Consider the following 53,208-nt stretch of genomic DNA (forward strand, 5'->3'; position numbering starts at 1 on the left):
GCCGATGGTGCTGCGACGCTTCACTGGTCTGCCGCGGCCCGGTCAAGGGTCGCGCGTCAGTGGTGTAGGCCCGTGACGGGTTCGTGGGTGCTGGCCTGGATGTCGGTTGAGGTCAGGGCGAACAGCTGATTCGACAGGTCGGACAGCGCGCGGGCGATCGCCAGTTCGTCGCCGATCTGGGCGACCGGCTGGTCGGCGGGATCCAGCCGCGCCAGACCCACCCCGACGAACTTCTTTCCCGCCCAGGCCAGCCGCGCCTTCGCCCGGGTGCGCTCCTCATGCTCTTCGACGACCAGGTCGATTTGGCAGGTCTTGGTGCCGTCAGCGTTGCCGGTCATCGCCAGTCTCCTTGCCTTGACGGGTATTTGCTCACTCGATACCACGTAACGGCGCCGCGAAGTAGGGGCGAATGTCACCTGTGAGCGCGGGCCACGGGCGTGAAACGGTTTTCGACGGACCGCCGACCATTCAGCAAATTGCTCGATAAACAAACCGTCGATATTAATCGACAATATTGTTGGTTTTAATCAACAATTCGTTGACATATATCGACGCGTCCATAAAGTAACTTTCGTGGACGACCTCGCGCAGGCCGAGTAGATGCACGCCTCCCGCGGCCGCCGTCCGTCGCATCATTCGGGTGACGATCGCGAGCAGGCCATCCTGGCCACCGCGGAGCGCCTCCTGCAGGAGCGGCCGCTGGCCGACTTCTCGGTCGACGATTTGGCCAAGGGCGCGGGCATTTCCCGTCCCACCTTCTACTTTTATTTCCAGTCGAAGAACGCCGTGTTGCTGTCGCTGCTGGACCAGATGAACGGCAAGGCGCACGCGGCGCTTACGGCGCTGGGCGGCAAGCTGTTCGGCGATCCCGCGGCGCTATGGCGGGCGCGCATCGAGGCGTTCTTCGAGGTGTCGGGCTCGCACCGGGCGGTCGCCGTGGCGGGCGCCGCGGCGAAGGCCACCAACCCCGAGGTCCGGCAGCTTTGGTCGACGCTCATGCAGAAGTGGATCTCGCACACCACGGCGGCGATCAAGGCTGAGCGCCGCCGCGGCGCCGCCCCGGACACCTACCCGGCCGAGGATCTGTCGGTCGCGCTGAACATGTTGAGCGAGCGCGTGATGGCGGCGACGTTCACCGCCGAGGAGCCGGCGATCCCCGAGGACCGCGTGATCGACATGCTGGTGCACATCTGGCTGGCCAGCATCTACAAGGCCGACGCCAAGGCGTTGGCCACTACCGGTTTTTGAGCGCCCGCGCGGCGCGGTCCAGGCTCTGGTCGATCAGACGGTCGGCGGCGCCGAAGTAGGTTGCCGAGGGGGCCTTGCCCACCAGGTCGGCGATCGCGCGCTGCTCGCCGTAAACGTCTGCCAGGCGCAGGTTTTCGGCCATCCGCGCGGAATGCACCTGAAGCCCGGCCAGCAGTTCGCCGCACTGCGAACCCGCGACCACGGTCCGCCGGGCCAGGGTGCGCAGGGTGTCCCATTCGGCGTGCCACGCGCCGTCGGGCCGTTCGTCGTTGGCCAGCGCCGCGGCGGTGTGCAGCGTCGCCGCCAGTTGCGGCGCCGTGACAGCGGCCCGCCGGATCAGGATGGACAACACCGGGTTGCGCTTGTGCGGCATCGACGACGATCCGCCGCGGTTGTCGCCCGCGGGCTCGTCCAGTTCGCCGATCTCCGGGCGGGCCAGGGTGACGACGTCCGAGGCGATGCGGCCCCAGGCGTCGGTGCAGCCGACGAACGCGTCCCCGGCCGCGGTGACCGGCGTGCGCGTCGTGTGCCAGGGCGACCGGTCGCTCAGCCCCAAAGCCGTTGCGACGCTTTGCGCCAGGCGATCGGAGGTTGCCGATGGGTCGGCCCCGCCGAGCAGTGTCGCCAGTTCGGTGGTCGCGGCCCTGGTTCCGACCGCCCCGCCGACCTGGACGGGAGTGACCACGCCGGCGAGCCGCTCGTGGGCGTCGACGACCCCGTCCAGCCAGCCCGCCGCCTTGGCGCCGAACGTGCTGGGCGCCGCGTGCTGGGTGAGGGTGCGGGCCACCATGGGCGTGCCGCGGTGCGCCGCGGCGAGGTCGGACAGGTTCGAAATCTGTTGCGCGAGTTGGACTACGAGCTCATCGACGACCGCGCGCACACCCAGCATCAGGGCGGTGTCGAGAACGTCCTGGCTGGTAAGGCCCCGGTGGATCCACGACCCCACGGCGGGGACGGCCCGCGCGCGCAGCAGGTCGACCAGGCCGATGACCGGGTTGCCGCCACCCTCGGCGCCGACCGCGAGCGACTCGCGGTCGCCGTCACGCAGCAGGCCCGCCAGATCCGCTCCGGCGCATTCGCCGGGCGCCAGGCCGGCGGCGGTCAGCCCCGCCAGCCAGGCGGACTCGACCGCGACCATCGCCTCCAGCAGCGCGGCGTCCGTCATGTGCGCGCCCGCCCGCTGGTCGCCGGGCCACAGCAGGTTGGTCATCGCCGGTACTCCAGGAACACGGTCTCGTCGGGACCCTGCAGGTGGATGTCGAAACGGTATCCCGCGCAGCCGCTTTCGGGGACGCACACCAGGCCGGCCAACGCCGCGTCGTCGCCGGGCAGATAGGCGCGGGTGAACAGCCGGTCCAGCAGGCCCCGCGCGAACACGGCGAGCGCGAAGAACGGCGCGCGCCCGGGTTCGGCCGGGCCGGGTGCCACGGTGGTGAAGGAGTAGCGGCCCGCGGCGTCGGTCGCGCAGCGGCCCCATCCGGTGAAGGTTCCGTCGCGCCGCAGGGAGCCGGCCAGTCGCGGGATGCGCCCGGCGCCGTCGGCCTGCCACAGCTCGACCAGCGCGTCCGGCACCGGTTGGCGGGCGCCGTCGTACACCGTGCCGTGCAGGCGGACCGCCTGCGGATGTCCGTCGCCGACCAGGTGGCTGTCACCGGGAAACGGCAGGCCCAGCCCAAGGAAGGGACCGACGGTTTGCCCTGGGGTGCAAGCCAATTCAGCCATCGTCGTCGGTCCGGGTCCGGCGGGCCCCGCAGAGCACGATGTCCCAGCGGTAGCCGGTCGCGTACTCGGGCTGGGTGAGGTTGTGGTCGTAGCGGGCGATCAGCCTTTGACGCGCCGCAGGGTCGGGGATCGATTGGAAGATGGGGTCCAGGTCGAACAGCGGGTCACCCGGGAAGTACATCTGGGTGACCAGGCGTTGAGTGAAAGCCGTTCCGAACACCGAGAAGTGGATGTGCGCCGGGCGCCAGGCGTTGCGGTGGTTGCGCCACGGGTAGGGGCCGGGCTTGATGGTCAGGAAGCGGTACGACCCGTCGGGTCCGGTGAGGCAACGACCGGCGCCGACGAAGTTCGGATCCAGCGGGGCCGGGTGCTGATCGACCGCGTGTCGGTAGCGGCCGGCGGCGTTGGCCTGCCAGATCTCGATCAGCTGGCCCGCCACCGGCCTGCCCGAGTCGTCGAGCACCCGCCCGGCCACGACGACCCGCTCCCCGATTGGCTCGCCGGGGTGGCCCGCCGTCAGGTCGGCGTCGCGAGGGTCGACGTCCCGGCCGCCGAAGCAGGGCGCGTGGCGTTCCAGCTCCTCCGGGTCGACGAGCAGCGCGGGCCGCTTCGGATGGCGCAGGGCGCTGCTGCGGTAGGGCGGATAGTCGAGCCGCGGCCGGGCCGGATCCCCGACCGTCGCGCCCGCGCGCGCGATCGCGGCCATCTCCGCCGTGATGTCGTCCTGGGACGCGACATCCTCGGCGCTCATGAGCCGTGAGGCTACTCCCGATCAGCCGCCTAGAGCGCGCGAACCAGCGAGGCGCGGCCCTTGGTGCGCAGCCGGTGCAGCGCGGAGCCGCGGTACTGCTCCATCTTCGCGGCCATCTTGTTGCCGAGCTCCTCGAGCTCGGCGTCGGTGATCTTCACCTCGGGCGGGGCCGGAATCAGGTCGCGCTCCTCCTCGTCGGCGTGCGCCTCCAGCACGGTCTTGAAGGAGTTCCACTCGTCGGTGTAGCCGGGCGCGCTCTGCGGCGTCTTGAGGAGCACGGAGAGCTGGTCCACCACCTGGCGGTGCTCGGCGTGCGCGACGGCGATCAGCTTGCCGGCGTCCTTGAGCGCCGGGTAGTACAGGTCGTCCTCGATGCGGAAGTGGATGTCGAGCTCGATGAGCATCTCGTCGAAAAGATCATGGCGCTCTTCGCTATTCACCGGCGCCTCGCTGATCTTGCGGCCGAGGCCCTTGATCACGACGTGGTGCTCCTTCAAGACGTCATACGCGTTCACTTGGCTACCTCCTCGGCACGCACCTCAACCATTCCGTCGGCCAGCCTGGCCTCGTAGCACGGCAGTGGCGCCGCCGCCGGGCCACGCAACACCTCGCCCGATTCGGCCGCGAACCACGAACCGTGCCAGGGACACACGACCCGGCCGCGATCTACCCAGCCGTCGGCCATCGGCGCGGCCAGGTGCGGACAGAACTCCCCGAACGCCGACACCTCCCCCGGCTTTGTCTGGCACACAACCAATCCCACGCCATCGACCTCGACGCGCACCGGCTTTCCGTTCAGCGAGCTGGCGGACAGCACCGGCGTCCACTCCGTGGCGCGCAGCCGCTCACCGGAGCGGTCGATGCCGATGCCGGACTCGAACACCAGCGACCCGCCGAGGTAGCTGCCGCCGAGGGTGATCGCGTAGCCGAGCGCGGTCAGCACGATGCCGCGGCCATGGCGACCCCGGCGGCGGTCCCACCAGGATTGCGCGTAAAGCGCTGTGGCGGCGAGGTTCACCAGCCCGTGCACCAGCCCGACCCGGCGGTCCTCCTCGTGGGTGTGCTGCCAGTCGGTGGTGCCGGTGATCGCCGACCCGACGCTCGCCAGGATCCCCACCCCCAGCGCGCGCGAGGCGAACCGCGACGCGTCGCGGACCTCGCTGGGCCGCTGGCCGGGCAACAGGCTCAGCGCGTCCAGCGCCACCGTCGTGCCGAGCGCCCCGCTCGTCAGCGACGCCAGCGGCGGATGGACCGGGTGCCCGAGCCAGACGCCGTGCAGCGCGTTGGTGACGGTGTCGCGCGCGCCGCCCAACGCGTTGAAGGCGAAGCTGAGCAGGTGCTCGAAGCGATAGCTCGGCCGGTCCAGCCACTCCTGGCGCCCGATAACCGACAACACCCGCGCTCCGAGACCCATAAACACCACCCTTCCTCAGACACAGGGATATTCGCCGATACCTCCCGCAAAATCGGCGATTATCCCGGTGTTACGTCACGGTCACCCGCTCAGCGGCCCGACGTGACCACGGTAGCCGCGGCCCCTGGATCCTCCGCTGTCCGCCACCTGTGAATTAGCCACAAGGATCCTTGCGGGGCGCTGATTGACCATCGGGACGGCATGCGGGATTCTACTTAACAGAAAATATTTCTGTAGAACAGAGGGCTATGTGGATCACGACGTCTTCGACAACGTCCGGCGGGGGATGATCCCCGCCCACATCTACAACGACGGTGAGCTGTTCGCGCTGGAGAAGGAGCGCCTGTTCAGCCGCGCGTGGACGTTCGTGGGCCACGAATCGGAGGTCCCGCACGACGGCGACTACGTGGTGCGCCGGGTTCTCGACGACTCGTTCATCATCACGCGGGGTTCCGATGGCAACGTGCGGGCGATGTTCAACATGTGCCTGCACCGCGGGATGCAGGTGTGCCGCGCGGAGCTGGGCAACGCCTCCAACTTTCGCTGCCCGTACCACGGCTGGTCGTACCGCAACGACGGCCGGCTCACCGGGCTGCCTTTTCACCACGAGGCCTACGGCGGCGACGAAGGGTTGCCCCGCGCCGGCCAAAGCCTGCTTCCCGCACCGAATTTCGCGAGTTACAACGGGTTGCTGTTCATCAGCATGGATCCGGCCGCCGAGCCGCTGGAGGACTTCCTCGGCGACTTCCGGTTCTATCTGGACTTCTACACCAAGCAGAGCGCCGGCGGCCTGGACGTGCGGGGGCCGCAGCGCTGGCGCATCAAGGCGAACTGGAAGATCGGCGCCGAGAACTTCGCCGGCGACATGTACCACACGCCGCACACGCACGCGTCGATCGTCGACATCGGCCTGTTCCGCGAGCCAAAAGCCCAGAAGCGCAAGGACGGAGCGACCTACTGGGCGCATCGCGGCGGCGGCACCACCTACAAGCTTCCGCCGGGCGACTTCGACGAGCGGATGCGCTACGTCGGCTACCCCGACGAGATGATCGGCCGCATCAAGGACGCTTGGACGCCCCGGCAGCAGCGGGTGGTCGGCGAGGACGGGTTCATGATCTCGGCGGCCACCTGCTTTCCCAACCTCAGTTTTGTGCACAACTGGCCGAAGGTGCGTGACAGGGATGACCAAGTGCTGCCGTTCATCTCGATCCGGTTGTGGCAGCCGATCAGCGAGAACGAGACCGAGGTGTGCTCGTGGTTCGCGGTCGACTCCGCCGCGCCCGAACAGTTCAAGCAGGACTCGTACAAGGCCTATCTGATGTGCTTCGGATCGACGGGCATGTTCGAGCAGGACGACGTGGAGAACTGGGTGTCGCTGACCACCACCGCGGGCGGTTCCATGGCGCGGCGGCTGCTGCTCAACAGCCGGATGGGGCTGCTCGCTGACGACCGGCCCGTCGTCGAGGCGCTGCCCGCCGAGTCCTTCCACGGGCCCGGGCGCGCCCAGGTCGGCTACAACGAGTACAACCAGCGCGCGCTGCTCGGGTTGTGGGCGGATTACCTGTCATGAGAAAGGCGCTGCCGTGCTTGCCGTTTAACGATATTCGGCATCTGCAGGCTCACCAGTTCCTGGTCGACGAGGCCTACCTGCTCGACGCCCAGGACTACGACGCGTGGCTGGACACCCTGACCGACGACGTCCGCTACGTGATGCCGGTGCGGGTCACGACGGCGCGCGGCGCCGGGTTCGACACGTCACCGGGGATGGCGCACTTCGACGAGGACAAGTACTCGCTGGGCCAGCGGGCGGCGCGGTTCGCCACCGAGCACGCCTGGACCGAGGACCCGCCGTCGCGGCTGCGCCACTTCATCACCAACGTGCGCACCTACGAGTGCGACGACGACACGCACCTGGTGGTCGAGTCGGCCGAGCTGCTCTTCCGCAGCCGCGGCGACGTCAACGAGAGCGCGCTGGTGTCGTGCGGGCGCGAGGACCTGCTGCGCCGGTGCGGCGATCGCTGGAAGCTGGCCCGCCGCACCATCTTTGTCGACGAGTCGGTGCTGCGGATGCAGAATTTGGCGGTGTTCCTGTGAGCGAATCCATCACGATAGCCAACGAATTCACCGAGGTCGTGGTGCGCCGGATCGACACCCGCAACGGGTCGCGGCTGCTGATCAGCGCGCCCAAGACCGGACGCTCGATCACGCTCGACGCGCTCGAGATCGAGGCGCTGACCCGGCAGAACACCCGTACGCTGGCGGCCATGGTCGGCAATCCCGATGGCCCGCTGCTGCCCGACGAACAGGACCAACCGTGACGGCCTGGCTCGAGGGCAAACGGGCGCTGGTGGTGGGCGCCGGTTCGGGAATCGGCCGCGCCGTGGTGGACGCGTTTCGCGACGAGGGCGCCAAAGTCGCCGTGCTGGAACGGGACTGCGACAAGTGCGAGCGGTTGCGGCGGGAGCTGCCCGACGTGCCGGTGGTCGACGGCGACGCCGTCACCCGCGAGGCCAACGAGCGCGCCGTCGCCGCGGCGGTGGACGAATTCGGCGGGCTGGACACCCTGGTCAACTGCGTCGGGATCTTCGATTTCTACCGAGGCATCGGCGACATCGACGCCGGCGACCTGTCGGGCGCGTTCGACGAGATGTTTCGCACCAACGTTTTGAGCCACCTGCAGTCGGTCAAGGCCGCCCTGCCCGCGCTGGGGGCGGCCACCGGGTCGTCGATCGTGCTGACCGAGTCGACGTCGTCGTACCATCCGGGGCGCGGCGGCGCGCTGTACGTGTCGTCGAAGTTCGCCGTCCGCGGGCTCGTGGCCGCGCTGGCTCACGAACTGGCGCCGCGGATTCGGGTCAACGGGGTGGCGCCGGGCGGCACGCTCAACACCGACCTGCGCGGCCTGGCCAGCCTCGGGCTCGACGACGTCCGCCTCGACGACACGCCCAACCGGGCCCGCGACCTGGCGTCCCGCAGCCCCCTCGGCGTCGCGCTCACCGGCGAGGACCACGCCTTCAGCTACGTGTTCCTGGCGTCCGACCGCTCGCGCGGCATCACCGGCGAAACCGTCCATCCCGACGGCGGATTCGGGCTGGGGCCGCGAAATGCTTGACGAGCAGCGGGCATTGGTGGCCCAGGGCTGCCGGGTCGCCGCGGCCCGCGGCCTGATCGACGGCATCCTCGGTCACCTGAGCCTGCGCGTCGACGACGACCGCCTGCTGATCCGCTGCCGCAGCGACACCGACACCGGGGTGGCCTTCACCCGCCCGACCGATATCCGGCTCGTCACCTTCGACGGAAGCCCCGGCGCCGCAGGAGAACTCGACGGCTACCGCGTCCCCAACGAGCTGCCCATCCACGTCGAGACCATGCGCGCCGATCCCGGGCACCGGACCGTCGCACACCTGCACCCGCCGGCAGTGGTGGCCGCGGATCTGGCCGGCATAGCGCTGCGGCCCATCTACGGCGCCTTCGACATTCCCGGCGCGTGGCTGGCGCGCGGCGGCGTGCCCGTCTACGAACGCGCCGTGCTGATCCGAAACCCGGCGCTGGGCAAGGAAATGGTGGCGGCCATGCAAGGCCGGCCGGTGGTGATCCTGCGCGGACACGGGATCACCAGCGCCGCAACCACCGTCGAGCAGGCCGTCTTGCAGGCGATCAGCCTTGACGCGCTGGCGCGGATGTCGTTGCGGGTGCGCTCGGCCGGCGGCATGTTGCGCGACATCGACGACGCCGACTGGGACGACCTACCGGACCTGGGCCCGGGCTTCAACACCGACGCGGCCTGGCGGCACGAGATCGCGCGGTTGGGCAAAGTCACAGGTTGATATCGGGCGCGCGCCCTGCCCGGATAGCGCTGGCGGCGGGCTTAACCTGGCCGACGTGAGCGAACTGGACCGGAGGCGCTTCCTGGTCGCGGTGGCCGCGACGGTGGCGGTCACCGGGATCTCGTGGTGCGCCGACGGCGGTCCCAGGGTGGCGCGCGCCGAGGTCCCCGGGTCCGCCCCGGCCCCCGCGGCCCCGGCCCTGCCGCCGTTGCTGTCGCCCCCGGACCGCGCAGCGCGCGTCGTGCTGCCGGGCGGCGCGGTGCTGAGCAAGCTTCCCGGCGACGGTGACCTGCTGGCCTGGACGGTCGACGACGGCGTCGACACCGATGTGGTCCGGCTCTACACGGAATTCGCCCGATCGACCGGCGTGCGGCTGACCTATTTCGTCACCGGCTCCTATCGGTCGTGGACCGACAACGCCGCGTTGCTTCGGCCGCTGGTCGAATCCGGGCAGATCCAGCTGGCCAACCACACCTGGTCGCATCCGGACCTGACGAAACTGACGCCGAACCAGGTCGCCGACGAACTCGGCCGCACCGATCAGTTCCTGCGCAACACCTACGGTGTGGATGCCACGCCATACTTCCGGCCGCCGTACGGCCATCACAACGCCGTAGTGGACGCCGTCGCCGCCGATCTGGGCTACCAGGTGCCCACGCTGTGGTCCGGCGACCTGCGGGATTCCGCGCTGCTTTCCGAAGACCAGATCGTCAAGCTGGCCGACCTGTCCTTCACCCGGCAGAACATCGTGATCGGCCACCTCAACCACGCGCCGGTCACCCACGTGTACGGGCGGCTGGTGGAGATCATCCGGGCCCGCAGGCTGCGCACAGTGACGCTCAACGACGTCTTCCTGAAGCCGGAAATCCCGCACCGCACAGCGCATTTCGCCGGCTGACGAGCCTCAGCCGACCTGATCGCCAATCTCCTTGGCCGCCTTGACAAGCGCGGCCACCACCGCTGGGTAGCGGTCGCCGTCGAGCCGGTCCTGCGGCGCGGCGGCGTTGAGCGCGAGCCGCACGCCCGGCGCCCGCGTCGGGATCGGCACCGCGACCGACGCGACACCGTCCTCGCTCTCCTCGCGGTTGATGGCGTAGCCGCGCTCGCGGATGCGCGACAGCTCGGCTTCCAGCTCGGCGCGGCTGCCGATCGAGTGTGAGGTGACCCGTTCCAGCCGCTCGTTCGGAAATAGTTGGCGCAGTTCGTGTTCGGGCAGCTGGGCGAGCATCACCTTGCCCGTCGAGGTGCAGTGCGCCGGCATGGTGCGCCCGAGCCGGGACGCCACCCGCACCGCCGCCGGGCCCTCGACCGCGGCGACGAAGTGGACGTTGGCGCCGTCGAGCATCCCGACGTGAATCGATTCGCGCAGTTGCTCGCTGAGGGCACGCATGATCGGCGCGGCGGATCGTTGGATGTCGAGGCGACCGAAGACCGCGAACGCCACGCCGGTGAGCGAGGGACCCGGCAGGTACGCCTTGGATACCGGGTCTTGGCGCACGAAGCCGCGGTAGGCCAGCATCGCGAGCAGCCGGTGCGCCGTCGACGGCGCGACCCCCAGGTAACGGGTGGCCTCGCTCAACCGGATCTCGGGCCGCTCCCCCAGCAACAGCAGCAGCTTCAGCGCGTTGTCGACCGACTCGATCGGATACTGCGGCGCAAGCGGTTCGCCTGACGGCTCGCGCTTCGCTTGCATGGCTTCACGGTAGTCGCACTGGTCGCAATGGCCACGCCCGTCAGGGCGCCGTGTGCGTCCAGGGCTTTGCGTGTAACTCCTGGGCGGGAAAATCGCCGAGATCCCGCCACGCATACACGCCGAAAGCCGTCACTTCACACTCGACCGCGGCGGAAAAATCGCCGACATACCGCCGCCACCTCACACGGAAGACGGTGAGAGCCCACTCGACCCGTTAGTCTCGGCATCGTGTACGGGGCTACCGAGACCGGATACAGCCGATACGTCGCCATCGGTGACAGCCAGACCGAGGGCCTCTGGGACGGTAACGACACGGTCGGCTTCCTCGGGTTCGCCGACCGGCTCGCCGCCATGATCGATTCGCACTACCCGGGCCTGCACTACGCCAACCTGGCGATTCGCGGCAAGCTGGTGGCCGACGTGCTGCACGAGCAGCTCCCGCCGGCGCTCGCGATGCGGCCGGACCTGATCACCGTGTGCGTCGGGATGAACGACGTCATCCAGCCGGGGAACTCGTTCGGCCGGGCGCTGGCCAACCTCGATCGCTTGCACGCCGCGCTCGCCGAATCCGGAGCGACGGTGGTCACCACCACCTTCCCGAACGTCGCCCAATTCCTTCCGCTCGGCCGGCTGGTCTCCGGGCGGCTCGCCCGCATCAACGACGCGATCCGGGCCGCCGCCGACCAAAACGACTTCCGGCTCGTCGACCTCTACGACGCCCCCTCGATGCGCGACCTGGACACGTGGGACGTGGACCGCGTGCACGCGTCCACCAAGGGGCACATCCTGTTCGCGGCCGCGGCGGCCGAGGCCCTGAATTTGCCTGGCAGCAACCATGATTGGGCCGAGGCGAGCGGTAGCCCCACGCGGCTGTCGTTCCGGACCCGGACCTACGGGCAGCTGCGCTGGACGCAGGAGAAGTTCATGCCGTGGGTGTGGCGGCGCATGCGCGGCAAATCCTCGGCCGACGGGCGGGTGCCCAAGCGCCCGCGCCTGGAACCGGTCGGCACACCAAGTACGGCGCGGTTTGCCCATCGGTCAGGCATCCTTGACCCATGAACGTGGAGGCTTTGCTGCAGTCGATCCCGCCGCTGCTCGTCTACCTGGTGGTCGGCGGTGTGGTCGGGGTGGAGAGCCTGGGCATTCCCCTCCCCGGTGAGATCGTGCTGGTCAGCGCCGCGCTGATGTCGTCGCACCACGACCTGGCCGTCAATCCGGTCGGCGTCGGCGCCGCCGCGGTGATCGGCGCGGTGGTCGGCGACTCGATCGGCTATTCGGTCGGGCGCCGGTACGGGCTGCCGCTCTTCGACCGCCTCGGCCGGCGGTTCCCCAAACACTTCGGCCCCGGGCACGTCGCGCTCGCCGAAAAGCTGTTCAACCGCTGGGGCGTTCGCGCGGTGTTCTTCGGCCGCTTCATCGCCCTGCTGCGGATCTTTGCCGGCCCGCTGGCCGGTGCGCTCAAGATGCCCTATCCGCGCTTCCTCGCGGCCAACGTCTCCGGCGGCATCTGCTGGGCGGGCGGCACCACGGCGCTCGTGTACTTCGCCGGGATGGCCGCCGAACGCTGGCTGGAGCGGTTCTCCTGGATCGGGCTGGTGGTCGCCGTCGTGTGTGGCATCACCGCCGCCATCCTGCTGCGCGAACGCACGTCGCGGATGATCGCCGAGCTGGAGGAGGAGCACCGCCGCAAGGCCGAAGCCACCGACGCCGCGTGAACTAGTGAATCCATGGCTTTGCGCGTGCGTCCAGGGCGAGAAAGTCGCCCGGATCCCGCCATCAGCCCACACTGAAAGCCCAAGATTCACACTCAAAGCCCTGAGCCCGCAGGGCTAACCCACGGCCTCGCCGATGTCGATCGGCTCGACCGGGCGGTGCTCCTCGATGAGCGAGAGGCCCATCTTGCGGGCGCGCCGGGCGGCGTCCAGGTCCCCCACCACGGCGAGGATCATCGCGCCCTTCATCAGGATGTGCCAGGACGAGGCGAACTCCTCGACGTCGGTCAGCCCGGCGGCGACGGCGCGGCGGCGCACGATGTCGCGGACGTGGTCGATGTGGGCGATGCAGGCCTGGCCGGCGGGATGGTCGGCGCCCAACTCCAGGAGCACGTTGATGAACGAGCAGCCCTCGTAGCCGTCGCGCGACTGGAACCAGTCGTGCAGGACGTCGAAGATCGCGAGCAGCTGCTCCTCGGGTGTGCTGCCCCGCTGGAAGGACTGCTCTTCGATCAGGCCGTGCGTCCAGACCTCCTCGCGCCGCTGCAGCACGGCGAGCACCAGCGCGTCCTTGGTCGGGAAGTGGCGGTAGAGGGTCGCCCTGGCCACGCCAGCCCGCACGATCACCTCGTCGGTGCCCACGGCGCGGATCCCACGCCGGCTGAACAGCTCATAAGCCGCGGTCAGGATGCGTTCGCGGGCCGAGCTGATGACAGGAGTGACATCGTCGCTTGTCATACCGGGCCTTACCATACTCTTAACAGGCTAATGTAGACAGACCGCCCTGTCTCGTTATACAAATGAGATTCGCGCACTTCGCGCGACAGTCTGTCTTCAGACAGCAGGACGGGCATCCATCCCGGCGCCCGGCGTCGGTAGATTAGGAGTCCCTCATGAGCCCGATCACTGCGGAATCGATATCGACTCCGCACCTGACGCTCAGCACGCGGCTGGTCCACGAGCTGGGAGACCCGCACAGCACGCTGCGGGCAACCACCGACCGCAACGGTGCGGCGGTCATCATCAACGCCGGCGGCGAGGTCGACGCCTGCAACGAGCACACCTGGCGCCGCCTGGTCAACGAGGCCGCCGCCATCGTCATCCCGCCCGGCCCCTTCGTCATCGACGTCAGCGGCCTCGAATTCATGGGCTGCTGCGCGTTCGCGGTGCTGGCCGACGGGGCGCAACGGTGTCGAGAGCGCGGCATCGAAATGCGTCTGGTGAGTTGCGAGCCGTTCGTCGCCCGCATCGTCGACTCCTGCGGGCTGGGCCGCCTGCTGCCGGTGTACCCGACCGCGGACGCCGCGCTCGCGTCGACCGCTCGCTGGTAAGCCGCCCCGAATCAATCGGCCGATAATCGGCTGAATGAGCGGGCTTCCCACCTTCGGTGCGGAGGAGGAATTCCTCCTCGTCGACCCGCGTACCGGCGAACCGGCCCCCCGCAACGCCGCGGTGGCCGAGGAAGCCGAGCGGCGGGGCGCGACCATGCAGCTCGAACTGAGCAGCTGCCAGGTCGAAACCAACTCCAGCGTGACGGCGACCAGCGCGGAGCTGGGCGAGCAACTCACCCGGCTGCGCCGCGCCGCCGCCGAGGCCGCCGAGGCCGCCGGGGTGCAGCTGCTCGCCGCCGGCCTGCCGCCCACCACCCCGCACGAGTTTCCCGTCACCGACACGCCCCGGTACCGGCGGATCGGCGAGGCGTACGGAATGGTCGCGCACGAGCAGGGCATCTGCGGATGTCACGTCCACGTGCAGGTGCCCGACCGGGCCGGCGCCATCCGGGTCAGCAACTGGCTGCGGCCGTGGCTGCCGTCATTGCTTGCGCTGTCGGCCAATTCGCGGGTGTATCGCAACGCCGACAGCGGCTACGCGAGCTGGCGCAGTGTGCTGTGGCGGCGCTGGCCGGTGGCCGGGCCGCCGCCGTTCTTCCCCGCACCCGAGGAGTACGACCGCACGGTGCGCATGCTGATCGACAGCGAAGTCATCCTCGACCACAAGATGGTCTATTGGGACGTACGCCCGTCGGAGAACTTCCCGACCGTCGAGATCCGGGTGGCCGACGTACCGGCGACGGTCGACGAGACGGTGCTGCTGGCCACGCTGGTCCGGGCCGCGGTGATGACGGCGCTGGACGAGCGGAATGAGGGCAACGAGCGCCTGCCGCCCGCGGCGCTGCGGGCCGCGTACTGGAAGGCCGCGCACGACGGGCTCGCGGGAGACACGCTCGACCTGATCCACGGCAGCGGGGCGGTGCCGGTGCGCCAGGTGTTGGGCGCGCTGGTGCAGCGGGTACGCCCGGCGCTGGACGCGCTCGGTGAATACGACCGCGTCACAACCGAATTGGACCGCGTCGCCGCGCAAGGCAACGGGGCGATGCGTCAGCTGCGGGCGTGGCAAAAGCGCCACGACGTGATGGACGTCATCGCCGAAGCCGTCGTCAACCCACGGTGAGCAGGCGGTACAGGCCGATCAGCCCGACCACCACAATGGTGGAGCGCAACGCCGTCGGCGAAAGCCGGCGCCCGTAGCGCGCCCCGACCAGTCCCCCGACCAGCGAGCCCGCGGCGATCAGCCCGGCGACCGGCCAGCTGATCCGCCCAAACGCCACCAGCGAATAGCTCACCGCCGCAACGACATTCACCACCAGCGTCAGCAGGTTCTTGGCCGCATTCATCCGCTGCACCGACTCGGGCAACAGCGCGCCCATGACGCCGACCAGCAGGATGCCCTGCGCGGCGGTGAAGTAGCCGCCGTAGACGGCGACGGCGAACGTCCCGAGCACCAGCACGGCCTTGCGTGCCGGCGTGATGTGTTCGGCCGACCGCCCCTGTTGCTCGGCCCGCCGCGCCGCCCACGTCTGCAGCTTCGGCCCGATCACCACGAGGACAAGGGCCAGCACCAACAGCACCGGCACGACGCGGGCGAACACCGTCGGGGGCAGGTGCAGCAGCAGGAAGGCGCCCAGCACGGCGCCGGCCAGCGACGCCGGCAGTTGCCAGCGCAGCCGATCCCACTGCCCGGCCAGCTCGGCGCGGTAGCCCCAGGTGCCCGACACGCTGCCCGCCACCAGGCCGACCGCGTTCGACATGGTGGCGGTGACGGGCGGATAGCCGAGGGCGACGAGCGTCGGGAAGGTGACCAGGGTGCCCGATCCGACGAGGGCGTTGATGGCGCCGGCGGCGAACCCGGCCACGGCGATCAAAACCATATGGGAGAGCAGCACTCCCGCGAAGCTTAGTCGTCCTTAGACGGGCGGCGCTTCGGGCCCGCGGTCCACGCCGGTGCGCAGCTTGACCGACGCCGAATACGCGATGCTGCGGAAGTGCAGCACCGGATCGTCGGAGGGTTCGATGCCGTCGGTGACGCGCATCGGGTCGAACACGACGATGTCGCCGCCGTGCTCGCGCTGCGTGTCCAGGCCGTCGATCTCGAGGGTGCCGACGGTGACGATCTGGGTGCTCTGCCACGCCGCCGACGGGTCGACCGTCGAGTCGTCGGGCCCGGCGATCTGGACGCGGAAGTCGAACCGCACGGGCCCGGTCGCCAGGCGTGCGTTCAGTTCGTCGGTGAGGAAGTCCGGCCCGTCGCCCTGGGGCGCCGCCCCCTTGGACCCCGCGGCCGGAACCCAGTGGTAGCGAACGAATCTGGCGCTGCCGTCGGCGGCGACCCAGCGGAAGGCGTGCAGGCCGTGGTAGTCGATGGTGGCGTAGCTGGTCGGGACCTTGTTGGCGTCGCGCAGCACGGGCAGCGCGCCGAACAGCCGCGGATGGGTCAGGAAGTACTTCGCCAGGCGCAGCGGCGTCGTCGGGCCGGGCCGCATGGCCTTGAGCAGATCGACGAACCCGTCCGGCGTGCTGGAGACGAACAGCCGGGCGGTCTGCGTCGAGACGTCGGTGGTGGAGCCGTCGGGCAGCGTGAACTTCACCGCGAGCCCCCGCACCCCGGGCACGCCGTCGCGCTGCGACGGGTTGCCCGACCCGTTGGAGAAGCGGATCAGCGCGGGCACCGTCGAGCCGTCGAGCTGCCTGGCGCGCGACAGGCTCGCCGCCTCGGGGGTCGCGGTGAACGTGCCGCGGTACAGCGTGCCTTTGGCGTGCAGCGCGCGAGAGCCCGGCTGCGCGCCGCCGGTGCCTCGAATCGCCTCGATCGCCTCGTCGGGAGTGACCATGGGCGAATCCTAAGTCGCTACTCGGGAAAGCCGAAGAGTTTGACGACACCGTGATCGCGACCCGCGGTGTAGCCGCCGTCGACGGCGATGGCCTGGCCGCTGACGAACGAGGCGTCGGTCGACAGCAAAAACGCCGCCATGGCCGCGACCTCCTCGGGGCGGCCCAACCGTTGCAGCGCGTGTTCCTCGGTGATCGAGGCCAACGGACCCTCCATCCCCGGCAGGCCGAAAACGTCTTGGGCCATGGGGGTTTCGATGAATCCGGGGCAGATGGAGTTGGCGCGGATGCCGCTGGGCCCGTAGTCGAGCGCGATGTTCTTGGTGAGCAGGACGACGCCGCCCTTGGCCGCGTTGTAGGAGCTGCCGCCGGCCGTGCCCTCCAGGCCCTCGATGCTGGCGACGGTGACGATCGAGCCCCGTTCGCCGTCGACGCGGGGTTGCTCGATCATCCTGGCCAGCGCCGCCTTGGCCACCAGGAACGTGCCGGTCAGGTTGATTCCGATCACCCGCTCCCATTCCTTGCGGTCGAGCAGGTGCACCGGCCCGCCGCCGGCGACGCCCGCCGCGTGGAAGACGCCGTCGAGGCGGTCGGGGACCGCGGCCAGCACCGCGGCGATGGCGTCCTCGTCGGTGATGTCGGCGGTCACGAAATGGAATTCGGCTCCCAGATCGGGCGGGGCCGCCACGTCGGCGCCGATGACGGTGCCGCCCTCGGCGAGCAGGCGCCGCGCGGTGGCCAGGCCGATGCCCGACGCCGCCCCCGTCACGACGAAGGTGCGGGACCGGGCGCGATCGGCGTTGACCATGGCAGTGATAGTGGCACACCGGCGCTGGTTGTGCGCCCACGGCGTCGCGTGTGAACCTACGGCGTCGCGTGTGAGCCCAGGGCGGCGGACCGGCCGGATTTTCGCCCTACGCGCACACGCAAAGCCCTCAGTGCACACTGAGCTAGCGACCCGGCCCGCCGTCCCGGGTGCGCTCGTAGAACCGCCGGACCCGGGCCCGGTTGCCGCAGTCGGCCGTACTGCACCACCGGCGGTTCTGCCGGTGACTGCTGTCGAGGAACAGCCAGCCGCAAGCGGAGTCGCCGCATCCCTTGATGCGCGACAACGGGACGGTGGTCAACAGTGTCACCGCCTCGGCGGCCAGCCGGTGCAGCGGCGTTTGCGGGACCAGCGCCACCTCATGCCACCCCGCGGCATCCCCGTCGATCGCGAGACGTTGGGCCCGCAGCGCGGATCGGTACGTGTCGGCGATCGTGACGGCATCGCCGGTCGACCCGCACCCCGTCCAGATGCGATGCAGCGCCTCTCGGAGCCGGACGGTCTGATGCAGCGCTTTGCCGGCGGCGGCCGGGTCCGAGACGGCAAGCTCACGCGCCTCACCGGCCGACAGCACACCGGCGTGCCGCGCCCACGCCACGAGGTCGAGATAGTCCACCAGGTATTCCGTGCGGCGCAGCGGGTCACCGCGCCACGACACCGTGTTGACCAGGTCGACCGCGGGATGGCCCCCGCGCAGGTCGAGTCCGGCCGCCTCGGACCGCACCATCAGCCATCACCACCTAATTCCTAAATATCGATTTAACCATTAGAGAGTCGGGTACCCGCATCGTCATGAGATGCATACCTGCAGACCGGATCGGATTGGGCGTCGGCGCCTTGTGCCTGTCCGCCTCGGCGATGTTCCTCAAATTGGCCGCGACAACGCCAGCGACCGCGACGGCCGCACGCTGCCTGCTTGCGCTGCCGGTGGTGATCGTGCTCGCGATCCCGGAATGGCGACGTGGCCGCGCTCTGTCACGACGCGGCCTGCTGTCGGCCGTCTGCTGCGGTGTCCTGTTCGCCGGCGACATGTTGCTGTGGACGCAGGCGATACCGGAGGTGGGGGTGGGTCTGTCGACCGTCCTGGTCAACACCCAGGTTGCCGTCGTCCCGCTGTTGAGCTGGCTCGTCGACCGGGAGAAGGTCTCACTGCGGTTCCTGCTGGCGCTGCCCGCGCTGCTGGTCGGTGTCGCGCTCGCCGGCGGGGTGCTGGAGCACGGGATCTCGGGCAGCAATCCCGCGCTGGGCACCGCGCACGCGATCGGTGCCGCGCTGTGCTACTCGGGATTCCTGTATTTGCTTCGACGTGGCGGGCAGGCCGGCCAACCCATGCAGACCTACGCGGTGCTACTGGCGACGTCGGCTGCTGTGGCGGTCGCAGTGGGACCCTGGTGGCATGGCCTGGACCTGTGGCCGGGCTGGCGCGCCTTGGGGTGGTTGATGCTCGTCGCCGTAACGGGCCAGTTGCTCGGCTGGTTGTTCGTGGCTTTCTTCTCGGCCCGCGTCCCCAGCACCGTCAGCTCTGCGCTGCTATTGCTGACCCCGGTGGGCGCGGTCGTATTGGGCGCCGCCGTGCTGGGCGAGCGACCCTCCGCGCTGCAGCTCGGCGGGTGTGCGCTGGTGCTTTCCGCCGGCTACTTCGCCAGCGCGCGTCGATCCGAAACCCCGGCCCGCCGCCACACGCCGGAGCGCGACCGCGTATCACAGAGTGGAACCAATTGACTTCAGCGGAGGGGTTATGGACAGCACGACGCTCGCCGGGTTGGTCGAGCGCCACGCCCGGCAGCGGCCCGACGACGTCGCGATCCGCTACGGCGAGCGGCAGTGGTCGTGGGCGCAGTGGGCGTCGCGGATTCGGCTGGCGGCCGGGGCGTTGCAGGCCGCCGGTGTGCGGCGCGGCGACTGCGTGGCATTCCTGGACAAGAATCACCCGGCCTGCCTGGAGATCCTGTTCGCCGCGGCGTCGATCGGCGCGGTGACCACCGTCGTCAACTGGCGGGTGATGGGCGACGAGCTGGCGCACGTGCTGGCCGACAGCCGCCCGCGGTTGCTGTTCGTCGGTGCGGAACTGCAGCCCGCCGCCGAGCGGGTCGACGGCCTGGACCGCGTCGTTGTGATCGACGACGAATACGAATCCCTGCTCGCCGCAGCACAACCCGCGCAGGCCGCCGACGTCGACGAGGACGAGACCGCGCTGGTGATCTACAGCTCCGGCACCACCGGGCGACCCAAGGGTGTGCTGCTGAGCCAGCGCGCGCTGGCCAATCACGCGGCGAACCTGGCGCCGGCGTTCCCGTTCGGCGACGGGGACGCGAACTTGGTCGCCATGCCCCTCTTTCACGTCGGCGGAATCGGGTACGCGCTGTTCGGCATCGCGGCGGGAGTGCCGACGATCATCACCCGCGAGCCCGACGCCGCGGCGTTGATCGGGGCGGTGCGGGCCGGCGCGACGCACGCGTTCTTCGTGCCACCCGTCATCGCCCGGTTCCTGGACGCCGGCGAGACGGCGACCGCCGCGATCGCGGGCCTGCGCTACATCGTCTACGGGGCCGCGCCCATGCCGGTGCCGCTGCTGCACCGGGCGCTCGAGACCTGGCCCGAGACGAAGTTCGTGCAGGTGTACGGGCAGACGGAGCTGTGCGGGGCCGTCACGGCACTTGGCGACGACGACCACCGCGACCCCGACCGGCCCCACCTGCAGCTGTCGGCCGGAAAGGCGGTGCTGGGCACCGAGATTCGGGTGGTCGACCCCGAGACGGGCGACGTGCTGCCCGTCGGACGGCCGGGCGAGATCTGGGTGCGCAGCAACCAGAACATGAGCGGCTACCTCAATCGCCCGGAGGCAACCGCCGAGACGATCACCGGCGACGACTGGGTGCGCACCGGCGACGTCGGGCGCCTCGACGCCGACGGCTACGTCTACATCGAGGACCGGCTCAAGGACATGATCATCACCGGCGGCGAGAACGTATACGGGCCCGAGGTGGAAAGCGTGCTGATCGAGCACCCCGCCGTCGCCGACGCCGCCGTGATCGGCGTTCCCGACGACTTCTGGGGCGAATCGGTCAAGGCGATCGTCGTGGCCACCGAGGAGGTCGACGCCGCGGACATCATCGAGTTCTGCCGCCGCCACCTGGCCGGCTACAAATGCCCGCGGACCGTCGAGTTTGTACCGTCGCTCCCCCGCAACGCGAGCGGCAAGATCCTCAAAAATGCGCTGCGCGAACCGTATTGGAAAGGCCGGGCACGCAATGTTTGACAGACGCGCTTGCGCGGTCACGGTGCTGGGCGGGCCGACCACGGTGATCGACATCGCCGGGCGCCGGATCGTGATGGACCCGACATTCGATCCTCCCGGTGAGCATGCCTACCTCACCAAACTCGCCGGGCCCGCCGTGGGCGCCGACGAACTGGGCCCGGTGGACGCGGTGTTGATCAGCCACGACCAGCATCCCGACAATCTCGACGACGACGGCCGCCGGATGGCGCTGGCCGCACCGCTGGTGCTCACCAATCCCGGCGCCGCCGGGCGGCTGGGCCCGCCCGCGGTGGGCGTGCCGGCGTGGGAGTCCTACGACCTGCCGGGCGGCTCGGGTTCGCTTGCGGCGCAAGCCGTTCCGGCGGTCCACGGGCCGGCCGACGGGCAGCGCGACGCCGGCGGCCACGTCAATTGCGAGGTGACCGGCTTCGTGCTGTCGGGGCCGGGCGTGCCCACCGTGTATCTCAGCGGCGACAACGCCTCGATGAGCGCGGTCAAGGCCGTCGCCGATCGGGTCGGCGAGGTCGACGTCGCGGTGCTGTTCGCGGGGGCGGCGCGCGTGCCCCCCAAGGAGAACGGCCGGCCGTTGACGCTGACGTCGGCGCGCGCGGCCGCCGCCGCCGAGGTCCTCGGCGCCAAGGTGGTGATCCCGGCCCACGTCGACGGCTGGGCCCACTTCAGCGAGGGCGCCGACGAATTCGCCGCCGCGTTCGATCAGGCCGGGATCGCCGGCGTGCTGCGGGTCGCGGCGCACGGCGAGTGGATCGACCTATAGCCGTCCCTCGGTGCGCAGCTCCGGGTGCACCCAGTCCGGCGAGCGGCGCTCCTTGAACGCGCGGAAGCCCTCGCGGGCCTCGGCGTCGGTGAGGCTGGCAGTCATGCCGATGCGGTCGTACAGGCCGAGGTAGCTGTCGATGCTGGACTTGATGACACCGCGGGCGCGCGGCGCGGTCCGACACACCTGCGCCAGTAGGTCTTTCGCGGTGGCGAGCAGCTCGTCGTGGGGCACCACGCGGGTGACCAGGCCCCAGTCGAGCGCCTCGGCCGCGGTCAGCACCCGGCCGGTGAACATCAGGTCGCGGGTGCGGACCGGCCCGATGACGCGGACCAGCATCTGACTGTAGTAGGTGTCGGCGTAGCCGCGGAACAGCTCGGGCACCCGGAAGGTCGCCCGTTCGCTGACGACGGACAGGTCGCTGCACAGCGCGATCTGCATGCCGCCGCCCTGGCACAGCCCGTTGACCGCGGAGACGACGGGCTTGGCAGAGGTGCGCACCGCGTCGAACGGCGTGACGTCCATGCCCAGCGCCGAACCGAACGTCATCCAGTTGTCCGTCGCTCCCCCGCCGCCCATGTCGCCGCCCGGCGTGAAGACGTCCCCGGTTCCGGTGATCAGCAGCCCGGCCAGGTCCGGGTCCTCGCCGACACGCCCTATGGCGTAACGGATTCCGAAGTACATCGCGGGGGTCAGGGCGTTGCGCGCCTCGGCGCGGTCGATGGTGCAGACCGCGATCGGCCCCTGGCGCTCGAAGGTCAAATACGGGGTGCCCAGCCAGTCGCCCTCGGGAGGGCGGGGGGTGTCGTCTTGTGTCGCCACGGGGCTCCTCTCGCGCGTCGGCGCTTAACATCGCGCCCCAAGACTGTAACGCCCCGACCGACCTCCGATGCTTCTGAGTGTCAACTGCGGTCTTACAGTCTGAACATCTCGCGGGACATGGCCGCCTCCTCGACGAAACTTTCGCGCCGGTGGTAGTGGGGTTGCTTGGGCCTGGTCCTGCGCCGCGGTCTTGTGACCACGGCGCCGGCGGCGATGACGGTCTCGGCGACCATTTGCGCCAATCGTCGACCAATGCTGTTGCGCGGCAACCCGACAGCCCGTGACGCGGCCCATTCGTTGAGCGCCGGCTGCCTGGCCCCCGCCGCGATGTCAGCCACCGGTCGATCCCACGAGCGTGGCCTGTTGTCCGGCGAGGCGTTGCTCGGCGTACTCACGTCCTTTGTCGGAGTCGCGCAGCACGGCGGCCGCGATGTCGGCCAGACGGACCACACGTCCGCCGGCACCCCAGTTGCCATCGGGGATTTCGTTGCCGATGACCCAGATCCTCAGGGCGTCTTGGTCGTAACGCCCGTCTTCGGCGGCCAGGATCGCGTTGGTGATGTCGGCGACGACGCTCGCGGTGCGCGCCTCGTCGAGCTGGCCCTGGGGCACGGAGGCGATCACCTTGTAGTGCGGGGCCGTGGGTGTTTCACCCGCGTGCAGCATCGCCGCCGGCCGGTGCAGCCACACCTTGGCCAACGATCGCGCGACGGGATCGGACGGGTCGGCTCCCTCGTGTTCGATCAAGATCTCGGCGAGCTGGCGCAGGAGTCGGGTTTCGGCCTCGGCGGGCAAAGCATGTTCGGGGATGTAAACGTCGAGCATGGGCATAGCAGTTCGCCTTCCGGTTCGGGGCGGGCCTCGCCGAGCACCCTGAGTTGTCTAACACAACGCAGGTTATCCGGGAGCTGAGTTGCAATGTCAAACTCTGGTAGGCTGTGGGCATGTCTGACCTGCGTGACGATTACGTCGCGGACAACTGCTCGATCAAGCGGGCGCTCGAGGTCGTCGGCGAAAAGTGGACCCTGCTCGTCATGCGGGAGGCGTTCTACGGCGCCCGTCGATTCGATCAGTTCCAATCCCGCATCGGATGCGCGCGCAACATCCTCAGCGAACGCCTGGCGACGTTGACCGGGGCCGGGCTACTGCGGCGGGTTCCCTACCGCGAACCCGGGCAACGGGAGCGACACGAATACCGGCTCACCGACAAGGGATCGGACCTCATCACCGCCGTCATCGCCCTCATGCAATGGGGAGACCGCTGGCAAGCCGACGCCGACGGACCACCGGTCCAGGTACTGCACCGTGACTGCGGCCATCCCGTCGAAGCCATCCTTCGCTGCCCCCACGACGACACGCTCCTGTCGGCGCGCGAGCTTCAACCCGTACCCGGACCGGGCGCGCGCCGGGCAGCCGGCACGTAACACTAACCGGGTAGGTATTGCATCGTGACGGTGCCGATGGTCTGCGACGCGTCGGCGACCAGGGTGGCCAGCTGGCCCTGCAGGGAGCTGGCGTTCTCACTCACCGACTTGTCGCAGAAGCGGCAGTGGGTCTTGAACTGCGGCTGGTCCTCTTCGTTCGGCCAGAAGCGGCGTTCGCCGACCATCGCGCCGGGGTCGAACATGACCGATTGGTGCGGGGCCTCTTTGAGGATTCTGCCAACGGGGTGGCGTTGCGGGCATTCGAGTTTCAGCACGCCGATGCCCTCTTGGTTGGCTGCCATCGTCCACCGTCCTTGTCTCTTGCTCTGTAGCGGCTGGGACTAGTCGATCACGATTTCGGTCGGAGTGGTCGTTGCGTGGATTCGTAGCGGGCAGGTCCGGCGCGCCCTGGCAAACGCCGAGGTCACCGGTTGTCAAACTGCGAGCCGTTCAAGAAAAAGGTACAGATGTGCCATAAAACGTTGCGCAATCGATACTGAATCCCTTAACTTGGGGACGGGGGATTCAGGTCACACGAACGGGCACGATGTGGCGCGCGTCCCGACGGGGTCTCAAGGGAGGCGGTCGCAGGGCATCGCTCGGCCGGCCGGGACGAAGGGATAGCTCATTGCCAGAATCAGCAACGACCGTGCGGCCAATCAATCTTGCGCCCGTAAACAGTCCGCGCACCGTGGAGGCGGACGATCGCGCCTGGGTCATGAAGGCGCTGTGCAGAGAATCCGATCCCGACGAAATGTTCGTGCGGGGGGCGGCACAACGTAAAGCTGCGGTCATCTGCCGTCACTGCCCCGTGCTGCAGGAGTGCGCGGCTGAGGCGCTCGACAACAAAGTCGAGTTCGGGATCTGGGGCGGGATGACCGAGCGCCAGCGCAGGGCCCTGCGAAAGCAGCATCCCGAGGTCTTGTCGTGGACCGATTTTTTCCGCCGGCGCAACGCCCGCTCCGCCGGATAGCTGGGCGCCCCGCTTTCCTCATTACAGGATTGTTACAGCTCTCGCGTGATACCCGAGCAGCGGCGCGACAAGCTTCAGGTGGACAGCGCGGGCAGCACGAGGGTGTCGATCACCTGTCGGAAGAAACCCGCGTCGACGGTTTGTCCGTTGAGCACCCGGAACAAGCTCGTCGCGGTGAGCACGTCGGCGACCAGGGACCAGTCGCGGTCGGCGGCGATTTCACCGCGGGCCGCGGCGCGGGCCAGGATCGTCGTCATCACGCGGCGGCCCCGCAGCAACAACAGATCGTCGAGGGCGGCGGCCAGCTCGGGGTCGTGCGTCGCTTCCAGGGCGACGCGGAGCACCAAATCGTTGGTGATCAACTCGTTGTCGTTGCGCACCGCGCGCTCGATCAGGGCGTCCAAATCGCCGGCCAAGCTGCCGGTGTCGTACACGTCGTCGTCGCGCAGATCGGGCCGCCAGTAGACAAGGACGTCGGTCATCAACGCCGCTTTAGACGACCAGCGCCGGTAGATCGCGGCCTTGCCGACGCCGGCGCGCGCGGCGATGTCGTCCATGTTCGTGGCGTCGTACCCGTTCTCGGTCAGCGCGGCCAGGGCGGCGTTGAGGATCGCGGGATCGCGGGACCGGTCCAGGCGGCCATCGGTGCGCTGGCGAAGCTTCGATTCCATTGCGTCACACCCCCGTCAGTTGCGGGACGGGCGCGGTGTCGCCCTCCGGCTCCGGCTTAGGCGCCTGCCTCTTCCGCATGGCGAAGGTGTCCAGCGGCCACCAGAACCAGCGGCCCAGCGCGGCGGCGATCGCCGGCGTCATGAATGCCCGCACGATGAACGTGTCGACGAGCAGGCCCAACCCGATCGCGGTGCCGAACTGCCCGATCACCACCAGGTCGCTGACGATCATCGACGCCATGGTCGCCGCGAAGATCAGGCCGGCCGCGGTGACCACCCGGCCGGAGGCTCCCATGCCCCGGATGATGCCGGTGTTGAGGCCGGCCGGGATTTCTTCCTTCAGGCGAGAGACCAGCAGCAGGTTGTAGTCCGACCCGACGGCCAGCAGGATGATCACCGTCAGCGGCAGCACGATCCATTGCAGGCCCACCCCGAGGATGTCCTGCCAGAGCAGCACGGACAGACCGCACGCGGTGCCCAGTGACGCGAGCACCGTACCGACGATCACCAGGGATGCCACCAGGCTCCGGGTGATCAGCAGCATGATCGAGAAGATCAGGATCAGCGTCGCGATGCCGGCGATCGTCAGGTCGATCTTCACGCCGTCCTGCATGTCGCTGTACATCGAGGCGGTGCCGGCCAGCGACACCTTCGCGGACTCCAAGGGAGTTCCCTTGACCGCGTCGGCAACCGCCTGCTTGATGCCCTGCACGTGCCGGATCCCGTCCACCGAGGCGGGGTCGCCCTGGTGGGTGATGATGAACCGGACCGCCTTACCGTCGGGCGAGACGAACATCTTCAAACCGCGCTTGAAGTCGGGGTTTTTGAAGACTTCGGGCGGAAGATAGAAGCTGTCGTCGTTCTTGGCTTCGTCGAAGTAGTTCCCCATCATCGTCGAGCCTTCGGCGTTCTCCTGCATATGCCGCTGGATGCCCGCCATGGAGCTGTGCGTGGACAGCATGAAGTCGCGCATTCTTTGCATCGACTCGATGGTCTTGGGAAAGTCGGCGAGCAGCTGTGGCATCAACCGGTCCAGGGTATCGAGATCGCTTGCGAGCCCGTTGAATTTGTCGGAAATCTCGTCGATGCCATCCAGCGCGTCGAAGATGGAGCGCAAGGACCAGCAGACCGGGATATCGAAACAGTGTCTCTCCCAATAGAAATAGCTGCGAATGGGCCGGAAGAAGTCGTCGAAGTCCGCGATGCGGTCCCGCAGCTCGTTGGTGGTGGCCACCAGGTCGTGCGTTCGGCCATCCATGCTGTGGGTTGCGGCGGTCATCTGCTGCATGACGCCATACATGTGCTGCATGACGCTGATCGTCCTGCCCATCTCGTCGGCCTGCTCGAGCATGGACGCCATGCTGTCGTTCATGAATTTCGCCGTTTGCAGGGTGCTGGAACTGTTCATGGCGATCACGAAGGGGATCGAACTGTGCTCGATGGGCGCGCCCAGCGGGCGGGTGATGGTTTGGACCCGGCCGATGCCGCGTTCATGAAAGACACTCTTGGCGATCCTGTCGATGATCAACATGTTCGCCGGGTCGCGCAGATCGTGGTCGGCTTCGACCATCAGCAATTCCGGATTCATGCGCGCCGGGCTGAAGTGCCGCTCGGCCGCCGTCTGCGCGACGTTCGCCGCGATGTCCGGCGGGGTGAACTTCCTGTCGTTGTAAGTCGGGACATAGGTCGTCAGACTGACGAAACCGATCACCGCGACAAATGACGCCACGACGATGATGGGTACCGGCCACCTCGTCACCATCGTGCCGACCTTACGCCAACCCCGTTCCGACACTTGACGTTTCGGATCGAAGAAACCGAACCTGGACGCGACCGAGAGCAATGCGGGAGCCAGCGTCAGGCCCGCCAGCATCGTCACCACCAGCGCGATGGCGCACGGGATGCCCATCGTCTGGAAGTACGGAAGCTTGGTCGCGGTCAGGCACAGGCAGGCGCCCACGATCGTCAGACCCGACCCCAGGATGACGTGCACCACGCCGTTGTAGGCGCTGTAGTACGCCTGCTCTCGATCCTCGCCGCGGGATCGGGCTTCGTGATAGCGACCCAACAGGAAGATGAAATAGTCGGTTCCCGTGGCGATGGTCAGCATCGTGACCATGCTGACCGCGTACGGGGTCAGACCGATGATGTCCAGATTCCCGGCGGTCGCCACGATGCCCTCCGCCGCATAGAGCTCGAAGCGGACCAGGATCAACGCCAAAATCGCGTTCTTCAGCGAGCGATAGATGATCAGCAGCATCACGAAGATGACGCCGATCGTGACCATCGTCATCAGCTCCATGCTGTTGTGCGCGGCGATCAGCGTGTCGGTATTGAGCGCGGTGTTGCCGGCCACGTAGGCCTTGACCCCCGGCGGCGGCGGGACGCTTTTGACGATCTTGCGGACCTCGGCGACCGACTTGTGGGCGGGCGTGGTGCCCTGCGCGCCGTCGAGGAAGACCTGCACGTAGGCGGCTTTACCGTCCGGGCTCTGGGAGCCGGCGGCGGTCAGCGGGTCACTCCAGAAGTCCTGCAGGAACTGAACATGCTTGCTGGCCTTGAGCTTTGCGACGATCTTGTTGTAGAACTCGTGCGCGCTGTCGCCGAGCTTGTCGTCGCCTTCCAGCACGACCATCGCCGTGGAGTCGGTGTCGAACTCCTGGAACTTGTGGCCGATGTTCATCATGTCTTTGAATGCGGTCGCGTCCCGCGGGGTCATGGGCACCGAGTGCCTGCCCGCGACGTCGCCAAGCGAGGGCGTGAACAGCGTGGTGCCGAGCGTGACAAGCAGCCACAGCAGGATGATCGGCACCGCCAGGACGCGGATCATGCGGGCGATGCGCGAGCGAGAGCCTGGCTCGGTACTCATACGGATTTCACCAGGCAGTAGATGAAGGGTTCGTATTCGTCGATGGTGCGGTCGTCCCGGACTTGGCCGTCGACGATGACCCGACATCGGATGTTGCGCAGGCCTTTGTCACCTTGGGCGACGATGTTGGCCGACATCGACGGCAGGGTCGTCACGATCGTGTATGACCACGGCAGCGGGGCGTGCTCGACGAGATGGGGTTGCCCGTTCTCGTCGAGGTAGTTGGCGCTGACGCTGCCGCCCGTCGGCGAGGTCACCTCGTAGGTGATGTGTTTCGGGTTGAACGGCTTCGTGTCGTCGGCGTTGGCGTCGTGGCTGGCGGCGTGTGCGGTGGCGCCGAAACTGGCGCGGACCCGCAGGACGACATAGGAACCGAGCGCGACCACGACGACGAGAAGTAGCGGGATCCAGGCCTTCTTGAAGAGTCGATACACCGCTGCCTCCTCTGCCGAAGGTGCCGAGGGCGACGCGCCAAGCAGCACCCACGACGGAACGCCAGTTCCATGCTCGATCCGTCAGGACATTACCGCATCGCTGCCCGGGCCGCGCCAGGAATGGCGGTGGGCGCCGCCGCCCGGCGGCGGGCGGGATTTCCCGGGTTCGGATCCGTTGGAGGCTGCGATATTTGGGGTCAACGGGCGGCGGCGCGCACAAGAACCACGCAAGAATCACGCAAGGTATCAGCGACATCGTTGCCGCAATTGCTCCCGACCACTTACCGCTCGCGGGAAAGGAACCGAAAATGATCGCAAGTTCGCGCCACTCCACCGGCGGCCGCGAAGCCCTAGGAAGGACATGGCGACGGCCCGCAGTCCTCTTCGCGCTGGCCGCGGTTCTGGCGGCTGGCTGCTCCTCGAACGACGCGACGGCATCGCACCAAGCGCCGGGTAGCCCCACGACATCCGCGCCGACGGCGGCTGCAGAGATGGCGGCCCATGGTGTCGAGAAACCGATCGGCGACGTGCCCTGGTCGCAAGTCGGTCCGGGCTGGATGCTCGCCACGTGGAGTCCGGCCGAGAGTGTGCCTCCCGGCGGGTCGCGGCCTCCGGGCTCGCCGGAGCCCGACACGGTCCCCGTCACCATGTACCTCGTCGACCCGGCGGGCGGTCGCTACGCGATCACCACCTTCCCGTCGAACGCCCAACCCCATGGGGTCGACTGGTCGGGCGACGGCAGCCACGCCGTTTGGGCCTCCGAGGGCCCCGGAAAATCGACGGTGATCACCGAGCTCGACCTGCACACCGGCACCCGCTCCACGTTCACCGTCGACGGCTCGTCGGTCGCCCCTCGCTTCACGCGCCCCGACGGCAAGGCGCTGCTGCTGACAGTGGACAAGAAACTGATGCGAGTCGACCTGGCCGGCAATCCGCAGCTGACCTATCCGACCGACAAGCTCGCGAGTGCCTACGACGGTCAGTACCTCGCAACCCCGGACGGCACGCAGCTGGTGCTGGGTACCGCCTCCGGCCTTGCTCTGATGGGCAACGACGGAACCGTCGGTAAGGAGCTGTCGTCTGCGGCGGGAAGCTGCTCGCCGGTGCGGTGGTGGGACGCCGGCGCCAAAACCGTCCTCGCCAACTGCGGCGCCGCAAACCAGCACGCACGACTCTGGCTGGTCCCCATCGACGGTTCAGCACCGACCGCGCTGACCGCGCCGATCACGGACCCGGCGTCGCACGACACCGGCGACATCAGCGCATGGCAACTGCCGGCCGGCACCTATGTCCAGTACGCGGGCGGATGCGGCGCCATCCACCTCGGCAAGCTCAACCCCGATGGCACGGTGTCCAAGGTGTCGGTGCCCAACGTCGATCCGAGTCACAGCATCTACGTGATCGGCGTCCACGGCGGGAACCTCGACCTCAAAGCCACGGTCGCCGGTTGCGGACCCGCCCAGTCGCTGCTCGAGTACGACCCCGCCGCCGGCACCACCAACGTCCTGCTGGGACCGCCGCTCAACGGCGGCGCGGTCATCAGCGCGGTGCCTTACCCGGGTGAGAAGTAGCGTGCGAGCGCACCAGCGGCAGTGGCGACGACGCGCAAACGCCGCGATCGTCGGCGTCGCCGCGGCCGTCGTCGGCGTCGCCGCGTGCCACTCGTCGCCGCGGTCGGCGCCGCCCCAACAAACCGTGCTGCCGCTGGGCGGTCTTAACCACCCCGCCGGCGTCGCGGTGGATACCAACGGCGCGGTGTATGTCGCCGACAGCGGCAACCAACGAGTGCTGAAGTTGGCCCCCGGGTCGAACAGCCCGACGGTGCTGGCGTTCACCGGGCTCAACTACCCCGACAGCGTGGCGGTGGACAAAGCCGGCGCCGTCTACGTCACTGACGACCACAACAACCGGGTGGTGAAACTGCCGGCCGGGTCCAACACCCAGACGGTGTTGCCGTTCACGGGCCTCAACGGCCCGGATGGCGTGGCGGTGGATGCGGCCGGCGCCGTTTACGTCGCCGACTACCTCAATGCCCGGGTGGTCGAGTTGGCCGCCGGGTCGACCACCCAGACGGTGCTGCCATTCACCCACCTCGCCCTGCCGCGCGGCGTCGCGGTCGACGGCACCGGCACCGTCTACGTCGCCGACTTCGGCAGCAAGCGGGTGGTGAAGCTGGCGGCAGGGGCAACCACCCAGACCGTACTGCCATTCGACGGCCTAAAAGGCCCCATCGGGGTGGCGGCCGACACCGCCGGAAGGATCTCTGTCACAGACTATTTCAACAACGCCGCGGTGACGTTGGCGGCCGGATCGTGCACCCAGAACGTGCTGCCGTTCACCGGCCTCACCGGCCCCGAGGGTGCGGCGGCCGACACCGCCGGAAATGTGTATGTGGCCGACGCCCAAAACAACAGAGTCGTGAAGCTCTCGTCGGCGCAGCCGGCGCGGCCGCCGGCGTGCCGACAGATGGTGCTGCCGTTCACCGGCCTCGACGATCTCTGGGCCGTCGCGGTGGACACCGCCGGCAATGTGTATGTCGTCAACAACACTTCGGGCGACCGCCGCAACCGGGTAATCAAGCTGGCGGCCGGGTCCAACACCCAAACCGACCTGCGGTTAACCGGCCTCGGCTTCCCCGAGAGCGTGGCGGTCGACACCGCCGGAAACACGTACGTCGTCGACAACAAAACCAATCGAGTGTCGAAGTTGGCGCCAGACAATACAGAGACCGTGCTGCCGTTTTCCGGCGTCGCCCCCCGCGCTGTTGCGGTCGACACCGCGGGCGACGTATTCGTCACCGATTACCACAAACATCGGCTGCTGAAGTTGGCCGCCGGGTCCAACACGCCAACTGTTTTGCCGTTCACCGGCCTCGCCGACCCGTGGGGGATTGCGGTGGACACTGCCGGCGATGTCTACGTCGTCGACTACGACAAGGTCCTGAAGCTGGCGGCGGGGTCGAGCACGCCGACGGTCTTGCCGTTCACCGGCCTTAGCCCAGTCGACGGCGCGCACGGCATAGCAGTGGACAAGGCGGGCGCCGTCTACATCACCGACTCCGCCAACAAGCGGGTCTTGAAGCTCGCGGCCGGGTCGAACACCCAAACTGTGCTGCCGTTCGCGGGCCTCGGCGAGCCTTGGGGGGTGGCGGTGGACACGGCGGGCGCCGTCTACGTCACCGACCGCGGTAACGCCGAGGTGGTGAAGCTGGCGCAGGGCTGATGCGTCGCAGTGCCTGTTCTATACCTGCCTGCGCTGCAATGCCTTTCGCATGCCGACCCACAGCGAACCGGCACAAGAACCAAGCAAGAAACACGCAAGGCGCCCACCGCAACCTTGGTATGACAGACCACAACAGCCGCGCCCGGCGACCCAGTCTTGGACATGTTCGGCGCAAAGGAAAGCAATCATGAAGAACGCAAGAATCGCGGCGCTCGTGCTGCTCGCCATTGCCGCCATCGGCATCACCGGATGCAGCAAGACGCCGCCGTCCCCGCATGCAACGGCAACGACGAGCGCGTCTACCGGACCAACGAATCCGTCGACGGGGCCAACACCGCCGCCATCCCGACAAACCGTTCTGCCGTTCAGCGGCCTCACCAACCCCCAAAGTGTGGCGGTGGACGGCGCCGGCGACGTGTACGTCGTCGACTATGCCGGCGGTCACCACGATTCGCGCGGTCGCGTGGTGAAGTTGGCGGCCGGGTCGGGCGGGCAGACCGTGCTGCCGTTCAGCGGCCTTGATCGCCCCGGCGATGTGGCGGTGGACGCTTCCGGCAACGTCTACGTCACCGACTACCGCAACCATCGGGTGCTGAGGTTGGCGGGCGCGTCGAACACCCAGACGGTGCTGCCGTTCACCGGCCTCGAGGGCCCCTCCGGTATAGCGGTGGACGCTTCCGGCAACGTCTACGTCGTCGACGGCGGAAGCAACGCCGACCCCCACCACTATCGAGTAGTGGAGTTGGCGGCCGGGTCAAACACCCAGACGGTGCTGCCGCTCACCGGCCTCGACACCGCTTCCGGTCTGGCGGTGGACAGCTCCGGCAAGGTGTACGTGCTCGACATGGGCAAGCGTGGAACTGACGCTCGGGTGGTGACGTTGGCGGCCGCGTCGAACACCCAGACAGTGCTGCCGTTCACCGGCCTCGACACCGCTACCGGTCTGGCGGTGGACACCGCGGGCATCGTCTACGTCGTCGACCGCAACCACGACCGCGTGGTGGGGTTGGCGCCCGGATCGAACGACCAAACAGTGCTGCCGTTCACCGGCCTTCGCTTCCCATTCTGTGTGGCGGTGGACGCTGCCGGGAATCTCTACGTCACCGACGAGCGGCAACATGTGGTGAAGCTGGCGGCGGGCTGACGACGAGTGCACGTACGTCACACGCCGGAAAGTCCTGAGATATTTGCCTGCGCTGCAATGTCTTTCGCATGCCGATCCACAGCGAACCGGCACAAGAACCAAGCAAGAAACACGCAAGGCGCCCACCGCACCCTTAGCGTGACCGACCACAACAGCCGCGCCCGGTGGCCCATTCCACGCCATCGCGGCACCCCAGCCCGAACACGTTCGGCGGAAAGGAAGCACATCATGCAACAGTCGCCCGGCACTGACGCCGACCGCACCGCACCCACACCGCGGCGGTGGCGGCACCGCCGACATGCCCTCATCGCCGCGCTCGTGCTGCCTGCCGTTGGGGCCATCGGCCTCACCGGATGCAGCAAGACCCCTCCGACTTACCGGGTTACCGCCACGGTGGCCGTTGGCAAGTCGGTGTCGGGGGTGGCGGTGGACCCGGGCACCCACACCGTCTACGTCACCAACGGCGACGACAACACGCTGTCGGTGATCGACGCCTCGACACGCACCGTCACCGCCACCGTGCCCGTCGGCAAGCCGTTCTCTGGCCCGGAGGGGGTTGCGGTGGACCCGGGCACCCACACCGTCTACGTCACTAACTACGGCGTCACGGTGTCGGTGATCGACGCCTCAACGCGCACCGTGACCGCCACCGTGCCCGTCAGCACGGGCCCAGGCGAGAACCCGGCGGGGGTGGCGGTGGATCCGGGCACTCACACCGTCTACGTCGGTCGACTTCAAACGGCGGCTGCCCACATGGGCGACTACGACGGCACGGTCTCGGTGATCGACGGACCGACGCGCACCGTCAGCGCCACTGTGACCGTCGGCAAGCAACTACACGAGGTGGCGGTGGACCCGGGCACCCACACCGTCTACGCCACCAACGCCCAGGACAACACGGTCTCGGTGATCGACGCCTCGACGCATGCGGTCGTCGCCACCGTGCCCGTCGGCAAGAACCCGAGCGGGGTGGCGGTGGACCCGGGCACCCACACCGTCTACGTCACCAACGGCGACGACGGGACGGTGTCGGCGATCGACGCCTCCACGCGCACCGTCAGCGCCACCGTGCCCGTCGGCAAGCACCCCGCTGGGGTCGCGGTGGACCCGGGCACCCACACCGTCTACGTCGCCAACAACCGCGACAACACGGTGTCGGTGATCGACGCCTCCACGCGCACCGTCAGCGTCACCGTGCCGGTCGGCAAGCACCCGGGCAGGGTGGCAGTGGACCCGGGCACCCACACCGCCTACGTCACCAACGGCGGCGACAAAACCGTGTCGGTGATCGAATCTCGATAGTGGTGTGCGCCGGTGTCTGGGGGCGACGGATTGTCTTGTCCGCCAAGGATCGTGGGGTATAAGACCTGTACCAAACCCGGCGGTGTTCGTGCAGGTCAGAAGGGTGGTCCCGGCTGGGATCGAACCAGCGACCTTCCGCGTGTGAAGCGGACGCTCTTCCACTGAGCCACGGGACCCGGCGCCGAGGGGCGAACGACGAAGAAGACTAGCACGAAGCGGGCATCGCCCTACGCGCCGCGTGCGTCGGCGGGCGCGCTAGCCTAGAGCCGCAACGTAAAAGAGATTTGTGCGGGCCCGCTCAGGTGGACTATCGTCGTCCTTCGCACCGGGCGACGATCTCGCCCGTTGCGCGCGGACGTAGCGCAGTTGGTAGCGCATCACCTTGCCAAGGTGAGGGTCGCGGGTTCGAATCCCGTCGTCCGCTCGAAGGTGCAAGTGGCATCAATCCCCCAGCGGTGGAGTGGCCGAGTGGTGAGGCAACGGCCTGCAAAGCCGTGCACACGGGTTCGATTCCCGTCTCCACCTCCAAATTTGTCCCCCCGGCGCGATTAGCTCAGCGGGAGAGCGCTTCCCTGACACGGAAGAGGTCACTGGTTCAATCCCAGTATCGCGCACCAGAGTTCTTGCAGTTCAGAGCGCGTTTATCAGGGCGCCTTCACCAGTCGGAAGCTCAAGGAATATGACTGCGGCGGATGGTCGCAGACGCCCCGGTTTTGGACGACTTGGACCGTGCCGGTCAGTGTGTTCGCATCCCACATGTAGTGCGCGTTCGCCGCGTTGCCTTCCGTGACACCGCCCTTGCACACGATGTCCTCGGTGCTGTCGATCGTCCATTGACCATCCACCAACATCGCCCGGCCGCTAAGGCCGGTCGCCGGGCTCGACATGTCGGCGCACCCGTCACCGCACGGCGTGAAGTACCAGTTCTCGGTAAACGTGCGGCCGGCGCCCGGATCGGTAGTGGTCTTGAGGTAGTGGCCGCTCATCACGGGAGCGGCCGACGCGGGAGCGGGCGCCCCGACAGCGACGGCGGTGAGGGTGGCCGCGGTGGCAAAACTTCGGGCGGCCGTTCGATCAGCCCACGACACGCGTTTAGCTTGGCACCGCCACGGCCCGCGTGGCGGTGCGAGCAGCCGTTTGCTTACCCTCCTTCAATGCAGGGCAAGAAAATCGCGATCGCGGGCGCGGCGATAGTTCTCGCAGGTTGCGGCGGGTCGGGTAAGACAGCAACGACGGTGACGTCTGCGGTGGAAATCACGAAGACAGTCACCGTGACCGCTCCCCCGCCACCGTTCGCCCCCAGGACCGTCATCGAAACCGACGGCACCTATCGCGTCGGCATCGACATCGTGGCGGGCACCTACCGCTCCGGGGGTCCCAGCCCGGAAAGAGGATCCGACTGCTATTGGGCGCGGCTGAGCAGCCTGAATTCGACCCACATCATCGACAGCGACATCGGCACCGGCCCTCAGGTGGTGATGATCGCGCCCACCGACAAGGCGTTCTTGACGCGCAGCTGCCAAACCTGGCACAAGACCGACTGAGCTGCGTTCACAGCGTCGCGGTTACGGGTTCTCCTCGATGACGCACTGCACAATCGTGGCGGCCGTCTGCTGGTCGAATCCCAACCGCGCCACCTTCTGGGCCTCCGCGTCGGGGGAAACACCAGATTTGAGGTCCTGCTCAATAACTCCGGCGCGCTGGAAGTTTTGTGGGTCCGGTTCCCCCAGCGGGAGTTGCTTGATGCCGCCGACGCAGCGAGTGAAACCGCTGTAATCAGCGTGAGCGGGCGACGCCCCGAGCAGCGCAATAGCCACGCCGACCGCCGCGGCGACATAGGTGAAACGCATGGTCGCATCGTATCGCCGCGCTTGCCGCCGGCAAAGAACTAAACGAACCCCATTGCAGCGCAATCGCTTAGGCAATTCACGCCCGCTCGGCCCTCATGTCCATGTCGATCGTGCCCTGGCACGCGCCGCTGAGGATCTCCGTGTGCATGACGCCCGACAGCGACCCGTCGGATTGGGGCGTGTAGCGCACGGTGGAGTGGGCCGGATTCCATTGGATGCTGGTGTCGGGCATCATGCAGTCCCACTGAAAATCGCTGACCTGCGTCCACGACGACCCGTCCCAGGTGAATTGGACCGGTTGCGGAACCGTCGGGTTGCTCGGCGGGGGGCCGCTGACGATAGTGGCGACGCATTTTCCGCTCGAACAGCTCGAGCGGAATCCGTAGGTATCGGTGTGCTGCACCTCGGGGTCACCGACCGCCATGCTGGTCCCGGATTTCGGGCCGACCATGAACGTGATCGCGTAGGTGCCGTTCCACGACGCGGCGTCCGCGGACGCGGTCGGGGCAAATGACAGGGCGATAGCGAGCGGTGCGGCACACAAACCAACAAGACCGCTGCGACCATTTGGGGTCATCGGCTTCTCCTCTCAGCCCGCGACAACTGCGGAACCAGAGCGAAGTGCATATACCCGATCTTTACCCTTATTCCACTCCGGAAAAAGGGACGGGACTGTTTTGCCGTCGGCTAGGGACCGCTCAGCAATGAGCCGCCCAGCATCGCTGCAGCGGGCAATAGGTCGCATGCGCGATTCTCACCATGGATCCGATTTCTCCGAACGTGACGTTTCTCGGGTCCAAGGTGGAGTGGATGTTTTGCGTGATCTGGTCGTACGTCCAACCCCAGCCGAGGTCGTCGCAGATGAGCCGCCCCATCGCGGTCAGGGCCTCGTCATGGTCCGGCGGCCAATTGAAGCCGGCGGCGCGCAGTTGGGACAGGTACGCGTCATCGACGGGATCGGCTGTCGCGATCGCCGCACCGGAAACCAAGGCGGCGCCGGTCATGACGGGGACGGCCAGGGCGGCCAGCCAGCGAGGTGCGGACATTTGCTGCGCTCTCTTTCTCCTCGGCGTTGAGGTTGCCGTAGCAGAATAGAGACAGCCGGGAAAAAGCAGATTATGCGCAGCTGAATAGTCGGCTTTTTGGGAGATTATCTACGCGGCGTGCGGATGGTGCGACAGCGCTTGCGCCGGAGCCTCTTTCGCGTCGTATCCGTCCGCCCACTCCGGGCGAAGATGGGTCACCGGGGCCGGGTGTGCCTTGTCGCGGTCCCAAAGACGCTCAATTTTGCGGTAGATCCACGCGATCGACGCCACCACCGCGACCGCGGCCGCCAAGACCGCCACCGCGTCGCCGAAGGCAATCAACAGGATGATGGCGCCGAAGATCCAGAACGCGGCGGCCTCCAGGTCGCGGGTCCCGTGGTGTCCACCGAACGTGGTCGTGATGTGCCGCATGTCTGCCTCGCTCCGATCCGGGTCGCCGCCTGATGCGACAACCGTCTCGTGCAACACCGCAGCGACAGCAGGGCTGCCCAATCGTGACCGACGTCACGGGGGCGGATCACCCGATGAAGCGACGCCTATTCGTCGCCTTCCTCGTCGTGGTCCTCTTCGACGTCGGCGTCTTCGTAGTCCTCGTCTTCGTCGTCGAAGACGTCCAGCTCGAGGTCGAGGGGGTCGTCGCCAAATGGGTCGACCACGTATTGCTGCCAGTAGCCCGGGGAGAAGTAGATCTTGTCCGCGTGGTCGACGTCGTCGCCGACCTCGACCATCAGGATTCCGTCTTTGATGTCGTAGCTGAATGCGTTGGGGTATTGGACACCGCCGTCGGCGGTTCGGATGTGAACGTCATATGCCACGGGCGGAAGTCTACGGAGTCGGCGGGGGCTAGGCGCAACTCGAGGCGGCGCCTTCGAGCAGATCGGCGGCGCGGGCAACGCTTTCGGCGGAGGTGGTCATCCGGGCGGCGACGTCGCGGGCGCGTGCGGCGTAGTCCGGGGCGAGGATGCGGCGCAGGTCCGCGACCAGCGACTCCTGCGTCGTCGTCGAAAGCTGGCGGGCGGCACCGACTTTCAGCCGTTCCAGGCCGGCCGCCCACAGCGGCTGGTCCAGCCAGAGCCACAGCGCCAGGGCCGGAATTCCCGCCCGTAGGCCCGCCGCCGTCACACCGGCGCCCCCATGATGCACGACGGCGCGGCAAGCTCGCAGCACGACCGCATGATTGACCGCATCCACGATCTTGACGTGATCGGGGCGCGGCAGATCGGCAAAGTCGTTGGGGCCGCTGCAAATTAGCGCCCGCTCCCCCAGCTGCCCGCAGGCCGCGCCGACCATGGCGACCAGGTCCGCCGGGGCCGAGACCGGCGTGCTGCCCAAGCCGAAGCAGATCGGCGGCGTCCCCGCGGCGATCCAGGACAGCACCTCGTCGTCGGCGTCGGCGGGCAACTCGAGCGTCAGCGCGCCGACGAAGGGGCGCCAGCCGTCCGACTCCACCCATTCGGACGCCGGCCCGGGCAGGCAGAGCTCGTCGTAGGCCTGGATCTCCAGCGACGACGGGGGCGGGGCCGCTTCCGGCAGGCCGAGCGAGCGGCGCTGGGCCGCCGCGACGTCCTTGACCAAGTTCGAATACAGCACCCCGGCGGAGTACACGCGCGTCGGGAAGAAATGCAGCGCCGCCAGCGGAATGCCGCGATGCTCCGCGACGATGGCGGCCAGCTCCTGCTCGTTGAAGCCCGCCAACAGCAGGTCGGCGTCGGCTGCCAGCGACGTCAGCGCGGCGGTCTTGTCCGCCCACACCCTGGTGAGTTGCTCCATGACTTCGGGCAACGCGGCGAACGGGTTATCCACCTTGCGAACGAATCGCTCGGCGGAGTCCATCCGCTCGCGCGTGTCCTCCCCGTAGGCGACCGCGGTGAGCCCCGCCGACTCGACGAAGCCGAGCTTGTCGGGCGAGACCGCCATGCGAACCTCGTGGCCCCGGCGCAGCAGCTCACGCCCGACCGCCACGCACGGCTCGACATCGCCCCTGCTTCCGTAGCCGGCCACCACGAACTTCACGGACGGAACCTAACGCACGGAAGTAGTAGCAAGGTCGTAGCCTGGGCGGTATGCACGTGATCAACGGAGTCCGCGACCCCGCGGCGAGCTTCCCCCTCGAGACCCTGGCCGACGACGCGGGCGAGCGCCGCCAGGCCAACCGCGCCGTCGCCGTCAGCGCGGTCGGGTTGGCGCTGACCGGCCTCGTCGAACTGGCCATCGCGCTGGTGTCCGGGTCGGTGGCGCTGCTCGGCGACGCGCTACACAACCTGTCGGACGTCTCGACGAGCGCGCTGGTGTTCGTCGGTTTCCGGGCGTCCCGCAAGCTGCCCACCGAGCGCTATCCCTACGGCTACGAACGCGCCGAGGACCTCGCCGGGATCGGTGTGGCCCTGGTGATTTGGGGCAGCGCCGCGGTCGCCGGGTTCGAGAGCGTCACGAAGCTGCTCCGCCACGGCGGGACCGGGCACCTGGGCTGGGGCATCGCGGCCGCCGCGGTGGGCATCGCGGGCAATCAGCTGGTGGCCCGCTACAAGCTGGCGGTGGGCCGGCGGATCCGCTCGGCGACCATGGTGGCCGACGCCAAGCATTCCTGGCTCGACGCGCTGTCCTCGGCCGGGGCGATGCTGGGGCTGATCGGCGTGGCGCTCGGCTGGGGCTGGGCGGACGCGGTCGCCGGAATCGTTGTCACGGCGTTCATCTGCCACGTCGGGTGGGAGGTGACCGCCGACATCGCGCACCGACTGCTCGACGGCGTCGACCCCGAGATCATCACGACGGCCGAGACCGCCGCCGCCTCGGTTCCGGGTGTCGTGCACGCGCATGCCCGGGCCCGCTGGACCGGGCGCACTCTACGGGTCGAGGTCGAGGGCTTCCTCGACCCGGAAATCCCACTCGCGCAGGCCGATCGGATCGGTCGCGGCGTGGCCGCGGCTTTGACACCACTGATCCCCGAGATGCACAGCTTCAGCTGGACCGCGCGGGCCGCCTAAACCCCTTGCGCCGGAAACGATTCGACGACCTTGATCAGCTCGTCGGGCGCTTCCCAGTTCAGCAGGTGTCCCGCGTCGGGCACCGTGACCAGGCGCGCACCGGGAATGCCCTCGGCGAGGCGGCGCGAATGACTGGTCGGGGTCGTGCGATCCGCGGAGCCGACCATCACCGTGGTCGGTACCGATATTTCGCCCAGCCGCGGGTAGCGGTCCTCCTGCGAGAAGGCCCGCACGATCGGCAGCAGCGGCCCGTGTTCGTCCAGATGCTGGTTGAAGAAGTCGACGAACACCGAGACCATCACCGGTGACGGGTGCGTCCCGCATTGCGCGGCGCCGAACAGCATCGCGACGGTCTCGTTGCGCATCATCCGTTGCAGCACGCCGTATTGCAGCAGCGGGATCTGCAGCCGGTTCTGCGGTGCGCCGTCCAGGATGCGGCCCGCCCAGGTGGCGAACAGCACGAGCCCGCGCAGCCGCGGCGCCACGTCGGCGTGGTCGAGCACGGCGCGGATGGTGACGAATCCGCCCATCGAGTGCCCGACGAGCACGCCGTCGCGAACGTCGAAGTGCGCCAGGACCGCGGCGAGGTCGGCCGCCATGGGCTCCGACCCGATGCCGTCGGAGCCTAGCGTGGAGCGCCCGTGGCCGCGCTGGTCGAACGCGATGACGCGAAATCCCTTGGCCTGCAGCTCGTCCCACACGAAATTCCACTCGAGGACCCGGGCGGTGTAGCCGTGGACGAGGACCACCGGCGGGCCCTGCCCCGCGACCAACGCGTGCAGCACGGTCCCGTCGGGCCGGGTGATCGAGACATGCTCACCGTCCGGTTCGGCGGTGAGCCGCTCGCGCGGAAACGGGTCCGGGTTGCGCCGGATCCGCGCGGCTGCCGCTTGCGCGGCGCCCCAACCCAATAAACCGGCCGCCGACGCGATGCCAACCCTCTTGCGCATGGCTCATTATGGCGGGCCGGTTCGCGCCGAGGCTAGTCGCCGACCGCGCCCTCGGGCTTGGGGCCGCGGCCCTCGCCGGTGATGTACTTGGGGCAGTAGGCGCCGACGGCGATCACCGTGAACTTGGCGGCGCCGTTGCCGGTAAAGCCGTTGCGCTGCTGAAGGTTTCCGATGATTTCGTCCTCGGTCGCCCCGGTGTCCTCCAGCTGGCACAGCGTCTTGGCGGCCGAGATGGCGGCCTTCGGATCCTGGTAGGAGATTCCGGCGAACTTGAGCGCGGTAAGGAAGTCCGCGTCGGTGGCGGGGTCCGCGTTGGGGTCCTCGTCGGCGTGCGCCGGCGCGGCCAGGCCGATCAGCACGACCAGGCTTGCCATCCCCCACAGGACTCTCATGACGCTGCCATAGTCCCAGACTCGCGCTGTGCCCGCATCCCGGCATGGCAAGGGGTTTCCGGCTCAACTCGGCAGGCGTACGATCGAGCTACTGGGACCATTCAGATCCCATAATCGATGGGCCAGTCGACGGCCAATCTGATTTGCATCCGGAAGTGTTGATACACAACACCTTTCGACTAGAGTTCGCGTCCGTGTGACGCGATGCGCATGGGTCGGTGGTATGTCGCGCGCGACCATCTGAGATCGCGTCGTCGCCGATTCGGAGAAATTGGCCGATTCGCGGCCAAGACGGGATCGTCGCTATGACACGACATGAAGGCCGCGCGGTTGCCGGCGGCCACCTCGCAGGACCGGAGAACACACCGCGGCTGCGCATGAAGCCGAAGGCGCGGACGACCGGGCATGTCGACGGGGCATGGTGGCCACACTCCGATGACCTGCCGCGCGAACTGCCTGATCTGTTGGCGGTGTTGTCGGTGCGACTGGGCTCCGTTGCGCGGGTCATGTACGACCTCTCCGCATGGGCGAAGGCACCGGCACGGCTCACGACCGGTGGACGATCGGTCCGACTGGACGGGTTCAGCTACCAACCGGCCAACACCCTCGAGGTGGTCGGGCTCGGCCGCGAGAGGATCCTCCTGATGGTGGTGCCCCCGAGCACTGATCCAGACGTCGCACACAAGGCGATGATGACGGCGGCGGCGCCGGACAATGCTTCCACGGTCGGCGACATGCTCGGGACCAGCGACGGCGGCCAAGCACCGCCGGTCGCGGCCTACCGACCGGCATTTCACCGACGGGTCCGGAGCTTTCGGGCATGACGGCACGCTCGACGTCCTCCGGGTCGTGAGTGGACCGACGTAGAAGGCGACCGGAGGAGGATCAAGAGGCGCCGTTTCTGGGTTGATCAAACGGGCGAGACGGCTGTTTCAAGGCTCGCGTGTAGATTGGTTGGTAAGCCGTTCGTATTGAGCACTGCCACCGTCGACATTTTTGTGTAGATGAGCAGCTCACGAATCGATCGCCCGAACTACTTTGAGGACCCCGCATACATGAATTCGTCCGACTTGTTTTCACACCGCTACGAGCCGGAGGTCGTCTCCGACACCCTTCGCGACTCGGAACCGGTGCAACTTCCCACCTTCTCCGACCGCCCGACGAGCGACTCCGCGACCAAGACGCCACCGTCCTGAATGGCTTGACCGGGACGCGGCGCCGCGCCCTGCTGGCCGCGACCGAGGCTTGACCGTCAGGCGGCGACAGGAGGGACAGATGAGACGAGAGGTCGCCGCTGAACTCGAAGTCGAGATCACCGCGCCGACGACCCTGGAGTTCCAGATCGCCGTTGCACCGCATCCCGACACCGAGGTATCCGAGTCGATGTCATTTGTCTTGGATGGAAATCCTCTGCGGCCGTTGGAGATCAGCGGTATGCACGGTAGTCGCATCCACAAGCTGGACGTCCCGGTGGGTAGCCTCAAGGTCGACTACGCCGCGACGATCGTCGGGCAAACCGACCCGGCACCGGTGACCGAGCATGACCTATCGATGTACCTGCGTCCGAGCCGCTACGCCGAGTGCGACAAGTTCTTCTGTTTCGCCGCAACCGAATTCGGTAGGTATATCGATTCGGCGACCCTGTTGGAGAAGGTTTCCCTTTGGGTCCGCGGCCGGCTGGAATATGTACCTGGGTCGAGTGACCCCATCGATGGCGCGGTGGATACCTTGCTCTCCGGCGCCGGGGTATGTCGAGACTTCGCGCATCTCGTGGTGGCGCTGTTGCGAGCCGTCAATGTGCCGGCCCGCGTAGTTTCGGTGTATGCACCCGGCCTGTACCCGATGGACTTTCATGCAGTAGTCGAGGCTTTCGTCGATGGACACTGGCGAGTGGTCGACGGCACTCTCTTGGCGCCGAGGCAAAGCCTCGTGCGCATCGCCACTGGACGCGATGCCGCCGACGTCGCCTTCCTCGACAACCACAGCGGCGCGATCACACTGGACAAACTGGTGGTAACCGCCGTCGTCGACGGCGACCTGCCCAGGGACTCGATCGACCAGCTGGTGTCGATCCGCTGAAGCCAGGCCTCGTCGTTGCGAAAGCCGTTGTGCGTCAGCCGCTCAGCTGACGAGGGCCAGCGCGTGGGCGCGCCGCAGCTTGCCCGACGGGGTTTTCGGGATCATCCCGGGCTGCAACACCACCACGTTTCGGGGGCGCACATCGACCTCGGCGAACACCTCGTGCGCCACCTGGCGCTCGATGCGGCGCACCTGCGCCTGGTCGTCGTACTCCTTGGATTCCACCGCCACCGCGAACGTCTCCCGCGATTGCCCGGCGTCGAGTCGCACCGCGACCGAACAGCCCGGCCGCACCCCGGCCACACGGCAGGCGGCGCGCTCGATGTCGGTTGGGTAGATGTTGCGGCCGGCCATGATGATCACGTCCTTGAGCCGCCCGCACACCACCACATTGCCGCCCTCGGTGAGATAGCCCAGGTCGCCGGTGTCATACCAGCCCCGCTCATCCTGCGCAGCGATGAACCCGGCGGCCGTGGTGTAGCCGTTGGTCACGGGCTCGCCGCGCACCTCGATGACGCCCACGCCGCGTGGCGGTAGCACACTGCCTTCCTCGTCGAGGATTCGCAACTCCAGCCCCTCCAGCGGCCGGCCCAGTGAGACGAGCCGGCGGGTATGTCCCCTGCTCGCGGGGACGGCGCGGTGCAGGATGGCCAGCAGGTCGGCGTCCACCTCGTCGACGAGCATGCCCCCGCCGCACGCGGAGAACGACACCGCAACCGTCGTCTCGGCCATGCCGTAGGCGGGGATTATCGCCTCGGGTTTCAACCCGAACGGCGCCCCGGCGTCGCAGAGGTCCTCGACGTCGAGCGGGTCCACCTGTTCGGCGCCGGAGAGCGCCCACCGCAGCGAGGACAGGTCGAAGTCCCCGGGTGTGGCCTGTCTGCGCAACCGCTTGGCCAACAGGTTGTACGCAAAGTTCGGCGCGGCGGTCATGGTGCCCTTGTATTTGTGAATCAGCCTGGGCCACAACAACGTATCGCGCAGGAATTCCATCGGCGTGACCTTGACCAGCTCCGCGCCGACGTACATCGGCACCGTCAGATAGCCCGTCATGCCCATGTCGTGGAAGCACGGCAGCCAGCTCACGATCACGTCGGTATCCAGGTCGAAGTTGCAGCCGACCATCATGGCTTCCGCGTTGGCGACGATGTTGGCGTGCGTGATCTGAACCGCCTTGGGCGATCCCGTCGAGCCCGATGTCAGCTGCATCAGCGCCACGTCGTCATCGCAGGTGTCGACGGGGCCGACGGGGGCGTTCGCAAACAGCGTCTCGGCGGTGAGCACCGTCATACCGAGACCCGACAGCACCGGCGCGGCCGCCATGAACGGCTCCGAGATGACAACGGCTTTCGCCGACATCATGTCGATGACGCCGGTTGTCTCCTCGGCCCAACGCGCCAGGTCGGTGCGCGGGGTGGGCTGATGCAACATGGTCACGCTGGCGCCGCGCATCCAGATGCCTTGGGCGGTGGGCGCGATCTCGACCGGTGCGCCGGCCAGCACGGCGACAGCGTCGCCGTGTCCGATGCCCGCCGCGGCCAGCCCACCGGCCACCCGACGAGCCCGCTCGTGCACCTCTGCCCAGGTATGCCGAACCGGCGCGTGCGGCTCGCCGGTGATCATCCCCTTGGGGCTCGACCGGGCATTTTCGTACATCGTCTCGGTAAATCGGCTCACGGCGATCCTTTGGCTTAAGGGTTTGCGGGCGCGTTAGGAGCTTCGGAAGCCGCTGGGGTTCGGCCGTCGGCGAGCACTTTTGGCGTCGATGATGACTCCGGGAGTGCTAAGACCCTTCGTATTTCAGCCCAGATGGCTTGTCAGACCGGCTGACTGTAGCGAGCCGATGCCTTGGGCGTAGCCATGCACGCGCAAGTCGGTACAGATCGTGACAATTCGGGCCGAACCGGCAGGCGCTACGCGGCGGGCCGGCTCAGCGGCAACGACCCGGGCAGCGCACCGACCTGCCGGCGCTCCGGGGCCTCCCAGATGTCGCCGGCGAGCACGCCGGGCAGCCCGGCCTCGCTCGCGATGAAGACGGGATGGTCGCCCCGCATGGACTGGCGGTGATAGTCCCGCACCGTCGCGAACGCCCACTTGCTCAGCAGGCAGATCGCGACCAGGTTGGCGATGGCCATCAGCGCCATCGTCAGGTCGGCGAAAGCCCACACCAGCTTCAGCTGAGCCATCGCCCCGAACACGATCGCCCCCAGCGTCACGACCTTCAGCGCGTTGGTCGCCACGTGCCGGCCGCCCAGGAAGAACAGGTTGGCCTCGGCGCACACGTAATTGCTCAGCACCGAGGCGAAACCGAACACGCACACCACGGCGGTCATCACCACGGTGGTCCACGATCCGAGGCCGGCGGCGATCGCCGACTGCGTCAGGCTGGCGCCCGCGATGGAGCCGGTGTGGGCCGGATCGTAAACGCCGGGCCCCGCCATCAGCACGATGAACGCCGTCGCCGTGCAGATCACCATGGTGTCGACGAAGACGGCGAGTGACTGAATCAGGCCCTGCTCCACCGGATGTGAGACCGTCGCAGCGCCCGCGATGTTGGGCGAACTGCCCATCCCCGCCTCGCAGGCGAACAGGCCGCGCTTGACCCCGGTCAGCATGGCCGTCGCGATGCCACCGGCGAAACCGCCCGCCAGCTGCCTGATTCCGAATGCCCCGCCGACGATCTCCTCGAGGACGCCTGGCAGCGCCGAGATGTTGACCGCGACGATGGCCAACGCCAGCGACGCGTACGTCAGCGCGGCGACCGGGATGACCCATTCCGCGAACTTGGCGACGCTGCGCACCCCGCCGAACAGGACCGCCACCGCCAGCACCGCCAGACCCGTTGTCGTCCAACCGATGTCGACGCCGTGCGACGACTTCAGCACGCCGCTGATCGCGTTGGTCTCCACCATGTTGAACGCGGTCGAGAACGTGACCACGAGCAGCACGGCGAAGAAGACGCCGCCGGTCCGCGAATGCAGGCCGCGCCGGATGTAGAACGCCGGGCCGCCCCGGAAGGCACCGTCGTCCGAGCGGACCTTGAAGACCTGGGCGAGGGTGGCCTCGATCAGCGCGGTCGCCATGCCGACCCCGGCCACCACCCACATCCAAAAGATCGCGCCCGGCCCGCCGACGGTGAGCGCGATGGCGACGCCGGCGATGTTTCCCGTGCCCACCCGGGACGCGAGGCCGACGCAGAAGGCCTGGAAAGAGGAGATCCCACCGTCGTGGCGGTGGGATCTGCGGAGCTGGCGAAGCATCCGTCCGAAGTAGCGGACCTGAATGAATCGGGTGCGGACCGTGAAGTAGATGCCAACGCCGATCAGCAGGTAAACGAGGACGTGACAACTCAGGGCATTGCTCAGCGGGTCGATCAACCGTGCCTGAACGAAGTCCAAATCCATCCCCAACCTGGGCCGTTTGCTCGCAGCAGCGTATTCGCGAAATGTTGAGGACAGGTTTCGTTAACCGGCCGTTGGCCGGGGTATTTGTAAAAATCCAGTGACGCTACGCGCCGCCGTCGACCTTCCCACCACTGGCCGCCAAGGCTTGCGGGCAATACACGTTGGCCGCGATCGCGGCGAACCGGGCCGCGTTGTCCCCGTGCAGCCCGGGGTTCTGGGCCTGGATCGTCTTGACGACGTCCACCATCTGCGTCCCCTTGCTCACCGCGTCGCACACCCATTTCCCGGCACCGATCGCCGGCCCCGGGTCGGGGAAGGTGATGCCGGCCGCGCGCAACGAGGTGAGGAAGGCATCGTCGGTGTAGTCCGCCCGCGCGGGCGCGGCCATGCCGACCAGGGCGACAAGGCTCGTCAACATGAGGATCAGCGGTTTCACGGCCCTCTGATCGTGCCAGAGCGACAGTGGCGCCGCACCCGAAACGGGGCGTCAACCTGAGGTTGACAGCCTTAGGTTCGTCAACCTACTGTTGACGGCATGTCCGAACCGACTCCGATCGACTACCCCGTCCGCCTCGACGAGTTGATCAACGCCATCAAACGGGTGCACCCGGACGTGCTCGACCAGCTCGCCGACGCCGTCCTGGCCGCCGAGCACCTGGGCGAGGTCGCCGACCACCTGATCGGGCACTTCGTCGACCAGGCCCGCCGCTCGGGAGCCTCCTGGACCGACATCGGCAAGAGCATGGGCGTCACCAAGCAGGCCGCCCAAAAGCGGTTCGTCCCGCGCGCCGAGCCCACCACGCTGGACCCCGAGCAGGGCTTCGGTCGGTTCACCCCGCGGGCGCGCAGTGCGGTGGTGGCGGCGCAGAACGCCGCGCACGAAGCCGGCAACGGCGAGATCACCCCCGACCACCTGCTGCTCGGCCTGCTCACCGACCCGGCCGCGCTGGCGACGGTGCTGTTGAAGCGGCAGAAGGTGGACCCCGACGCCATCCGGACGGCCGTCAGCCTGCCCCCGGCGGTCGGCGAACCCCCCGAGCTCATCCCGTTCAGCGGCCCGGCGCGCAAGGCGCTCGAGCTGACCTTCCGCGAGGCACTTCGGCTGGGCCACAACTACATTGGCACCGAACACCTGCTGCTGGCGATGCTCGAACTCGAGGACGGCGCCGGGCCGCTGCACCGGTGCGGCGTCGACAAGGACCGCGTCGAGACGGACCTGGTCGACGCGCTCGAATCGCTGAGCGCCGGAACCGACCCCTCCCCTTCGCCGTAGCGGCTGTGCGATCATGCGAGGATGCACCGCTGGCTGATCGCCTTGTCCATCTTGATGATCGCGGCCGCGAACGTCCCCGCGCCGCGCGCGTGGGCGGGCGACGCGCCGATCGGTCACCTCGGTGACACCCTGCGGGTGGACACCGGCAAGTACATCGCCGACATCACCGTCAGCAGCGTGGCCCCCTGCGATCCGCCGCCGGGATTCGGCTACACCCGCGAGGGCGTTCCGATCAAAAGCTTCCCGGGCAGCACCGTCGACCGCGCCGACGTGACGGTCCGCGCGGTCCGGGTGCCCAACCCGTACATCATGGCGACCGAGTTCAGCTTCGACGGCGTGACCCCGTTCGCCGACGCCTACAAGCCGCGGGCATCCGACGCGCCCGACGCGCTGGACAACGTGCTCGTCAACGCGCCGAACGGGGCGATCGTGCGCGGCGCGGTGTACTGGGACGCCTACCGCGACCCGGTCTCCACCGTCGTGCTGCTGGACAAGAAGACGGGCTATCACCTGGCGCAGTGGAATCTCTGACGCTCGCCACGGGCTCTGTTGACGCCGGGGAACTGGCTGCCGTTGCCGCGCAAACCTTTCCGCTGGCCTGCCCGCCCTCGACGGCGCCCGAAGACATGGCGTCGTTCATCGACGCCAACCTGTCGGCGGAGCGCTTCGCGGAATACCTGGCCGATCCGGACCGCGCGATCCTCACCGCCACGCGGGACGGCCGAATCATCGGCTACGCCATGGTGATTCGCGACGGTACCGACTCCGCCGAGCTGTCGAAGATCTACGTGCTGCCCGAACACCACGGCACCGGGGCGGCGGCGGCGCTGATGGACCTCGGCGTGGCCACCGCCGAGGAGTGGGGCGTGCACCGCGTCTGGCTGGGCGTCAACCAGGCAAACCACCGCGCGCAACGCTTCTATGCCAAGCACGGCTTTACGGTCAACGGCACCAGGACCTTTCGGGTGGGCGCGCGCCTCGAGAACGACTACCTCATGGTTCGCGAGCTTGGGTCAGCGCCACCAGCCGCGACGTAGCCCGCAGATATTTCTTCCGATAGCCACCGGCCAGCATCTCTTCGCTGAAGACGGTGTCCAGCCGGGCGCCGGAGGCGATCACCGGGATCCCGGCGTCGTACAGCCGGTCGGTCAGCGACACCAGCCGCAGGGCCACGTTCTGGTCGTCGATGCCGTGCACGCCGGTCAGGAACACCGCCGTCACGCCCTCGATCAGCGTCAGATACCGCGACGGGTGCATGGTGGCCAGGTGCGCGCACAGCGCGTCGAAATCGTCCAGCGTCGCCCCGTCGACGGCGGCGGCGCGCGCGGTCACCTCCTCGTCCGACAGCGGCTGCGGCGCCGGCGGCAGGCCGCGGTGGCGGTAGTCGGGTCCCTCGATCCGCACCGTGGTGAAAATGCTTGCCAGCGTGTTGATCTCGCGCAGGAAGTCCTGGGCGGCGAAGCGCCCCTCGCCGAGCTGCTCGGGCAGGGTGTTCGAGGTCGCGGCCACCGACACCCCCCGCTCCACCAACGAGGACAGCAGCCGCGAGATCAGGGTGGTGTTGCCGGGATCGTCGAGCTCGAACTCGTCGATGCACACCGCCGTGTAATCGGCCAGCATCTCGATGCACTCGACGTAGCCGAACACCCCGGCCAGCTGGGTGAGCTCGCCAAAGGTGGCGAACGCCTTGGGAGTTGGCGGCTCGGGCCCGTCCCCCGGCAGCTGGTAGAAGGCCGAGGCGAGCAGGTGGGTCTTGCCCACGCCGAAGCCGCCGTCGAGATACAGCCCGACGCCGGGCAACACGGCCCGCCTGCCCAACAGCTTTCGGCGGCCGGCCCGCCGCTGCACGGCCTGCCGGCAGAAGTCCTGGCAGGCCGCGACGGCGGCCGCCTGGCTCGGCTCCGCCGGATCCGGGCGATACGACGCGAAGCTCACGTCGGCGAACGTTGGCGGCGGCCGCAATTGGGCGATCAGCCGCTCCGGCGACACGGTCGGATGCCGATCCACCAGATGCCCCACGCGGCCCCCGTGCATGCAGGAACTGTAGCGGCGTGCTGCAATCAAGCTCATGCCAGAGACCCCGCTGACGCTGCTCGGGTCGACGCGGGAGATCGACGACGCCGAACTCGCCAGCCTCTACGGCTATCCGGAACGCGACGGCACCTGCGTGCGGGCGAATTTCATCACCAGCGTGGACGGCGCCGCCACCGCCGACGGCAGCAGCGGCACCATGGGCGGGCCCGGCGACCGGCACATCTTCAACCTGCTGCGGGAACTGGCCGACGTGATCGTGGTCGGCGCGGGCACCGTGCGCATCGAGGGCTATTCCGGCGCGCACCTGGCCGTCGCGCAGCGACAGGGGCGGCAGGCCCGCGGGCAGAGCGAAGTGCCGCGGCTGGCGATCGTCACCAAGTCCGGCCAGCTCGACCGCGACATGGCGGTGTTCACCCGCACCGAGGTGCCGCCCCTGGTGCTCACCTGCACGGCGGCGGCCGCGGAGACCAGCCGGAGGCTCGGCGACCTGTGCGAGGTCCTCGACTGCTCCGGCGGCGATCCCGGTCGGGTCGACGAGGCCGCCCTGCTGGCCGGCCTGGCGGCGCGCGGCATGCGCCGCGTGCTGACCGAGGGCGGACCGATGCTGCTCGGCGCGTTCGTCGACCGCGACCTGCTCGACGAACTGTGCCTTACCATCGCGCCCTACCTGGTCGGCGGCCTGGCCCGGCGCATCGCGACGGGCCCCGGCCAGGTGCTGACCCGGATGCGCCGCGCCCACCTGCTCACCGACGACGCCGGCTACCTTTACGCCCGTTACGTCCGGGGCTGAAAAGTCGAAGCTACTGTGGTCGGCATGAGTCGGCAGATCGCGTCCGCCACGATCCTGGTGGCGGTGAGCGCGCTGATCGCCGGCTGCGTCCCCGGCCTGGGCGCGGACCCGCGCTTCGCCACCAATTCGGGCGCCCGACCGCAGGGCGCGGCCACCACGAAGCCGCCGCCGCCCGGTCCGCCGCCGATCGCCGCGCCCAAGAACGACCTGTCCTGGCGCGACTGCACGGCGAAGGTGTTCGGCGACGCGGCCGTGCCCGCGGTGCCCGGCGTGCAGCTGGACTGCGCAAACTACGACGCCGACCTGGACCCGACGGGCGGCGGGTCGGGGACGCTGAGCATCGGCGTGGTCCGGGCGCGCTCGGATAAGACGCCGCACGACGCCGGCCCGCTCGTCTTCACCACCGGCTCGGACCTGCCGTCGTCGACGCAGTTGCCGGCCTGGCTCGCCCGGGGCGGCGCCGACGTGCTGCAAACCCACCCGATCGTGGCCGTCGACCGCCGCGGCCTGGGCATGTCGAGCCCGATCGACTGCCGCGACCAACTCGACCGCCAGGCCATGCGCGACCAGGCGCAGTTCCAGGCCGGCGACGACCCGGTGGCCAACCTGTCCGACATCTCCAACACCGCCACCACCAACTGCACCGACGCCATCGCCCCAGGCTCCTCGTCGTACGACAACTCGCACGCCGCCTCCGACATCGAGCGGCTGCGCAGCCTGTGGGACGTGCCGGCGGTCGCCCTGGTCGGGATCGGCAACGGCGCCACCGTGGCGCTGGCCTACGCCGCGTCGCGGCCCGACCGGGTCGCCCGGCTGATCCTCGACTCCCCAATTGCCTTGGGCGTCAACGCCGAAGCCGCCGCCGAGCAACAGGTCAAGGGCCAGCAGGCCGCCCTCGACGCGTTCGCCGCCCAGTGCGTCGCCGTCAACTGCCCGCTGGGCCCGGACCCCAAGGGCGCCATCAGCGCGATGCTGGCCGACGCCCGCGCGGGCAAGGGGCCCGGCGGCGCGCCGGGGTCCGCGGTGGCCACCGCGATCACGGTCGCGTTGGGCTTCCCCTCCGGCGGACGCGTCGGCGCCACGCAGAGCCTGGCCGCCGCGCTGGCGGCCGCCCGCTCCGGGGACGCCAGCCAGCTCAACAACCTGATCGGCCGCGCGTACTCGCTCACCGACTCGGACGGCCAGTTCGTCAACTCCTGCAGCGACGCCATCAACCGGCCGACCCCGGACCGGGTGCGCGAGCTGGTGGTGGCGTGGGCGAAGCTCTATCCCCAATTCGGCACCGTCGCCGCGCTCAACTTGGTGAAATGCGTGCACTGGCCCACGATTCCGCCGCCCGCGCCGCCCAAGGACCTCAAGGTCGACGTCCTGCTGGCGGGTGTCCAGAACGACCCGATCGTCGGCAACGAGGGAGCCGCCGCGACGGCGGCCATGATCATCAACGCCAACGCGGCCAGCAAGCGGGTGATGTGGCAGGGCATCGGGCACGGCGCCAGCATCTATTCGCCCTGCGCCGTCGCGCCGTTGATCGGCTATCTGAACAGCGGCAAACTGCCCGGGACCGACACCTACTGTCCCGCCTGATACTTTGCGCTTCGTGACGGCAGCTGACTCGACCCGAACCGGCCTGCGCGATTCGCTGCTGGCCGTGTTTCGTCCCCGCACCGGCGCACCGAGCACCGCGACGATCGTGCGGTCGGTGTTGTGGCCGTTGGCCATCATGTCGGTGCTGCACCGCAGCATCATCCTCACGCTCAACGGCAACATCACCGACGACTTCAAGCCGGTCTATCGGGCGGTGCTGAACTTCCGGCGCGGCTGGGACATCTACAACGAGCACTTCGACTACGTCGACCCGCACTACCTGTATCCGCCCGGCGGCACGCTGCTGATGGCCCCCTTCGGCTACCTGTCCTTCACGCCGTCGCGGTACCTGTTCATCCTGATCAACACCGTCGCGATCCTGCTCGCCTGGTACCTGCTGCTGCGGTTGTTCAAATTCACGCTGTCCTCGGTGGCCGCGCCCGCGCTGCTGCTCGCCATGTTCTGCACCGAGAGCGTGACCAGCACGCTGGTGTTCACCAACATCAACGGCTGCGTGCTGCTGGCCGAAGTGCTTTTCCTGCGGTGGCTGCTGGACGGCCGGGTGGGC

At 68.3% G+C, this 53,208-nt stretch carries 63 protein-coding genes and 4 tRNA genes (1 of these 67 only partly in view); 34 read left to right on the top strand and 33 right to left on the bottom strand.

What is annotated here, in order from left to right:
- Positions 1-56 precede the first annotated feature (56 nt).
- Complete coding sequence (locus A9X00_RS26250; protein WP_067160307.1) at positions 57-338, bottom strand: DUF1876 domain-containing protein; 282 nt, start codon at positions 336-338, stop codon at positions 57-59.
- 262 nt (positions 339-600) lie between these two features.
- Here A9X00_RS26250 and A9X00_RS26255 point away from each other — a divergent pair, with 262 nt between their 5' ends.
- A complete protein-coding gene (locus A9X00_RS26255) occupies positions 601-1,248 on the top strand; it encodes a TetR/AcrR family transcriptional regulator (RefSeq protein ID WP_067160310.1) in 648 nt (215 codons plus the stop codon).
- Here the strand turns inward: A9X00_RS26255 and A9X00_RS26260 are convergent.
- The 5 genes from A9X00_RS26260 to A9X00_RS26280 are packed head-to-tail and all read right to left on the bottom strand — an operon-like array spanning position 1,235 to position 5,135.
- Entirely contained in the window at positions 1,235-2,458 is a 1,224-nt protein-coding gene (locus tag A9X00_RS26260; protein WP_067160313.1) for a lyase family protein, read from the bottom strand. The two genes, A9X00_RS26255 and A9X00_RS26260, sit on opposite strands and share 14 nt — an antisense overlap.
- Positions 2,455-2,970, bottom strand: coding sequence for a protocatechuate 3,4-dioxygenase subunit alpha (pcaG, locus tag A9X00_RS26265; protein WP_067160316.1), 516 nt, complete (start codon positions 2,968-2,970; stop codon positions 2,455-2,457). The genes A9X00_RS26260 and pcaG overlap by 4 nt, the downstream gene beginning before the upstream one ends.
- A complete protein-coding gene (gene pcaH / locus A9X00_RS26270; RefSeq protein WP_067160319.1) occupies positions 2,963-3,721 on the bottom strand; it encodes a protocatechuate 3,4-dioxygenase subunit beta in 759 nt (252 codons plus the stop codon). The genes pcaG and pcaH overlap by 8 nt, the downstream gene beginning before the upstream one ends.
- A gap of 29 nt (positions 3,722-3,750) precedes the next feature.
- Positions 3,751-4,236, bottom strand: coding sequence for a hemerythrin domain-containing protein (locus A9X00_RS26275; RefSeq protein WP_067160323.1), 486 nt, complete (start codon positions 4,234-4,236; stop codon positions 3,751-3,753).
- Positions 4,233-5,135 carry a Rieske 2Fe-2S domain-containing protein gene (locus tag A9X00_RS26280; RefSeq protein WP_067160326.1) on the bottom strand — a complete coding sequence of 301 codons (903 nt, stop codon included), beginning with the start codon at positions 5,133-5,135 and terminating at the stop codon, positions 4,233-4,235. Before A9X00_RS26280 ends, A9X00_RS26275 begins: the two co-directional genes overlap by 4 nt.
- A gap of 286 nt (positions 5,136-5,421) precedes the next feature.
- Between A9X00_RS26280 and A9X00_RS26285 the strand changes: the two genes are divergently transcribed.
- From A9X00_RS26285 to A9X00_RS26310, 6 genes are all read left to right on the top strand, one after another.
- Entirely contained in the window at positions 5,422-6,705 is a 1,284-nt protein-coding gene (locus tag A9X00_RS26285) for an aromatic ring-hydroxylating dioxygenase subunit alpha (protein WP_067160515.1), read from the top strand.
- Positions 6,702-7,229: a 3-phenylpropionate/cinnamic acid dioxygenase subunit beta gene (locus A9X00_RS26290; RefSeq protein WP_067160329.1), complete on the top strand. Its 528-nt coding sequence runs from the start codon at positions 6,702-6,704 to the stop codon at positions 7,227-7,229. Before A9X00_RS26285 ends, A9X00_RS26290 begins: the two co-directional genes overlap by 4 nt.
- Positions 7,226-7,453, top strand: coding sequence for a dihydrodiol dehydrogenase (locus A9X00_RS26295; RefSeq protein WP_067160332.1), 228 nt, complete (start codon positions 7,226-7,228; stop codon positions 7,451-7,453). The genes A9X00_RS26290 and A9X00_RS26295 overlap by 4 nt, the downstream gene beginning before the upstream one ends.
- Entirely contained in the window at positions 7,450-8,247 is a 798-nt protein-coding gene (gene hcaB / locus A9X00_RS26300) for a 3-(cis-5,6-dihydroxycyclohexa-1,3-dien-1-yl)propanoate dehydrogenase (RefSeq protein WP_067160334.1), read from the top strand. The genes A9X00_RS26295 and hcaB overlap by 4 nt, the downstream gene beginning before the upstream one ends.
- Entirely contained in the window at positions 8,240-8,962 is a 723-nt protein-coding gene (locus A9X00_RS26305) for a class II aldolase/adducin family protein (RefSeq protein ID WP_067160336.1), read from the top strand. Before hcaB ends, A9X00_RS26305 begins: the two co-directional genes overlap by 8 nt.
- A gap of 64 nt (positions 8,963-9,026) precedes the next feature.
- Entirely contained in the window at positions 9,027-9,860 is an 834-nt protein-coding gene (locus tag A9X00_RS26310) for a polysaccharide deacetylase family protein (RefSeq protein ID WP_067160518.1), read from the top strand.
- 6 nt (positions 9,861-9,866) lie between these two features.
- Here A9X00_RS26310 and A9X00_RS26315 read toward each other — a convergent pair whose 3' ends face one another.
- A complete protein-coding gene (locus A9X00_RS26315; RefSeq protein ID WP_067160339.1) occupies positions 9,867-10,655 on the bottom strand; it encodes an IclR family transcriptional regulator in 789 nt (262 codons plus the stop codon).
- A gap of 228 nt (positions 10,656-10,883) precedes the next feature.
- Between A9X00_RS26315 and A9X00_RS26320 the strand changes: the two genes are divergently transcribed.
- Both A9X00_RS26320 and A9X00_RS26325 read left to right on the top strand, forming a co-directional pair.
- Positions 10,884-11,714, top strand: coding sequence for an SGNH/GDSL hydrolase family protein (locus A9X00_RS26320; RefSeq protein WP_067160342.1), 831 nt, complete (start codon positions 10,884-10,886; stop codon positions 11,712-11,714).
- Positions 11,711-12,370, top strand: a complete 660-nt coding sequence (locus A9X00_RS26325) for a DedA family protein (protein ID WP_067160345.1) — start codon at positions 11,711-11,713, stop codon at positions 12,368-12,370. Before A9X00_RS26320 ends, A9X00_RS26325 begins: the two co-directional genes overlap by 4 nt.
- 114 nt (positions 12,371-12,484) lie before the next feature.
- Here the strand turns inward: A9X00_RS26325 and A9X00_RS26330 are convergent, their stop codons facing one another.
- Positions 12,485-13,105 carry a TetR/AcrR family transcriptional regulator gene (locus A9X00_RS26330; RefSeq protein WP_067160348.1) on the bottom strand — a complete coding sequence of 207 codons (621 nt, stop codon included), beginning with the start codon at positions 13,103-13,105 and terminating at the stop codon, positions 12,485-12,487.
- A gap of 155 nt (positions 13,106-13,260) precedes the next feature.
- Between A9X00_RS26330 and A9X00_RS26335 the strand changes: the two genes are divergently transcribed.
- Both A9X00_RS26335 and A9X00_RS26340 read left to right on the top strand, forming a co-directional pair.
- The gene (locus A9X00_RS26335; RefSeq protein ID WP_067160350.1) at positions 13,261-13,698 is read left to right on the top strand and encodes an anti-sigma factor antagonist; all 438 of its coding nucleotides are present in this window, start codon (positions 13,261-13,263) and stop codon (positions 13,696-13,698) included.
- Between the two features lie 34 nt (positions 13,699-13,732).
- Entirely contained in the window at positions 13,733-14,818 is a 1,086-nt protein-coding gene (locus A9X00_RS26340) for a glutamate--cysteine ligase (RefSeq protein ID WP_067160354.1), read from the top strand.
- On the opposite strand, the gene A9X00_RS26345 is transcribed toward A9X00_RS26340, so the two are convergent.
- The 4 genes from A9X00_RS26345 to A9X00_RS26360 form a co-directional block, all read right to left on the bottom strand.
- Positions 14,805-15,575 (bottom strand): sulfite exporter TauE/SafE family protein, encoded by a 771-nt coding sequence (locus A9X00_RS26345; protein WP_067160357.1) that lies wholly within the window; start codon positions 15,573-15,575, stop codon positions 14,805-14,807. The two genes, A9X00_RS26340 and A9X00_RS26345, sit on opposite strands and share 14 nt — an antisense overlap.
- Positions 15,576-15,611: 36 nt before the next feature.
- Entirely contained in the window at positions 15,612-16,535 is a 924-nt protein-coding gene (locus tag A9X00_RS26350) for a catalase family peroxidase (protein ID WP_067160360.1), read from the bottom strand.
- A 17-nt stretch (positions 16,536-16,552) separates the two neighbouring features.
- Complete coding sequence (locus A9X00_RS26355) at positions 16,553-17,341, bottom strand: SDR family NAD(P)-dependent oxidoreductase (RefSeq protein WP_067160363.1); 789 nt, start codon at positions 17,339-17,341, stop codon at positions 16,553-16,555.
- A 142-nt stretch (positions 17,342-17,483) separates the two neighbouring features.
- Entirely contained in the window at positions 17,484-18,086 is a 603-nt protein-coding gene (locus A9X00_RS26360) for a CGNR zinc finger domain-containing protein (RefSeq protein WP_067160366.1), read from the bottom strand.
- A gap of 65 nt (positions 18,087-18,151) precedes the next feature.
- Here A9X00_RS26360 and A9X00_RS26365 point away from each other — a divergent pair, with 65 nt between their 5' ends.
- The 3 genes from A9X00_RS26365 to A9X00_RS26375 are packed head-to-tail and all read left to right on the top strand — an operon-like array spanning position 18,152 to position 21,393.
- Positions 18,152-19,081, top strand: coding sequence for a DMT family transporter (locus A9X00_RS26365; RefSeq protein WP_082975538.1), 930 nt, complete (start codon positions 18,152-18,154; stop codon positions 19,079-19,081).
- 16 nt (positions 19,082-19,097) lie between these two features.
- Positions 19,098-20,618 (top strand): long-chain-fatty-acid--CoA ligase, encoded by a 1,521-nt coding sequence (locus tag A9X00_RS26370; protein WP_067160372.1) that lies wholly within the window; start codon positions 19,098-19,100, stop codon positions 20,616-20,618.
- Positions 20,611-21,393, top strand: coding sequence for an MBL fold metallo-hydrolase (locus A9X00_RS26375; protein ID WP_067160375.1), 783 nt, complete (start codon positions 20,611-20,613; stop codon positions 21,391-21,393). Before A9X00_RS26370 ends, A9X00_RS26375 begins: the two co-directional genes overlap by 8 nt.
- Here A9X00_RS26375 and A9X00_RS26380 read toward each other — a convergent pair.
- From A9X00_RS26380 to A9X00_RS26390, 3 genes are all read right to left on the bottom strand, one after another.
- Complete coding sequence (locus tag A9X00_RS26380; RefSeq protein ID WP_067160378.1) at positions 21,388-22,215, bottom strand: enoyl-CoA hydratase/isomerase family protein; 828 nt, start codon at positions 22,213-22,215, stop codon at positions 21,388-21,390. The two genes, A9X00_RS26375 and A9X00_RS26380, sit on opposite strands and share 6 nt — an antisense overlap.
- Before the next feature lie 92 nt (positions 22,216-22,307).
- On the bottom strand, positions 22,308-22,553 hold the full coding sequence (locus A9X00_RS26385) for a hypothetical protein (protein WP_067160381.1): 246 nt from the start codon (positions 22,551-22,553) through the stop codon (positions 22,308-22,310).
- Positions 22,546-23,046 (bottom strand): hypothetical protein, encoded by a 501-nt coding sequence (locus tag A9X00_RS26390; protein ID WP_067160385.1) that lies wholly within the window; start codon positions 23,044-23,046, stop codon positions 22,546-22,548. The genes A9X00_RS26385 and A9X00_RS26390 overlap by 8 nt, the downstream gene beginning before the upstream one ends.
- 113 nt (positions 23,047-23,159) lie before the next feature.
- On the opposite strand from A9X00_RS26390, the gene A9X00_RS26395 reads away from it, so the two are divergent.
- Positions 23,160-23,639: a helix-turn-helix domain-containing protein gene (locus A9X00_RS26395; RefSeq protein ID WP_067160388.1), complete on the top strand. Its 480-nt coding sequence runs from the start codon at positions 23,160-23,162 to the stop codon at positions 23,637-23,639.
- 2 nt (positions 23,640-23,641) lie between these two features.
- On the opposite strand, the gene A9X00_RS26400 is transcribed toward A9X00_RS26395, so the two are convergent.
- A complete protein-coding gene (locus tag A9X00_RS26400) occupies positions 23,642-23,941 on the bottom strand; it encodes a hypothetical protein (protein WP_067160391.1) in 300 nt (99 codons plus the stop codon).
- Positions 23,942-24,267: 326 nt separating this feature from the next.
- Between A9X00_RS26400 and A9X00_RS32255 the strand changes: the two genes are divergently transcribed.
- On the top strand, positions 24,268-24,612 hold the full coding sequence (locus A9X00_RS32255; protein ID WP_067160394.1) for a WhiB family transcriptional regulator: 345 nt from the start codon (positions 24,268-24,270) through the stop codon (positions 24,610-24,612).
- A 74-nt stretch (positions 24,613-24,686) separates the two neighbouring features.
- Here the strand turns inward: A9X00_RS32255 and A9X00_RS26410 are convergent, their stop codons facing one another.
- Genes A9X00_RS26410 through A9X00_RS26420 form a run of 3 tightly spaced genes read right to left on the bottom strand, consistent with a single transcriptional unit; the run spans position 24,687 to position 28,586 of the window.
- Positions 24,687-25,283, bottom strand: a complete 597-nt coding sequence (locus A9X00_RS26410) for a TetR/AcrR family transcriptional regulator (RefSeq protein ID WP_067160397.1) — start codon at positions 25,281-25,283, stop codon at positions 24,687-24,689.
- A gap of 4 nt (positions 25,284-25,287) precedes the next feature.
- Positions 25,288-28,152: an RND family transporter gene (locus tag A9X00_RS26415; protein ID WP_082975540.1), complete on the bottom strand. Its 2,865-nt coding sequence runs from the start codon at positions 28,150-28,152 to the stop codon at positions 25,288-25,290.
- Entirely contained in the window at positions 28,149-28,586 is a 438-nt protein-coding gene (locus A9X00_RS26420) for an MmpS family transport accessory protein (RefSeq protein WP_156772310.1), read from the bottom strand. Before A9X00_RS26420 ends, A9X00_RS26415 begins: the two co-directional genes overlap by 4 nt.
- A 491-nt stretch (positions 28,587-29,077) precedes the next feature.
- Between A9X00_RS26420 and A9X00_RS26425 the strand changes: the two genes are divergently transcribed.
- The 4 genes from A9X00_RS26425 to A9X00_RS26440 all read left to right on the top strand — a co-directional run bounded on the left by A9X00_RS26425 (position 29,078) and on the right by A9X00_RS26440 (position 34,254).
- The gene (locus tag A9X00_RS26425; RefSeq protein WP_232006942.1) at positions 29,078-30,157 is read left to right on the top strand and encodes a hypothetical protein; all 1,080 of its coding nucleotides are present in this window, start codon (positions 29,078-29,080) and stop codon (positions 30,155-30,157) included.
- 1 nt (position 30,158) lies between these two features.
- Positions 30,159-31,808: an NHL repeat-containing protein gene (locus A9X00_RS26430; protein WP_067160402.1), complete on the top strand. Its 1,650-nt coding sequence runs from the start codon at positions 30,159-30,161 to the stop codon at positions 31,806-31,808.
- Between the two features lie 187 nt (positions 31,809-31,995).
- Complete coding sequence (locus A9X00_RS26435; RefSeq protein ID WP_197515282.1) at positions 31,996-32,952, top strand: NHL repeat-containing protein; 957 nt, start codon at positions 31,996-31,998, stop codon at positions 32,950-32,952.
- A gap of 228 nt (positions 32,953-33,180) precedes the next feature.
- Positions 33,181-34,254, top strand: a complete 1,074-nt coding sequence (locus A9X00_RS26440; protein WP_067160408.1) for a YncE family protein — start codon at positions 33,181-33,183, stop codon at positions 34,252-34,254.
- A 104-nt stretch (positions 34,255-34,358) separates the two neighbouring features.
- Here the strand turns inward: A9X00_RS26440 and A9X00_RS26445 are convergent.
- Positions 34,359-34,430: transfer RNA gene (locus tag A9X00_RS26445), tRNA-Val, on the bottom strand.
- Positions 34,431-34,605: 175 nt separating this feature from the next.
- On the opposite strand from A9X00_RS26445, the gene A9X00_RS26450 reads away from it, so the two are divergent.
- The 3 genes from A9X00_RS26450 to A9X00_RS26460 all read left to right on the top strand — a co-directional run bounded on the left by A9X00_RS26450 (position 34,606) and on the right by A9X00_RS26460 (position 34,871).
- Positions 34,606-34,678, top strand: a tRNA-Gly gene (locus A9X00_RS26450).
- A 30-nt stretch (positions 34,679-34,708) separates the two neighbouring features.
- Positions 34,709-34,782: transfer RNA gene (locus A9X00_RS26455), tRNA-Cys, on the top strand.
- Positions 34,783-34,796: 14 nt separating this feature from the next.
- Positions 34,797-34,871, top strand: a tRNA-Val gene (locus tag A9X00_RS26460).
- A 27-nt stretch (positions 34,872-34,898) separates the two neighbouring features.
- Here A9X00_RS26460 and A9X00_RS26465 read toward each other — a convergent pair.
- Positions 34,899-35,342 (bottom strand): hypothetical protein, encoded by a 444-nt coding sequence (locus A9X00_RS26465; protein ID WP_156772312.1) that lies wholly within the window; start codon positions 35,340-35,342, stop codon positions 34,899-34,901.
- Positions 35,343-35,408: 66 nt separating this feature from the next.
- Between A9X00_RS26465 and A9X00_RS26470 the strand changes: the two genes are divergently transcribed.
- A complete protein-coding gene (locus tag A9X00_RS26470) occupies positions 35,409-35,798 on the top strand; it encodes a hypothetical protein (protein WP_067160412.1) in 390 nt (129 codons plus the stop codon).
- Positions 35,799-35,819: 21 nt separating this feature from the next.
- On the opposite strand, the gene A9X00_RS26475 is transcribed toward A9X00_RS26470, so the two are convergent.
- The 6 genes from A9X00_RS26475 to A9X00_RS26500 form a co-directional block, all read right to left on the bottom strand.
- The gene (locus A9X00_RS26475; protein ID WP_067160415.1) at positions 35,820-36,104 is read right to left on the bottom strand and encodes a hypothetical protein; all 285 of its coding nucleotides are present in this window, start codon (positions 36,102-36,104) and stop codon (positions 35,820-35,822) included.
- A 76-nt stretch (positions 36,105-36,180) separates the two neighbouring features.
- Complete coding sequence (locus A9X00_RS26480; RefSeq protein WP_067160418.1) at positions 36,181-36,681, bottom strand: hypothetical protein; 501 nt, start codon at positions 36,679-36,681, stop codon at positions 36,181-36,183.
- Between the two features lie 121 nt (positions 36,682-36,802).
- Positions 36,803-37,150, bottom strand: coding sequence for a DUF732 domain-containing protein (locus A9X00_RS26485; RefSeq protein WP_067160420.1), 348 nt, complete (start codon positions 37,148-37,150; stop codon positions 36,803-36,805).
- A 108-nt stretch (positions 37,151-37,258) separates the two neighbouring features.
- On the bottom strand, positions 37,259-37,561 hold the full coding sequence (locus A9X00_RS26490) for a hypothetical protein (RefSeq protein ID WP_067160423.1): 303 nt from the start codon (positions 37,559-37,561) through the stop codon (positions 37,259-37,261).
- A gap of 125 nt (positions 37,562-37,686) precedes the next feature.
- Positions 37,687-37,965, bottom strand: coding sequence for a hypothetical protein (locus A9X00_RS26495; RefSeq protein ID WP_067160426.1), 279 nt, complete (start codon positions 37,963-37,965; stop codon positions 37,687-37,689).
- 28 nt (positions 37,966-37,993) lie between these two features.
- The gene (locus A9X00_RS26500; RefSeq protein WP_067160429.1) at positions 37,994-39,163 is read right to left on the bottom strand and encodes a glycosyltransferase; all 1,170 of its coding nucleotides are present in this window, start codon (positions 39,161-39,163) and stop codon (positions 37,994-37,996) included.
- 50 nt (positions 39,164-39,213) lie between these two features.
- Between A9X00_RS26500 and A9X00_RS26505 the strand changes: the two genes are divergently transcribed.
- A complete protein-coding gene (locus A9X00_RS26505; RefSeq protein WP_067160432.1) occupies positions 39,214-40,134 on the top strand; it encodes a cation diffusion facilitator family transporter in 921 nt (306 codons plus the stop codon).
- On the opposite strand, the gene A9X00_RS26510 is transcribed toward A9X00_RS26505, so the two are convergent.
- Entirely contained in the window at positions 40,131-41,084 is a 954-nt protein-coding gene (locus A9X00_RS26510) for an alpha/beta fold hydrolase (protein ID WP_067160435.1), read from the bottom strand. The two genes, A9X00_RS26505 and A9X00_RS26510, sit on opposite strands and share 4 nt — an antisense overlap.
- Positions 41,085-41,116: 32 nt before the next feature.
- Complete coding sequence (locus A9X00_RS26515; RefSeq protein ID WP_067160438.1) at positions 41,117-41,476, bottom strand: DUF732 domain-containing protein; 360 nt, start codon at positions 41,474-41,476, stop codon at positions 41,117-41,119.
- A gap of 305 nt (positions 41,477-41,781) precedes the next feature.
- Here A9X00_RS26515 and A9X00_RS26520 point away from each other — a divergent pair, with 305 nt between their 5' ends.
- The 3 genes from A9X00_RS26520 to A9X00_RS26525 all read left to right on the top strand — a co-directional run bounded on the left by A9X00_RS26520 (position 41,782) and on the right by A9X00_RS26525 (position 43,555).
- On the top strand, positions 41,782-42,300 hold the full coding sequence (locus A9X00_RS26520) for a DUF5994 family protein (protein WP_082975543.1): 519 nt from the start codon (positions 41,782-41,784) through the stop codon (positions 42,298-42,300).
- 180 nt (positions 42,301-42,480) lie between these two features.
- A complete protein-coding gene (locus A9X00_RS31025; RefSeq protein ID WP_156772313.1) occupies positions 42,481-42,672 on the top strand; it encodes a hypothetical protein in 192 nt (63 codons plus the stop codon).
- Positions 42,673-42,751: 79 nt separating this feature from the next.
- On the top strand, positions 42,752-43,555 hold the full coding sequence (locus A9X00_RS26525; protein WP_067160442.1) for a transglutaminase family protein: 804 nt from the start codon (positions 42,752-42,754) through the stop codon (positions 43,553-43,555).
- Between the two features lie 42 nt (positions 43,556-43,597).
- On the opposite strand, the gene A9X00_RS26530 is transcribed toward A9X00_RS26525, so the two are convergent.
- From A9X00_RS26530 to A9X00_RS26540, 3 genes are all read right to left on the bottom strand, one after another.
- A complete protein-coding gene (locus A9X00_RS26530) occupies positions 43,598-45,232 on the bottom strand; it encodes a fatty acyl-AMP ligase (RefSeq protein ID WP_067160445.1) in 1,635 nt (544 codons plus the stop codon).
- Between the two features lie 236 nt (positions 45,233-45,468).
- On the bottom strand, positions 45,469-46,959 hold the full coding sequence (locus tag A9X00_RS26535; protein WP_067160448.1) for a sodium:alanine symporter family protein: 1,491 nt from the start codon (positions 46,957-46,959) through the stop codon (positions 45,469-45,471).
- A gap of 103 nt (positions 46,960-47,062) precedes the next feature.
- Positions 47,063-47,395 (bottom strand): DUF732 domain-containing protein, encoded by a 333-nt coding sequence (locus A9X00_RS26540; RefSeq protein WP_232006943.1) that lies wholly within the window; start codon positions 47,393-47,395, stop codon positions 47,063-47,065.
- Between the two features lie 99 nt (positions 47,396-47,494).
- Here A9X00_RS26540 and A9X00_RS26545 point away from each other — a divergent pair, with 99 nt between their 5' ends.
- The 3 genes from A9X00_RS26545 to A9X00_RS26555 are packed head-to-tail and all read left to right on the top strand — an operon-like array spanning position 47,495 to position 49,269.
- Entirely contained in the window at positions 47,495-48,232 is a 738-nt protein-coding gene (locus A9X00_RS26545; RefSeq protein ID WP_067160451.1) for a Clp protease N-terminal domain-containing protein, read from the top strand.
- Between the two features lie 21 nt (positions 48,233-48,253).
- Positions 48,254-48,763: a hypothetical protein gene (locus A9X00_RS26550; protein ID WP_067160454.1), complete on the top strand. Its 510-nt coding sequence runs from the start codon at positions 48,254-48,256 to the stop codon at positions 48,761-48,763.
- Complete coding sequence (locus A9X00_RS26555; RefSeq protein WP_067160457.1) at positions 48,751-49,269, top strand: GNAT family N-acetyltransferase; 519 nt, start codon at positions 48,751-48,753, stop codon at positions 49,267-49,269. The genes A9X00_RS26550 and A9X00_RS26555 overlap by 13 nt, the downstream gene beginning before the upstream one ends.
- Here A9X00_RS26555 and zapE read toward each other — a convergent pair.
- The gene (gene zapE, locus A9X00_RS26560) at positions 49,226-50,302 is read right to left on the bottom strand and encodes a cell division protein ZapE (protein ID WP_067160460.1); all 1,077 of its coding nucleotides are present in this window, start codon (positions 50,300-50,302) and stop codon (positions 49,226-49,228) included. The genes A9X00_RS26555 and zapE overlap by 44 nt on opposite strands.
- Between zapE and A9X00_RS26565 the strand changes: the two genes are divergently transcribed.
- The 3 genes in view from A9X00_RS26565 to aftC are tightly spaced (at most 24 nt apart) and all read left to right on the top strand, a layout consistent with a single transcriptional unit that may run on beyond the window.
- Positions 50,301-51,056 carry a pyrimidine reductase family protein gene (locus A9X00_RS26565; protein ID WP_067160463.1) on the top strand — a complete coding sequence of 252 codons (756 nt, stop codon included), beginning with the start codon at positions 50,301-50,303 and terminating at the stop codon, positions 51,054-51,056. The two genes, zapE and A9X00_RS26565, sit on opposite strands and share 2 nt — an antisense overlap.
- Before the next feature lie 24 nt (positions 51,057-51,080).
- Positions 51,081-52,640, top strand: coding sequence for an alpha/beta fold hydrolase (locus tag A9X00_RS26570; protein ID WP_067160465.1), 1,560 nt, complete (start codon positions 51,081-51,083; stop codon positions 52,638-52,640).
- A gap of 4 nt (positions 52,641-52,644) precedes the next feature.
- Positions 52,645-53,208, top strand: the beginning of a protein-coding gene (gene aftC, locus A9X00_RS26575) for an arabinofuranan 3-O-arabinosyltransferase (protein ID WP_067160468.1). The gene runs 741 nt beyond the window's last position; 564 of the gene's 1,305 nt are visible here — the first part of the coding sequence; its start codon is at positions 52,645-52,647; its stop codon lies beyond the right edge, outside the window.

It is taken from the genome of Mycobacterium sp. 1245805.9 (assembly GCF_001672915.1).
Classification (GTDB): domain Bacteria; phylum Actinomycetota; class Actinomycetes; order Mycobacteriales; family Mycobacteriaceae; genus Mycobacterium.

Bases quoted from the DNA above. Each gene is read 5' to 3' on its own strand.
- A9X00_RS26250 (WP_067160307.1), bottom strand. From the start codon at position 338: ATGACCGGCAACGCTGACGGCACCAAGACCTGCCAAATCGACCTGGTC.
- A9X00_RS26480 (WP_067160418.1), bottom strand. From the start codon at position 36,681: ATGACCCCAAATGGTCGCAGCGGTCTTGTTGGTTTGTGTGCCGCACCG.
- A9X00_RS26340 (WP_067160354.1), top strand. From the start codon at position 13,733: ATGAGCGGGCTTCCCACCTTCGGTGCGGAGGAGGAATTCCTCCTCGTC.
- A9X00_RS26415 (WP_082975540.1), bottom strand. From the start codon at position 28,152: ATGAGTACCGAGCCAGGCTCTCGCTCGCGCATCGCCCGCATGATCCGC.
- A9X00_RS26375 (WP_067160375.1), top strand. From the start codon at position 20,611: ATGTTTGACAGACGCGCTTGCGCGGTCACGGTGCTGGGCGGGCCGACC.
- A9X00_RS26315 (WP_067160339.1), bottom strand. From the start codon at position 10,655: ATGCAAGCGAAGCGCGAGCCGTCAGGCGAACCGCTTGCGCCGCAGTAT.
- A9X00_RS26305 (WP_067160336.1), top strand. From the start codon at position 8,240: ATGCTTGACGAGCAGCGGGCATTGGTGGCCCAGGGCTGCCGGGTCGCC.
- A9X00_RS26510 (WP_067160435.1), bottom strand. From the start codon at position 41,084: ATGCGCAAGAGGGTTGGCATCGCGTCGGCGGCCGGTTTATTGGGTTGG.
- A9X00_RS26490 (WP_067160423.1), bottom strand. From the start codon at position 37,561: ATGCGGCACATCACGACCACGTTCGGTGGACACCACGGGACCCGCGAC.
- A9X00_RS26435 (WP_197515282.1), top strand. From the start codon at position 31,996: ATGAAGAACGCAAGAATCGCGGCGCTCGTGCTGCTCGCCATTGCCGCC.
- A9X00_RS26365 (WP_082975538.1), top strand. From the start codon at position 18,152: ATGAGATGCATACCTGCAGACCGGATCGGATTGGGCGTCGGCGCCTTG.
- A9X00_RS26350 (WP_067160360.1), bottom strand. From the start codon at position 16,535: ATGGTCACTCCCGACGAGGCGATCGAGGCGATTCGAGGCACCGGCGGC.
- A9X00_RS26390 (WP_067160385.1), bottom strand. From the start codon at position 23,046: ATGCCCATGCTCGACGTTTACATCCCCGAACATGCTTTGCCCGCCGAG.
- A9X00_RS26345 (WP_067160357.1), bottom strand. From the start codon at position 15,575: ATGGTTTTGATCGCCGTGGCCGGGTTCGCCGCCGGCGCCATCAACGCC.
- A9X00_RS26535 (WP_067160448.1), bottom strand. From the start codon at position 46,959: ATGGATTTGGACTTCGTTCAGGCACGGTTGATCGACCCGCTGAGCAAT.
- A9X00_RS26515 (WP_067160438.1), bottom strand. From the start codon at position 41,476: ATGAGAGTCCTGTGGGGGATGGCAAGCCTGGTCGTGCTGATCGGCCTG.
- A9X00_RS26325 (WP_067160345.1), top strand. From the start codon at position 11,711: ATGAACGTGGAGGCTTTGCTGCAGTCGATCCCGCCGCTGCTCGTCTAC.
- A9X00_RS26335 (WP_067160350.1), top strand. From the start codon at position 13,261: ATGAGCCCGATCACTGCGGAATCGATATCGACTCCGCACCTGACGCTC.
- A9X00_RS26410 (WP_067160397.1), bottom strand. From the start codon at position 25,283: ATGGAATCGAAGCTTCGCCAGCGCACCGATGGCCGCCTGGACCGGTCC.
- A9X00_RS26525 (WP_067160442.1), top strand. From the start codon at position 42,752: ATGAGACGAGAGGTCGCCGCTGAACTCGAAGTCGAGATCACCGCGCCG.
- zapE (WP_067160460.1), bottom strand. From the start codon at position 50,302: ATGAGCTTGATTGCAGCACGCCGCTACAGTTCCTGCATGCACGGGGGC.
- A9X00_RS26290 (WP_067160329.1), top strand. From the start codon at position 6,702: ATGAGAAAGGCGCTGCCGTGCTTGCCGTTTAACGATATTCGGCATCTG.
- pcaG (WP_067160316.1), bottom strand. From the start codon at position 2,970: ATGGCTGAATTGGCTTGCACCCCAGGGCAAACCGTCGGTCCCTTCCTT.
- A9X00_RS26360 (WP_067160366.1), bottom strand. From the start codon at position 18,086: ATGGTGCGGTCCGAGGCGGCCGGACTCGACCTGCGCGGGGGCCATCCC.
- pcaH (WP_067160319.1), bottom strand. From the start codon at position 3,721: ATGAGCGCCGAGGATGTCGCGTCCCAGGACGACATCACGGCGGAGATG.
- A9X00_RS26550 (WP_067160454.1), top strand. From the start codon at position 48,254: ATGCACCGCTGGCTGATCGCCTTGTCCATCTTGATGATCGCGGCCGCG.
- A9X00_RS26330 (WP_067160348.1), bottom strand. From the start codon at position 13,105: ATGACAAGCGACGATGTCACTCCTGTCATCAGCTCGGCCCGCGAACGC.
- A9X00_RS26520 (WP_082975543.1), top strand. From the start codon at position 41,782: ATGACACGACATGAAGGCCGCGCGGTTGCCGGCGGCCACCTCGCAGGA.
- A9X00_RS26485 (WP_067160420.1), bottom strand. From the start codon at position 37,150: ATGTCCGCACCTCGCTGGCTGGCCGCCCTGGCCGTCCCCGTCATGACC.
- A9X00_RS26255 (WP_067160310.1), top strand. From the start codon at position 601: ATGCACGCCTCCCGCGGCCGCCGTCCGTCGCATCATTCGGGTGACGAT.
- A9X00_RS26470 (WP_067160412.1), top strand. From the start codon at position 35,409: ATGCAGGGCAAGAAAATCGCGATCGCGGGCGCGGCGATAGTTCTCGCA.
- A9X00_RS26280 (WP_067160326.1), bottom strand. From the start codon at position 5,135: ATGGGTCTCGGAGCGCGGGTGTTGTCGGTTATCGGGCGCCAGGAGTGG.
- A9X00_RS26400 (WP_067160391.1), bottom strand. From the start codon at position 23,941: ATGGCAGCCAACCAAGAGGGCATCGGCGTGCTGAAACTCGAATGCCCG.
- A9X00_RS26355 (WP_067160363.1), bottom strand. From the start codon at position 17,341: ATGGTCAACGCCGATCGCGCCCGGTCCCGCACCTTCGTCGTGACGGGG.
- A9X00_RS26545 (WP_067160451.1), top strand. From the start codon at position 47,495: ATGTCCGAACCGACTCCGATCGACTACCCCGTCCGCCTCGACGAGTTG.
- A9X00_RS26425 (WP_232006942.1), top strand. From the start codon at position 29,078: ATGGCGGCCCATGGTGTCGAGAAACCGATCGGCGACGTGCCCTGGTCG.
- A9X00_RS26260 (WP_067160313.1), bottom strand. From the start codon at position 2,458: ATGACCAACCTGCTGTGGCCCGGCGACCAGCGGGCGGGCGCGCACATG.
- A9X00_RS26570 (WP_067160465.1), top strand. From the start codon at position 51,081: ATGAGTCGGCAGATCGCGTCCGCCACGATCCTGGTGGCGGTGAGCGCG.
- A9X00_RS31025 (WP_156772313.1), top strand. From the start codon at position 42,481: ATGAGCAGCTCACGAATCGATCGCCCGAACTACTTTGAGGACCCCGCA.
- A9X00_RS26440 (WP_067160408.1), top strand. From the start codon at position 33,181: ATGCAACAGTCGCCCGGCACTGACGCCGACCGCACCGCACCCACACCG.
- A9X00_RS26395 (WP_067160388.1), top strand. From the start codon at position 23,160: ATGTCTGACCTGCGTGACGATTACGTCGCGGACAACTGCTCGATCAAG.
- A9X00_RS26505 (WP_067160432.1), top strand. From the start codon at position 39,214: ATGCACGTGATCAACGGAGTCCGCGACCCCGCGGCGAGCTTCCCCCTC.
- A9X00_RS26565 (WP_067160463.1), top strand. From the start codon at position 50,301: ATGCCAGAGACCCCGCTGACGCTGCTCGGGTCGACGCGGGAGATCGAC.
- A9X00_RS26370 (WP_067160372.1), top strand. From the start codon at position 19,098: ATGGACAGCACGACGCTCGCCGGGTTGGTCGAGCGCCACGCCCGGCAG.
- A9X00_RS26285 (WP_067160515.1), top strand. From the start codon at position 5,422: ATGATCCCCGCCCACATCTACAACGACGGTGAGCTGTTCGCGCTGGAG.
- A9X00_RS26475 (WP_067160415.1), bottom strand. From the start codon at position 36,104: ATGCGTTTCACCTATGTCGCCGCGGCGGTCGGCGTGGCTATTGCGCTG.